The organism is Arthrobacter sp. G.S.26 (assembly GCF_050847375.1).
Taxonomy (GTDB): Bacteria; Actinomycetota; Actinomycetes; order Actinomycetales; family Micrococcaceae; genus Arthrobacter.
In genome coordinates this window covers 2,441,747-2,499,142 of sequence record NZ_CP193752.1, presented here as the reverse complement: position 1 = coordinate 2,499,142, position 57,396 = coordinate 2,441,747, and the positions used below count along the sequence as shown (strand labels likewise).

The 57,396-nt window shown below is 66.2% G+C and carries 52 protein-coding genes and 1 riboswitch (2 of these 53 only partly in view); of the genes, 35 read left to right on the top strand and 17 right to left on the bottom strand.

Annotation, left to right across the window (positions count from 1 at the left end; genetic code table 11):
* Positions 1–226, bottom strand: partial view of a glycosyl hydrolase gene (locus tag ACRB8A_RS11415; RefSeq protein ID WP_050687021.1) — the start only. Its footprint begins 485 nt before the window's first position; only the first 226 of its 711 coding nucleotides appear in the window; its start codon is at positions 224–226; its stop codon lies off the left edge, out of view.
* 350 nt (positions 227–576) lie between these two features.
* Here ACRB8A_RS11415 and ACRB8A_RS11410 point away from each other — a divergent pair, with 350 nt between their 5' ends.
* Positions 577–1,596, top strand: coding sequence for an ATP-grasp fold amidoligase family protein (locus ACRB8A_RS11410; protein WP_432244727.1), 1,020 nt, complete (start codon positions 577–579; stop codon positions 1,594–1,596).
* A gap of 24 nt (positions 1,597–1,620) precedes the next feature.
* Here ACRB8A_RS11410 and wecB read toward each other — a convergent pair whose 3' ends face one another.
* Genes wecB through ACRB8A_RS11395 form a run of 3 tightly spaced genes read right to left on the bottom strand, consistent with a single transcriptional unit; the run spans position 1,621 to position 3,721 of the window.
* Positions 1,621–2,772, bottom strand: a complete 1,152-nt coding sequence (gene wecB / locus ACRB8A_RS11405; protein ID WP_050687026.1) for a non-hydrolyzing UDP-N-acetylglucosamine 2-epimerase — start codon at positions 2,770–2,772, stop codon at positions 1,621–1,623.
* 60 nt (positions 2,773–2,832) lie between these two features.
* Complete coding sequence (locus tag ACRB8A_RS11400; protein ID WP_432244726.1) at positions 2,833–3,099, bottom strand: hypothetical protein; 267 nt, start codon at positions 3,097–3,099, stop codon at positions 2,833–2,835.
* Between the two features lie 55 nt (positions 3,100–3,154).
* A complete protein-coding gene (locus tag ACRB8A_RS11395) occupies positions 3,155–3,721 on the bottom strand; it encodes a YdcF family protein (RefSeq protein WP_235504665.1) in 567 nt (188 codons plus the stop codon).
* Between the two features lie 82 nt (positions 3,722–3,803).
* On the opposite strand from ACRB8A_RS11395, the gene thiL reads away from it, so the two are divergent.
* From thiL to rsmD, 4 genes are read left to right on the top strand one after another with little or no spacing between them, the layout of a single operon-like run.
* Positions 3,804–4,847, top strand: coding sequence for a thiamine-phosphate kinase (gene thiL / locus ACRB8A_RS11390; RefSeq protein ID WP_432244725.1), 1,044 nt, complete (start codon positions 3,804–3,806; stop codon positions 4,845–4,847).
* Between the two features lie 22 nt (positions 4,848–4,869).
* Positions 4,870–5,856 (top strand): DAK2 domain-containing protein, encoded by a 987-nt coding sequence (locus tag ACRB8A_RS11385; RefSeq protein WP_432244724.1) that lies wholly within the window; start codon positions 4,870–4,872, stop codon positions 5,854–5,856.
* A complete protein-coding gene (locus tag ACRB8A_RS11380; RefSeq protein WP_056597376.1) occupies positions 5,846–8,113 on the top strand; it encodes an ATP-dependent DNA helicase RecG in 2,268 nt (755 codons plus the stop codon). The genes ACRB8A_RS11385 and ACRB8A_RS11380 overlap by 11 nt, the downstream gene beginning before the upstream one ends.
* Positions 8,114–8,152: 39 nt before the next feature.
* Positions 8,153–8,767, top strand: a complete 615-nt coding sequence (rsmD, locus tag ACRB8A_RS11375; protein WP_050687035.1) for a 16S rRNA (guanine(966)-N(2))-methyltransferase RsmD — start codon at positions 8,153–8,155, stop codon at positions 8,765–8,767.
* A 9-nt stretch (positions 8,768–8,776) separates the two neighbouring features.
* Here rsmD and ACRB8A_RS11370 read toward each other — a convergent pair whose 3' ends face one another.
* Positions 8,777–9,565: a spermidine synthase gene (locus ACRB8A_RS11370; RefSeq protein ID WP_432244723.1), complete on the bottom strand. Its 789-nt coding sequence runs from the start codon at positions 9,563–9,565 to the stop codon at positions 8,777–8,779.
* Positions 9,565–10,794, bottom strand: coding sequence for an aminotransferase class I/II-fold pyridoxal phosphate-dependent enzyme (locus ACRB8A_RS11365; protein WP_235504666.1), 1,230 nt, complete (start codon positions 10,792–10,794; stop codon positions 9,565–9,567). Before ACRB8A_RS11365 ends, ACRB8A_RS11370 begins: the two co-directional genes overlap by 1 nt.
* Positions 10,795–10,837: 43 nt before the next feature.
* Between ACRB8A_RS11365 and coaD the strand changes: the two genes are divergently transcribed.
* From coaD to ACRB8A_RS11325, 8 genes are all read left to right on the top strand, one after another.
* Positions 10,838–11,338 carry a pantetheine-phosphate adenylyltransferase gene (gene coaD, locus ACRB8A_RS11360; RefSeq protein WP_050687040.1) on the top strand — a complete coding sequence of 167 codons (501 nt, stop codon included), beginning with the start codon at positions 10,838–10,840 and terminating at the stop codon, positions 11,336–11,338.
* Positions 11,339–11,461: 123 nt separating this feature from the next.
* Positions 11,462–11,986: a YceD family protein gene (locus ACRB8A_RS11355; protein ID WP_082178371.1), complete on the top strand. Its 525-nt coding sequence runs from the start codon at positions 11,462–11,464 to the stop codon at positions 11,984–11,986.
* A 36-nt stretch (positions 11,987–12,022) separates the two neighbouring features.
* Positions 12,023–12,226: a 50S ribosomal protein L32 gene (gene rpmF / locus ACRB8A_RS11350; RefSeq protein ID WP_009356569.1), complete on the top strand. Its 204-nt coding sequence runs from the start codon at positions 12,023–12,025 to the stop codon at positions 12,224–12,226.
* A gap of 21 nt (positions 12,227–12,247) precedes the next feature.
* Complete coding sequence (rnc, locus tag ACRB8A_RS11345) at positions 12,248–12,973, top strand: ribonuclease III (RefSeq protein WP_050687045.1); 726 nt, start codon at positions 12,248–12,250, stop codon at positions 12,971–12,973.
* A gap of 6 nt (positions 12,974–12,979) precedes the next feature.
* Entirely contained in the window at positions 12,980–13,939 is a 960-nt protein-coding gene (gene mutM / locus ACRB8A_RS11340; protein ID WP_432244722.1) for a bifunctional DNA-formamidopyrimidine glycosylase/DNA-(apurinic or apyrimidinic site) lyase, read from the top strand.
* Positions 13,940–14,386: 447 nt separating this feature from the next.
* Positions 14,387–14,776, top strand: a complete 390-nt coding sequence (locus tag ACRB8A_RS11335) for a hypothetical protein (protein ID WP_157370907.1) — start codon at positions 14,387–14,389, stop codon at positions 14,774–14,776.
* 4 nt (positions 14,777–14,780) lie between these two features.
* Positions 14,781–16,118 (top strand): MFS transporter, encoded by a 1,338-nt coding sequence (locus ACRB8A_RS11330; RefSeq protein ID WP_285240984.1) that lies wholly within the window; start codon positions 14,781–14,783, stop codon positions 16,116–16,118.
* Positions 16,115–17,158, top strand: a complete 1,044-nt coding sequence (locus ACRB8A_RS11325; protein ID WP_231686109.1) for a hypothetical protein — start codon at positions 16,115–16,117, stop codon at positions 17,156–17,158. Before ACRB8A_RS11330 ends, ACRB8A_RS11325 begins: the two co-directional genes overlap by 4 nt.
* A gap of 31 nt (positions 17,159–17,189) precedes the next feature.
* Here ACRB8A_RS11325 and ACRB8A_RS11320 read toward each other — a convergent pair whose 3' ends face one another.
* Positions 17,190–23,531, bottom strand: a complete 6,342-nt coding sequence (locus ACRB8A_RS11320; protein WP_432244721.1) for a DUF4082 domain-containing protein — start codon at positions 23,529–23,531, stop codon at positions 17,190–17,192.
* A 395-nt stretch (positions 23,532–23,926) separates the two neighbouring features.
* Between ACRB8A_RS11320 and smc the strand changes: the two genes are divergently transcribed.
* Positions 23,927–27,511: a chromosome segregation protein SMC gene (gene smc / locus ACRB8A_RS11315; RefSeq protein ID WP_197273629.1), complete on the top strand. Its 3,585-nt coding sequence runs from the start codon at positions 23,927–23,929 to the stop codon at positions 27,509–27,511.
* Positions 27,512–27,592: 81 nt separating this feature from the next.
* On the top strand, positions 27,593–28,795 hold the full coding sequence (gene ftsY / locus ACRB8A_RS11310) for a signal recognition particle-docking protein FtsY (protein ID WP_050687996.1): 1,203 nt from the start codon (positions 27,593–27,595) through the stop codon (positions 28,793–28,795).
* Positions 28,796–28,914: 119 nt separating this feature from the next.
* On the opposite strand, the gene ACRB8A_RS11305 is transcribed toward ftsY, so the two are convergent.
* A complete protein-coding gene (locus tag ACRB8A_RS11305) occupies positions 28,915–30,612 on the bottom strand; it encodes a hypothetical protein (RefSeq protein WP_157370966.1) in 1,698 nt (565 codons plus the stop codon).
* Between the two features lie 65 nt (positions 30,613–30,677).
* Positions 30,678–31,931: an MFS transporter gene (locus ACRB8A_RS11300; RefSeq protein ID WP_050687075.1), complete on the bottom strand. Its 1,254-nt coding sequence runs from the start codon at positions 31,929–31,931 to the stop codon at positions 30,678–30,680.
* 226 nt (positions 31,932–32,157) lie between these two features.
* Between ACRB8A_RS11300 and ACRB8A_RS11295 the strand changes: the two genes are divergently transcribed.
* Both ACRB8A_RS11295 and ACRB8A_RS11290 read left to right on the top strand, forming a co-directional pair.
* Positions 32,158–33,492 carry an ammonium transporter gene (locus ACRB8A_RS11295; RefSeq protein ID WP_050687076.1) on the top strand — a complete coding sequence of 445 codons (1,335 nt, stop codon included), beginning with the start codon at positions 32,158–32,160 and terminating at the stop codon, positions 33,490–33,492.
* Positions 33,489–33,827 (top strand): P-II family nitrogen regulator, encoded by a 339-nt coding sequence (locus ACRB8A_RS11290; protein ID WP_050687078.1) that lies wholly within the window; start codon positions 33,489–33,491, stop codon positions 33,825–33,827. Before ACRB8A_RS11295 ends, ACRB8A_RS11290 begins: the two co-directional genes overlap by 4 nt.
* 97 nt (positions 33,828–33,924) lie before the next feature.
* Here ACRB8A_RS11290 and ACRB8A_RS11285 read toward each other — a convergent pair whose 3' ends face one another.
* Positions 33,925–35,328: a glucose-6-phosphate dehydrogenase gene (locus tag ACRB8A_RS11285; RefSeq protein ID WP_050687080.1), complete on the bottom strand. Its 1,404-nt coding sequence runs from the start codon at positions 35,326–35,328 to the stop codon at positions 33,925–33,927.
* An 84-nt stretch (positions 35,329–35,412) separates the two neighbouring features.
* Here ACRB8A_RS11285 and ffh point away from each other — a divergent pair, with 84 nt between their 5' ends.
* Together ffh and ACRB8A_RS11275 are read left to right on the top strand one after the other, a co-directional pair.
* Positions 35,413–36,996: a signal recognition particle protein gene (gene ffh / locus ACRB8A_RS11280; RefSeq protein ID WP_050687082.1), complete on the top strand. Its 1,584-nt coding sequence runs from the start codon at positions 35,413–35,415 to the stop codon at positions 36,994–36,996.
* A gap of 95 nt (positions 36,997–37,091) precedes the next feature.
* Positions 37,092–37,826 carry an alpha/beta fold hydrolase gene (locus ACRB8A_RS11275; protein WP_050687084.1) on the top strand — a complete coding sequence of 245 codons (735 nt, stop codon included), beginning with the start codon at positions 37,092–37,094 and terminating at the stop codon, positions 37,824–37,826.
* A 21-nt stretch (positions 37,827–37,847) separates the two neighbouring features.
* Here ACRB8A_RS11275 and thiC read toward each other — a convergent pair whose 3' ends face one another.
* Entirely contained in the window at positions 37,848–39,665 is a 1,818-nt protein-coding gene (thiC, locus tag ACRB8A_RS11270; protein ID WP_432244720.1) for a phosphomethylpyrimidine synthase ThiC, read from the bottom strand.
* A riboswitch (TPP riboswitch) is annotated at positions 39,660–39,767 on the bottom strand. (Overlaps the previous gene by 6 nt.)
* A gap of 151 nt (positions 39,768–39,918) precedes the next feature.
* On the opposite strand from thiC, the gene ACRB8A_RS11265 reads away from it, so the two are divergent.
* The 15 genes from ACRB8A_RS11265 (at position 39,919) to dprA (ending at position 51,539) form a co-directional block, all read left to right on the top strand.
* A complete protein-coding gene (locus ACRB8A_RS11265) occupies positions 39,919–41,001 on the top strand; it encodes an amidohydrolase family protein (protein WP_050687088.1) in 1,083 nt (360 codons plus the stop codon).
* A 92-nt stretch (positions 41,002–41,093) separates the two neighbouring features.
* Entirely contained in the window at positions 41,094–41,969 is an 876-nt protein-coding gene (locus tag ACRB8A_RS11260) for a VOC family protein (RefSeq protein WP_432244719.1), read from the top strand.
* 103 nt (positions 41,970–42,072) lie between these two features.
* Positions 42,073–42,513, top strand: a complete 441-nt coding sequence (locus tag ACRB8A_RS11255; protein ID WP_050687091.1) for a hypothetical protein — start codon at positions 42,073–42,075, stop codon at positions 42,511–42,513.
* Positions 42,514–42,717: 204 nt separating this feature from the next.
* A complete protein-coding gene (gene rpsP / locus ACRB8A_RS11250; RefSeq protein ID WP_050687150.1) occupies positions 42,718–43,134 on the top strand; it encodes a 30S ribosomal protein S16 in 417 nt (138 codons plus the stop codon).
* 1 nt (position 43,135) lies between these two features.
* Positions 43,136–43,378, top strand: coding sequence for an RNA-binding protein (locus ACRB8A_RS11245; RefSeq protein WP_050687093.1), 243 nt, complete (start codon positions 43,136–43,138; stop codon positions 43,376–43,378).
* A gap of 104 nt (positions 43,379–43,482) precedes the next feature.
* Positions 43,483–44,034: a ribosome maturation factor RimM gene (gene rimM / locus ACRB8A_RS11240; protein WP_050687096.1), complete on the top strand. Its 552-nt coding sequence runs from the start codon at positions 43,483–43,485 to the stop codon at positions 44,032–44,034.
* Complete coding sequence (gene trmD / locus ACRB8A_RS11235; protein WP_050687098.1) at positions 44,035–44,838, top strand: tRNA (guanosine(37)-N1)-methyltransferase TrmD; 804 nt, start codon at positions 44,035–44,037, stop codon at positions 44,836–44,838.
* A 249-nt stretch (positions 44,839–45,087) separates the two neighbouring features.
* Positions 45,088–45,447: a 50S ribosomal protein L19 gene (gene rplS, locus ACRB8A_RS11230; RefSeq protein WP_050687100.1), complete on the top strand. Its 360-nt coding sequence runs from the start codon at positions 45,088–45,090 to the stop codon at positions 45,445–45,447.
* A gap of 86 nt (positions 45,448–45,533) precedes the next feature.
* Positions 45,534–46,211 (top strand): signal peptidase I, encoded by a 678-nt coding sequence (lepB, locus tag ACRB8A_RS11225; RefSeq protein ID WP_432244718.1) that lies wholly within the window; start codon positions 45,534–45,536, stop codon positions 46,209–46,211.
* Positions 46,212–47,111, top strand: coding sequence for a signal peptidase I (gene lepB / locus ACRB8A_RS11220; RefSeq protein ID WP_050687104.1), 900 nt, complete (start codon positions 46,212–46,214; stop codon positions 47,109–47,111).
* A 2-nt stretch (positions 47,112–47,113) separates the two neighbouring features.
* The gene (locus tag ACRB8A_RS11215; protein ID WP_432244717.1) at positions 47,114–47,941 is read left to right on the top strand and encodes a ribonuclease HII; all 828 of its coding nucleotides are present in this window, start codon (positions 47,114–47,116) and stop codon (positions 47,939–47,941) included.
* A 51-nt stretch (positions 47,942–47,992) separates the two neighbouring features.
* Complete coding sequence (locus ACRB8A_RS11210) at positions 47,993–48,319, top strand: DUF2469 domain-containing protein (RefSeq protein WP_050687107.1); 327 nt, start codon at positions 47,993–47,995, stop codon at positions 48,317–48,319.
* Positions 48,320–48,438: 119 nt separating this feature from the next.
* Positions 48,439–48,795 (top strand): YraN family protein, encoded by a 357-nt coding sequence (locus tag ACRB8A_RS11205; protein WP_050687108.1) that lies wholly within the window; start codon positions 48,439–48,441, stop codon positions 48,793–48,795.
* On the top strand, positions 48,796–50,340 hold the full coding sequence (locus ACRB8A_RS11200) for a YifB family Mg chelatase-like AAA ATPase (RefSeq protein ID WP_056598656.1): 1,545 nt from the start codon (positions 48,796–48,798) through the stop codon (positions 50,338–50,340).
* Entirely contained in the window at positions 50,337–51,539 is a 1,203-nt protein-coding gene (gene dprA, locus ACRB8A_RS11195) for a DNA-processing protein DprA (RefSeq protein ID WP_056598653.1), read from the top strand. Before ACRB8A_RS11200 ends, dprA begins: the two co-directional genes overlap by 4 nt.
* 47 nt (positions 51,540–51,586) lie before the next feature.
* On the opposite strand, the gene ACRB8A_RS11190 is transcribed toward dprA, so the two are convergent.
* Both ACRB8A_RS11190 and ACRB8A_RS11185 read right to left on the bottom strand, forming a co-directional pair.
* Positions 51,587–52,300 carry an SDR family oxidoreductase gene (locus ACRB8A_RS11190; protein WP_056598650.1) on the bottom strand — a complete coding sequence of 238 codons (714 nt, stop codon included), beginning with the start codon at positions 52,298–52,300 and terminating at the stop codon, positions 51,587–51,589.
* An 84-nt stretch (positions 52,301–52,384) separates the two neighbouring features.
* Positions 52,385–53,461, bottom strand: a complete 1,077-nt coding sequence (locus tag ACRB8A_RS11185) for an alkene reductase (RefSeq protein ID WP_056598647.1) — start codon at positions 53,459–53,461, stop codon at positions 52,385–52,387.
* 165 nt (positions 53,462–53,626) lie between these two features.
* Between ACRB8A_RS11185 and ACRB8A_RS11180 the strand changes: the two genes are divergently transcribed.
* Entirely contained in the window at positions 53,627–54,229 is a 603-nt protein-coding gene (locus tag ACRB8A_RS11180; RefSeq protein WP_056598644.1) for a TetR/AcrR family transcriptional regulator, read from the top strand.
* Positions 54,230–54,286: 57 nt separating this feature from the next.
* Here ACRB8A_RS11180 and ACRB8A_RS11175 read toward each other — a convergent pair whose 3' ends face one another.
* From ACRB8A_RS11175 to ACRB8A_RS11160, 4 genes are all read right to left on the bottom strand, one after another.
* A complete protein-coding gene (locus tag ACRB8A_RS11175; protein WP_432244716.1) occupies positions 54,287–54,610 on the bottom strand; it encodes a hypothetical protein in 324 nt (107 codons plus the stop codon).
* 122 nt (positions 54,611–54,732) lie between these two features.
* Positions 54,733–55,596 (bottom strand): alpha/beta fold hydrolase, encoded by an 864-nt coding sequence (locus ACRB8A_RS11170; protein WP_432244715.1) that lies wholly within the window; start codon positions 55,594–55,596, stop codon positions 54,733–54,735.
* 47 nt (positions 55,597–55,643) lie between these two features.
* Positions 55,644–56,642: an NADP-dependent oxidoreductase gene (locus tag ACRB8A_RS11165; protein WP_432244714.1), complete on the bottom strand. Its 999-nt coding sequence runs from the start codon at positions 56,640–56,642 to the stop codon at positions 55,644–55,646.
* A protein-coding gene (locus tag ACRB8A_RS11160) for an alpha/beta fold hydrolase (protein WP_432244713.1) crosses the window boundary here: on the bottom strand, positions 56,643–57,396 show its 3' portion. It continues 98 nt past the right edge of the window; 754 of the gene's 852 nt are visible here — the last part of the coding sequence; the start codon falls outside the window, past its right edge — the gene reads right to left on this strand; the stop codon is at positions 56,643–56,645.

Sequence of the window (57,396 nt, the reverse complement as noted above, 5' to 3'; positions counted from 1 at the left end):
CCGGATGGTCCGGTTCGTTGAAGCCCAGCAGCGCGGCCGCGCGGCTGAGGTCCAGCTCCGACCGGACCTCGTCCACGGAGCCTTGCCGGACGCTCTCGCGGCCCCAGATCATGGGAATAAAATCAGCCCGGGGCCGCGCTGCCGGAAAGCCTGCGCCCCAGGAGTAAAACCAATCCACGTCCAGTGAGTTGAGCTGGTCGACGCCAAACATCTTCCCGATCGACATGCCGATGCCCTTGCGGGCGAAATCCGGCCGTACGGGAGTCCCGGGCTCCTGCGCAGCCTGTTGCGGCGTGCAGCCGGCCAACGCAGGCACCGCCGCGGCCGTGAGCAATGCGTTTCGGAGAAAGCCGCGCCTGTCCACTGGTTCCCTTTCCGGAGGCCGGGCCGTTTGCCGCTGCCGTCCGCCAATTCTTTCACGATTTCATGACCCACAGTTTCGCCCTTAGACTTGCACCGGGCTTTGCCCGGCGCCGCTGCGAGCAGGCCGGACAAATGCCGAAACAACTGAAAAATGGGGGATTTCCAGCAATGTATCCACAGGGCTTTAACAGGCCAAAAATCGAGTCATCGTTCTTGAGTTTTGTCGCCGACGAATTCCGCCGGCGGGGGACAGCCCGTCGGGGCGAATTGGCACAGAAGATCATCTCCCATCCCTTCGTGGAAAACCTGGGGATGCGGGTGCCGCAGCGGCTCGCAGTCCTGGAAGCGCTCGACGGCCTTGCGGATGCCGGCCTGCCGGACCTCTTTGTGCTGAAGCTGGCCAATGGCTGGTCATCACGCGGCGTGATGATCCTGGAGCGGCAGGGCCCCGACCGGTTTTTTGACCACATGGCACTGCAAAACCTGACCCTGGATTCCATCAAGGATATTCAACTTGAAAAGGCCGCGTCCTTTGCTACAAAAGCCCCGGTGTGGATTGTCGAGGAATTGATCCACCACACGCTGGGTGTGGGGGCGATCCCCTTTGACTACAAGTTCTACTGTTTCCGGGGCCGCGTTGGCCTGATTGTCCAGATTGACCGCAACACCGGGCCAGTGAAAATGGCACTTTTTGATGGCGATTTCCGCCCGCTTCGGCGCAACACTGATTACGTTTTGTCGGAAACTGCCCGGCCGGGAATGCCGGTGATTCCATTGCACGCAGCGGAAATGCTCTGGTGGGCGCAGCGCCTCTCCCTTGAGGCGGATTCGCCGTTTGTCAGCATTGACATGCTGGACAGCCCCGAGGGACCGGTCTTTGGCGAATTCACCTACTCGCCGGGTGGAACGCACCGGAAGATCTTTGTGTTCTCCAACGACATGCTGGACAAGCTGGACGCGCTGATGGACGAAACCGCACCGGAAGCAGACGCCCTTGCAGCCTCACCCCTGGAGCTCCGGAGGGGCTTGGCCAAGCCCGCAGGCCTGCCGTACCGGGCCTGGGCAGGCTACGCCTACGGCGGTGGAGCCCGTGGCGCCGAGCGGCTTCACACCTTCTACAAAGACCTGGCAGTTGACGGCGGCGAGGATGCCCCCGGATACCAGTGGTACCGCCACCTCGCCGCGCGGTGGGCAGGGATCCGGGACAGGCTGCGCCGGGGCCAGCTGGGCTGATCTGCCCGGCCCCGCCGGCCAGCGCTAATTTCCCGCGTAGTCGAATTCCGGAGTCCGCAGCCCCACACCGAGCAGCTCCGCGATGGCAGCCACGGTCCGGCCTGCTGCCGCGCCGTCGCCATAGGGATTCACCGCGTTGGCCATGGCGGTGTAGTCAGCGGGATGATGCAGCAACCGGCTGACCTCATCAACTATCCGCTGTTCACCGGTGCCGATGAGGCGGACCGTTCCGGCGTGCTCGGCTTCGGGCCGCTCGGTGTTGTCGCGCATCACGAGCACCGGCTTGCCAAGGCTGGGCGCCTCCTCCTGCACGCCACCGGAATCCGTCAGCACCACGTGCGCCAGGGCAAGCATGCGGGTGAATTCCCCATACGCCAGTGGCTCGGTCACGATGACATTGGCTTTAGCTTCAATGGCCGGCAGTACTGCCTCCCGGACAACCGGATTCTTGTGCGCGGGAAGAACAATGACCAGGTCGGGTTCCGCATCGGCCAGCCGCGCCAGCGCGCGGCCTACGCCACGCATGGCATCCCCCTGGTTTTCGCGCCGGTGCGTCGTGACCAGAAGGATGCGGCGCCCGCTGGCGGCCAGTCCGGCCAGGCGCGGGTCCGTGAAGGGAATCTCCTTGCCCACCGTTGTCAGGAGCGCGTCAATCACCGAATTGCCGGTGATGACAATGTCTGCTTCGGAAATCCCTTCCGCCAACAGGTTCGTTTTGCTCGTAGCCGTCGGGGCCAGGTGCAGGCTGGCGATCTGGCTGGTGATTTTGCGGTTGCCCTCTTCAGGGAAAGGCGAGAACAGGTCGCCGCTGCGCAGGCCCGCCTCTACGTGGACCACCGGGATGCCGTGGTAGAAAGCGGCGATGGCTGCCGCCGTTGAGGTGGTGGTGTCACCCTGGACCACCACCGCGTCAGGCCGGGCAGCCGCAAAAAGGGCGTCCAGGCCATCAATGGTGCGGGTCATGATGCCGGACAGCGACTGGCCGGGCTGGAGGATGTTCAGGTCGTGGTCCGGTTCGATCCCGAACAGGCTGTTGACCTGGTCCAGCATTTCCCGGTGCTGTCCGGTAACTGTAACCACGCAGTCCAATCCGGCGGCCTCCTGCAGCGCCAGGACGATCGGTGCCATCTTAATGGCCTCCGGACGCGTCCCGAAGATTGGCATAACAACAGGCATTGGACCCCCAAGGTTAGGAATGGAAACAAGAACTGCGGCTGCCGGGGCGCCGGCGACCGCTCAGAAAAACAGCACCAGCGCGGCGAGCAGGGCCGCCACGCCCAGCAGGGTCAGCAGGACCAGTACGCCGGCAATGCGGCGTTTGGCGCTGTGGCTGACCCGCCGGTGTGGGCGGGGCGGAGCAGCTTCGTCCGGGCGCCGGCCTGCACTGCGTGGCCGGCCCGCCCGGCTGGACGCCTGGAACCGCTGCCGCCGAAGATGGCGCGGGGCCCCGGAAAGAGGCTGCTCGGACGGGTCCACCGGGTTCCCTTCAGTTCGGCCGGACATTTTTATTGATTCTAGCCGCGGCGGCACGGGTGCCCCGATCCGTGCCGGGAACAGCTCAGCATTGGGGCCGCACGGTGGCGTCCAGCAGGCCGCCGGTCTCCACCACAAACCGCCAGAGCCAGTCCCCGGGCCCCATCGACGCCGGCGCGGGAACCATGTGCACCTCCGCGTCCGTGCACTGGCGTACCAGGGTTCCAGCGCGGGTTGCGTGGAAGTCGGAGGTCACCACGGTCACGGATTTCCAGTGGTTCAGCTTCACCAGGCGTTCAATAGCCATGGCCTCACCCCTGGTGTTCAGGGGATCCGGCCGGAAACACACCAGATCCGCGCTGGGGAGGCGCGCCGCGTCGCATGCGTCGTCCGCGGAGGCGTTGCCGGCCAATCCCGTTTCCGCCAGGACCAGGACCGGGATGTCCAGCTCGTCCTGCAGCCCACGGGCGGCGGGCAGACGGTCTGCGGAGAGGCCGCCCAGCATGATCACGGCATCGCTGTGCTGCTTGTCCGCGGGGGGAACGTTCACAAAGAGTTGAAGCGCCACGATCAGCCACAGCACAAAGCCGCCGCCTGCAACCACCGCGAACCATCGCGTGGCGGTATTCACCGCGCTGGTTGATAGGCGCACGCCCCTGAGTCTGCCATGGGCCGTGCCCGCGGGGAAATTCTCCGGCCAGGTCATTGTCGCAGCAGCGCTGTACCGTAGTGCCGTGCCACAAAAGTCCTCCACCAGCCCCGAACTGCTGCCCGTCTCAGCCCTCTCCGAAGCAGGCCTGCTGGCCAGGATCTTCCCGCGCCTGGCCCTGGGGAAGCCCCACACCGATGCCACGCTGCTGGGCCCGGGCGATGACGCCGCAATCATTGCCGCACCGGACGGCCGGACTGTGATCAGCATTGATACCCAAATCCAGGACCAGGACTTCCGCCTGGTCTGGCCCAACGGGTACCGGACCACCGGCTTCGACGTGGGGTGGAAGGCGGCCGCACAAAACCTCAGCGACATCAACGCCATGGGAGCCACCCCAACGTCCCTGGTGGTCAGCCTCACCCTGCCCCCGGAAACCCCAGTCAGCTGGGTCGAGGCGCTTGCCGACGGCCTCGTTGCCGGGATCAAGGAACTGGTTGCCACCCGGTGCTCCGTTGCCGGCGGCGACCTGGGCCGCGGCAGCGAAATCGGCGTTACCGTGGCCGTGCTGGGCAGCCTGGACGGCGGCGCACCCGTTCTTCGCTCGGGCGCCAGGCCCGGCGATGTGCTGGCCATCGCCGGTACCGTGGGCCACGCTGCCGCGGGCTTGGCGCTGCTCGAATCGGACAACGCCCTCCAGGGCCTCACCCCGGAGCAGCGGCTGCTCCTTGAGCGCCAATGCCGGCCGCAGCCACCACTTTCAGCCGGGCCCGCCGCGAGGCTGGCCGGTGCCACCGCCATGCTGGACATCTCGGACGGCCTGCTCCGGGACGGCCTGCGGATGGCCACAGCCAGCGGCGTGGCACTGGACCTCGACCCGGCCCGGCTGGCAGTCCTCGCGGAAGGGCTGGCCCCTGCGGTGGAGCTGCTGGGAACGGATCCTTCCGGCTGGGTGCTGGGCGGTGGCGAGGACCATGGGCTGCTGGCGACTTTCCCTGCCGGTATACAGCTTCCTGCAGGATTCACTGCGATAGGCTCAATAGAAGCACTGGGAATCGAAGAAAGCCCGGTCGTCAGAATTGCGGGCCGGGCCGCAGACACCGGGGGATGGGATCACTTTGCAGACTAAGGTTGCTGCCAACGCGCAAGCGATGAAGCGATGGTTGGGCAAGGCCGAAACCGCTTTGGGCAACCACAGCGACCGTCTTAACGCCATCAACATCTTCCCCGTGGCAGACGGGGACACCGGCACCAACCTTTATCTCACCGTCCGTGCTGCCGCCCGCGCCCTGACGACAGGCGCGGACCAGCCGGCCCAGATGGACGTCGGAGTTGTCCTGGCCGCAGCGGGCCAGGCGGCCATGGAAGAAGCCCGGGGGAACTCAGGCACCCTGTTTTCCGTGTTCCTCTGCGCGGCCGCCGAACCCTTGGCAGGGCACACCAGGCTCACTTCCACGTTGTTGGCTGCCGCCCTGCACCGGGCCCAGATCCGGGCCTGGTCCGCGCTAAGCGACCCTGTCCCCGGGACCATGCTGTCCGTCATGGAGGCGGCCGCCCGTTCGGCCGCAGCCGTGGACGCCGCGCACAACGGGGATGACAGCAACCATGCCCTGGGGCTGGCCCTTGATGCCGCCGTCGAGGGCGCCCTCGCAGCCGTCATCCACACCGAAGACCAGCTGGACGCCCTCACCACGGCCCGCGTTGTGGATGCCGGCGGCGTTGGCATGCTGCTGATCCTGGACTGCCTGCGGTCGGCCGTTATGGGCCAGGAACTGCAAAGCGAACTGGTGGATGGCCTGCATGGTTACGACGTGTCCGATCCCCACATCCATGCCTCGCTTCCGGACGACGACGGCGTGGAAGTTATGTGCACCATTTCCCTGTCGCCATTGAATGCCGCCACTTTGCGGCAGCGCCTCGACGAGATCGGCGAGTCCGTCATCATGAGCCAGGTGGGCGCGGGTGCCGACCCTGACGGCAATTACCGCTGGCGGGTCCACGTCCACGTGCCCGAACCGGACCAGGCCGTCAGTATCATCGAGTCGCTCGGCAGCCCCTCGCAAATCAGCATCAGCGACCTCGCGCTGCCACGCGACCCTGCTGCGGACGCAGTGAACTCCAGCGGGCATGAGCGCTGAATCGGACCTGCCCCTGGAACGCCGGATCGGGAAAAAGTCCGCAGCGGTCATGGAAAAGCACCTGGGCATCACCACGGTGGAAGGGCTTCTCGGGTACTTTCCCCGCCGCTACATGACCCGTGCCGAACTGACGCCCATCGCCGGCATCCCCCGCGATGAGGAAGTAACGCTGCTGGCCCGGGTTGTCTCCAGCACCACCCGGTCCATGCGCGCCCGCCGCGGCACCATCACCGACATTGTCATCTCCGATGATGACGGCGCCCAGGGCCTGCGGCTGGTGGGCGGCCAGGACTACCACGGCACCGTCCCCGGCACCCTGAAGATCAGCTTCTTCAATGCCTACAAAGCCAAAGCCGAACTCGTCCCAGGGCAGCGGGCGCTCTTCTCCGGCAAGGTCACCAGCTTCAACGGTGCGCTGGGCCTCACCAACCCCGATTTTGTCCTCCTGGACAACGACCCCTTCGCCAACGGCAGCAAAGACCCCGAAAAGATCGCTGCCATGCCCATCCCCGTCTACCCGGCAACGGCGAAACTTCCCACCTGGAAAATCCAGGCCGTCATCAGCACCCTGGTGGAAACCGCGGACCTTGAGGCCCTGCCGGACCCTGTTCCCCGCCTGGTTGCCCGACGGGAGGGTTTCCTGTCCATCGCCGAGGCTTACCGGCTGATCCACCAGCCGGAAACCGGCGCTGACTGGAAACGCGCGCAGGAGCGGTTCCGCTACCAGGAAGCCCTGGTGCTGCAGACCTCGCTGGCGCGGCGCCGCGCAGCGGTTGCGGCCGAGGAAGCCACCGCCCGGAAGCCGGATCCCGCAGGACTGCTGGCCGCCTTTGATGCTGACCTGCCGTTCACGCTCACGGCCGGCCAGGTGGATGTGGGCGAAACGCTTGCAGCGGAGCTCGCCCTCAACCACCCCATGAACCGCCTCTTGCAGGGCGAAGTGGGCTCCGGGAAGACCGTCGTGGCCTTGCGGGCAATGCTGCAGGTGGTGGACGCCGGCGGGCAGGCGGCGCTCCTGGCGCCCACCGAAGTGCTGGCCGCCCAGCACTATGACTCGATCCGCCGCACCCTGGGCCCGCTCGCAGCGGACGGGCTCCTGGGCGGATTGGGCGGCAGCGGCTCCGTGCAGGTCACACTGCTCACCGGGTCCATGTCCGGGCCGGCGCGGAAGCAGGCCATGCTGGACGCCGCAGCCGGCACCGCGGGCATCGTGATCGGCACCCACGCCCTCCTCAGCGACAACGTCTCCTTCTACGACCTTGGCCTGATCGTGGTGGACGAACAGCACCGTTTCGGCGTCGAGCAGCGGGACGTGCTCCGGGCAAAGGCACGCAAGCCCCCGCATCTGCTGGTCATGACCGCCACCCCCATCCCGCGCACCGTTGCCATGACGGTGTTCGGCGACCTCGAGACCTCCACTTTGGACGAACTGCCCAAGGGCCGTGCGCCCATCACCACGCACCTGGTGGGTCTGTCTGAGAACCCCGCCTGGGCGGGCCGGATCTGGGCGCGTGCACGGGAGGAAATCGACGCCGGCCACCAGGTCTATGTGGTCTGCCCCAAGATTGGCACCGACGACGACGGCGACTTCAGCCCTGGTGAATCCGGCCCGCCGCCGGACGAAGCCGGTCCGGATGCCCGCGAACTCGCGTCGGTGACTGCCGTCGTCGAACACCTGCTGACCGAACCGGCACTTGCCGGAATTGCACTGGCACCCCTGCACGGGCGCCAGGACCCGGATACCAAACGGGCCGCCATGGCTGGATTCACGGCCAACGAAACCAAGCTCCTGGTCTCCACCACCGTGATCGAGGTGGGCGTGGACGTCCATAATGCGACCCTCATGGTGATCCTGGACGCCGACCGGTTCGGCATTTCCCAGCTCCACCAGCTCCGCGGCCGGGTGGGCCGTGGCGGGCTGCCGGGCACCTGCCTGCTGGTCACGGCCCTGGAACCCGACCACCCCAGCCGCCGCAGGCTCGAGGCCGTGGCGGCAACCACCGACGGTTTTGTCCTCTCGCAGGAAGACCTCAAACTCAGGCGTGAGGGCGACATCCTCGGCGCGTCACAATCAGGCGGCCGGTCCACCCTCAAGCTGCTGCGGGTGATCGACCACGGCGACCTCATCGCGCAGGCGCGCGGCGACGCGCAACGGCTGGTGAATATGGACCCCGGCCTGGCACACCATCCGGAACTGGCCCAGGCCATTGACAAGTACCTCAACCCTGAAAAGGAGGCGTTTCTTGAACGCGGTTAGCACGGCACCCTGGACCTGCGGCGCCGGGGCGGGACGCCGGTGACCCGCATCATTTCCGGGGCTGCCGGTGGCACGCCCCTGGCCGGCGTCCCCGGCTCGCTGACCAGGCCCACCACGGATCGCGTCAAGGAAGCACTCTTCTCCCGCCTGGACGCGTTTGATGTGATCTCCGGTGCCCGGGTTTTGGACCTCTACGCCGGATCCGGTGCGTTGGGGGTTGAAAGCGGCAGCAGGGGAGCGCTGGCAGTGGAACTTGTTGAATTTGATGGGAAGGCCAGCGCCGTCTGCCAGCGCAACGCAGACCTCATCAACGGCGTGCTGGGCCGCAAGGCCGTGACCGTGCACCGGTCCAAGGTGGAGCCGTTCCTGGACCGCGCCGCGGCGGACGCCGTCTGGGACCTCGTGTTCCTGGATCCGCCCTACCCGTTGGATGAAGAAGCACTGTCCGCTGTGCTGCTGAAGCTCGCAGCGCATCTCGCGCCGGGCGGTGTGGTGGTGGTGGAACGGTCCTCAAGGTCGCCGGAGCCGGCCTGGCCGGGAGGAATGGACCGGTTTGCCGGGAAAAAGTATGGCGAAACCATGCTGTGGTTTGCCGAGCCGTTTGTTCCGGACGCCATTGGCGACGAGGACGTTCCGTCAGTCACAGGCTCCTGAAGGGCGGCGTCAGCCGGTCAACTGGTCCAGGTCGACTCCGGCCAGCACTGTCCCCGGATGCGGCCCGCGCGCTGTCAGCTCAGTGCTCCATGCGGCAGGCCAGGGCCACTGCGTCCCGGCCAGGATGATGTTGCCAGGGTGGCGGCCCGCAAACATGCCGGACTCGGCGAAGACTGCCACATCAGGCATGACCTCCCGCAGCGCCGCCACCTGGCTGCGCACCAGGGTAAGCCCGGGCTCGTCCCCCACGTTGACGATCAGGACGCCGTCCGGGCTGAGGACGGCGCGCGCCTCCCGGTAAAAGCCGGCGCAGGCAATATGGGCCGGCGCCTCTGGTCCGGAGAAGATGTCCAGGATCACGACGTCGAACGCCGGGTCCCCGCCGAAGCCCGCCAGGGCGTCGCGCGCGTCGCCGATGACCTGGTGCAGGTCCGTCCCCTCCGGCAGGGGGAGTTGCTGCAGGACGAAGTCGAGCAGTTCCCGTTCCAGCTCCACCGCGTACTGCACGGACCCAGGGCGGGTGGCCTGGATGTAGCGGGCGAGGGTCAGGGCGCCGGCGCCCAGGTGCAGGGCGCGGATGGCTTGGCCGGCGGGAGCCGCGAGGTCCACCACGTGTCCGATGCGGCGCAGGTACTCGTAGAAGATCTCCGCCGGCTGTGCCAGGTTGACGTGTGACTGCTCCGCACCGCCGATGCTCAGAACGTAGCTGCCCGCCGTGAAGGCATCCGGTTCCACCGCTGCATGCTGTCCGGTGGTGCGGAGGAACCGCTCCGTCCGTCCGCTGCTGTCCCGCCGCATCAGAGCCGGCTGCTGAGGGTGGCGAGCCGGGCTGCGGCTTCTTCAAGCAGGTCCGTCTTTTTGCAGAACGCGAACCGAAGCAGGCTGCGGGTCCGTTCGGCGCCCTCGGGATGGCAGAACACCGGGACGGGTATGGCTGCGACGCCCACCAGGTCCGGCAGCCTGCGCGCAAGGTCCACGGAGTCGCTGATGCCCAGCGGCGCCGTGTCCACATTGACGAAGTAGGTGCCTTGCGGGGTAAAGACGTCGAAGCCCGCGTCCCGGAGGCCGGCACTGAGGATGTCACGCTTGCGCGCCAGGGTGGCGGCGACGCCGTCGTAAAATTCATCCGGCAGCGCGAGCCCGGCGGCGATGGCACCCTGGAACGGCGTGCCGGAACTGTAGGTGAGGAACTGCTTGACGGTCCGCACCGCCGCCACCAGGGCTTCGGGGCCGGTGAGCCAGCCGATCTTCCAGCCGGTCAGCGAAAACGTCTTTCCCGCGGAGGAAATGGTGATGGTGCGGTCCGCCGCCCCCGGCAACGTGGCCACCGGGATGTGCCGGACCCCGAACGTAAGGTGCTCATACACCTCGTCGGTGACGATCAGGGTGTTGTGGCGCGCCGCGAGGTCAACAACCCGCTGCAGGACCTCACGTGGGAAGACCGCGCCGGTGGGGTTGTGGGGATTGTTCAGCAGCACCACCTTGGTGCGGTCGCTGAATGCTGCTTCAAGGGCGGCAGGGTCCGGCAGGAAGTCCGGGGCAAGCAGGGGAGCGGTCACATGCGTGGCACCGCTCAACCCGATGACCGCGCCGTAGGAATCGTAGAAGGGCTCAAAGGTGAGGACCTCATCGCCCGGGCCGGCGAAGGCCAGGAGCGACGCGGCGATACCCTCGGTGGCTCCCGTGGTGATGATCACCTCCGTGGCAGGGTCGGGCGTCAGGCCGTAGAAGCGCTCCTGGTGCGCGGCAACGGCTTCACGCAGCTCAGGCATGCCCTTTCCAGGGGCGTACTGGTTTGCCCCGGCGGCTATGGCCGCCTGCGCCGCGGCACGTATTTCCGCCGGTCCATCCTCGTCCGGGAAGCCCTGCCCCAGGTTGATGGCGCCCGTCCGCGAGGCAAGTGCCGTCATCTCCTCGAAGATGGTGATGCCCAGGCCGCCGTCCGGAGCGAGCAGGTTGGCGCCGAGCGCTGTCCGCTGCCAGGGGGCGGGGGCTGAAGGGGTGAAAAGTTCCCGGTCCGGATGCATCCAGTCATGGTATCCCGGCCTTTCCATGGGGTAGGTTCGGTGCATGAGACGCGCTGTCTGCCCCGGATCCTTCGACCCCATCCACAACGGCCACCTCGAGGTCATTGCCAGGGCGGCCGGACTCTTTGATGAGGTCATCGTGGCGGTGTCCACCAACCCTGCAAAGACGTACCGGTTCTCCCTGCCGGACCGCCTGGACATGGCCAGGGAAACCCTGGCTTCGCTTAGGGGCATTGTGGTGGAACCGGTCGGTGAAGGACTCCTGGCCGATTACTGCCGCCAGCGGGGGGTCTCCGCGATCGTCAAGGGGCTCCGATCCTCCTCGGACTTCGACTATGAGCTGCCCATGGCCACCATGAACCGCCAGCTCAGCGGCGTGGAAACGGTTTTCCTCCCAGCGGAGGCGCACTACATCCACCTCTCCTCAACACTGATCAAGGAAGTGGCCGGCCTGGGCGGAAGTGTGTCCGACTACATCCCCAGGTCGGTGCAGCGGCGTATGCTCACGGGCGAGCCGCCAGCGGATCGGCCGGCAAAGGGGTAGGCTGGACCGGTACTTCGGCGCCGCCGCCTGCCCGGTTTGAGTCCCTGCGGCTCTTCAGGCTAGGATGGTACGTCGGTCATATGTTCAACAGGAGTTCTCATTAAAAGAGATGCTGGTTCGCCCTTGGCGTTCGACGTCAAGGACCTCGGGCGCAGCCCGGGAAGCATGCGGACACTGACGGAACATGTACCCGCACCAGGTGATCTTGGTGTGGCACTCATTGGTGTTCAGGAAGGCTCGGAAATCGAGCTGGATCTGAGGCTTGAGGCCGTACACGAAGGAATTCTGGTATCAGGAAGCGCATTCGTTGAAGTAAAAGGCGAATGCGGCCGATGCCTGGATCCCCTTGCGTATGACCTTGAGGTACCTGTGCAAGAACTTTTCTTCTACGAAGACGCTGTGTTTTCGGACGGGGAAGATGATGAAGAGCAACGTCGAGTCGAGCACGATGTAATCGATCTTGAACCGGTGTTGCGGGACGCGGTTGTCACCAACCTGCCGTTCCAGCCGGTGTGCCGGGAAGACTGCCAGGGCCTTTGCTCCGAATGCGGAGTACGCCTGGAAGACGAGCCGGGGCACCACCACGAGGTCTTGGATCCTCGCTGGGCTGCCCTAGCTGATATGGCTAAGCCTGACCGGCAAAATTGATTTGTACGTGTTTGTCTAGAGAGAAATGAGTTAGCCGTGGCTGTCCCGAAGCGGAAAATGTCTCGCTCGAATACCCGCGCCCGCCGCTCGCAGTGGAAGGCGACCGCCCCCCACCTGGTGAAGACCGTTGAAAACGGTCAGGTTACTTACAGCCTGCCCCACCAGGCGAAGGTCGTCACCGACTCTGCCGGCACCGCGCTGTTCCTTGAATACAAGGGCCGCAAGGTCGCAGACGTCTAATCGGCCATCCAGGCTGACTTGATGTCTTCAACTGAAGAGCTTCTGAAGCGTCTCGGTGTCATTATTGACGCCGGGACGCTTCGTCTTGCGCTCACACACCGCTCCTACGCGTATGAAAACGGTGGCATCCCCACCAATGAGCGGCTGGAATTCCTGGGCGACTCCATCCTTGGGTTCTCCGTTACTGACGCGCTCTACCGCGACAACCCCGGGCTGCCCGAGGGGGACCTGGCCAAGCGCCGGTCCGCCGTGGTGAGCACGCGCGCCCTCGCGGGCATCGGCCGAAGCCTTGGCATCGGCGAGTTCATCTACCTGGGCCAGGGCGAAAAACTCACCGAAGGCCGGAACAAGGCCTCGATCCTCGCGGACACGATGGAAGCCCTGATCGGTGCCACGTACGTGTCCAACGACATCGAAACTGCGCGGCAACTGGTGATGCGCCTTGTGGGTCCGCTCCTGAAGGACGCCGCCGTGCTCGGTGCCGGGACCGACTGGAAAACCAGCATCCAGGAGCTCGCCGCGAGCCGCCAGCTCGGCACCATCCACTATGCAGTGGACGGCGCCGGCCCGGACCACGCCCGGACCTTCAGCGCAGTGCTGCGGATCGGCGGGACCGACTACGGCAAGGGCGCCGGCCACTCGAAGAAGGAAGCCGAGCAGGAAGCAGCCGCCGACGCCTGGCGCGTGCTTTCGGGAACTCCGGGGAGCGTCGAGGCCGGCGCCGCCGGCTCCGGGGCCCAAAAGTAGGAATCCATGCCTGAACTGCCCGAGGTTGAGGTGGTCCGCCGCGGCCTGGCGAGCTGGGTCAGCGGCCGGACCATCGAGGCCGTGGACGTGCTCGATCCCCGGTCCATCCGCCGCCATGCCCTTGGCGTTGAGGACTTCCGGGGCAACCTGGAAGGCGCCGTGGTGACGGATGTGGTGCGCCGCGGGAAATTCCTCTGGCTGCCTCTGACGGACAATCCGCACTCAACGGACGGCGCCGCCGCCGAACCTAAAGTGGCGCTGATGGCACATCTGGGCATGAGCGGCCAGCTTCTGCTCCAGGAACACGACGCTCCTGACCAGAAGCATCTCAAAGTGCGCTTCCGGCTCAGCCGCCGCGACGGCATGCCCGCCCAACTGCGGTTCGTGGACCAGCGGATCTTCGGCGGACTGTTCGTCACGGCCCTGATCCCCACTGACGACGGCGGCCCGGGCGGCCTGTCAGCCACACCGGTGCCGCTCATTGCCGAGGAAGCCGCGCACATTGCCCGCGACCCCCTGGACCCGGCATTTTCCTTCCCGCTGTTCTACGCCCGGCTGCGCCGCCGCAGGACGGGGCTGAAAAGGGCCCTTTTGGACCAGGGCCTGGTGTCAGGCATCGGGAACATCTATGCGGATGAAGCCCTATGGCGCGCCCGGCTGCATTACGCCCGGCCCACGGATACGCTGCGCCGCAGCGACGCGGAGCGGGTACTGGAGAGCGCCCGCGAAGTCATGACGGATGCGTTGGCAGCGGGCGGCACAAGTTTCGATTCCCTTTACGTCAACGTCAATGGGGCATCGGGGTACTTTGACAGGTCACTGGACGCCTATGGGCGCGAGGGCCAGCCCTGCAAGCGGTGCGCCGCCGCGGGCATCCACGCAAACATCCGGCGGGAGCAGTTCATGAACCGCTCCTCCCACACCTGCCCGGTCTGCCAGCCTCGCCCGCGTAACGGACGCTGGTAGGCCCCGGCGAAGTCTGCGGAATTCCGGTGCGGAAAGCGCGGGAATGTTGTGGGAATACACCTATGAAGTGGCATTCCCCGGTGCCAGACTGGGCGCATGTTGGTGAAGCGTTTGGTGCTCATTGGAGCAGCTGCCGCCATAGTCCTCGGGGGCTCGGCCGTTGCCTTGGACAGCATTGCCCGCCAGCAGGCGGACAGCTCCATTCAAGCGGAACCCGGGGGCCGGGAAACGGCTGGCGGGTCCGGCACGATGTCCGCTGCACCGCCGCCCGGAACGCCTGCCTCAGAGCCCGCAGCGCAACCGGCCGATAGCCCAAACCAAGGCGCCGGGGAGGGGCAGGTCAGCGGTGACCGGCCGCCCCCCGGTGTTGCCGCCGGAGTGCCCGAACCTGACGAAAAACCGTTGGAGGTTCTGCCGCCGGTCACCGCGCCACCTACCGGACTGCCCATGCCTGCGCCGCTGCCGGCCCTGATCCGGGCACCGTTGCCCGCGACCGCATCGGCCCAAGGTAAGACCGTGGACGGTTTCCCGTCCCAGGTGCTGAGCTTTCCGGAAGGAACGGTGATTGTCTTCACGGGCGTCAGCTCGGACGGCGACAGGCTTCAGGCCACGGCAGAGGGGATAGTCGGGCTCAGCCGCGATGAGGTGGCAGGCTATTTCCAGCAGATCCTCCAGCCCAAAGGCTTCACATCGGAAGACGCCGCGTCAGCGGCCGACCAGCAGGCCCGGCGTCTGAGCAGGGGCACCGACTCCGTGTCAGTGACGCTGTCTACTACAGGAACGGGCAGTACCCGTTTTTCCCTCCTGGGGAACTTCACCGCCGGGCCGGCGGCTTAGATCCATGTACATCTCCATGTCGGACCGCCAGGGCGGCAGGAAAAGCACGGTTGAAGAAAGCCAAGGCACCCCAGCGCCGCCTTTCCGGCTTTCCCCCGCCATTCTCTGGCTCGGCGTGGTCAGCATGGCCACAGACATCTCCTCCGAATCCGTGGCGGCGGTGCTGCCCCTCTACATCACCGGTTTCCTTGGCCTGTCCGTGATCGCGTTCGGTGTTATTGACGGCATCAACCAGGGCGCCAGCGCGTTGGTCCGCATTGCTGCGGGCTGGGCTTCGGACCGGGCCGGCAGACCCAAGGCTGTCGCCATGGCCGGCTACTGCCTGTCCCTGGTGGCCCGGATCGGGTTCCTCTTCGCCGGCGGGTTCTGGTCGATCGCCGCAGTGGTCACGGGCGACAGGATCGGCAAAGGGATCCGGACCGCACCCCGCGACGCGTTGATTACGACGGCGGCACAGCCTGAGCATCTGGCGAGGCACTTTGGTGTTCACCGCCTGCTCGACAACATCGGTGCCGCCGCCGGACCGCTGATCGCCTTTGTCATCCTCATGCTGATGCCCAACGGCTATGGCACAGTCTTTGTGGTTTCGCTCGCTTTCGCCGCCATCGGGGTGGCAGCCCTGGTGTTGGTGGTTCCCGATCTGCGCACCGGCCGGCCCATCCGGCGGCAGAGCCGGGTGAAGAAGGCCAGGGCGGCCGAGCCCGGTGTGCTCAGGGAGCCTGCTCTGGAGGCACGGCGGCGCAGGATTCCGGCGATCCGCTGGTCGATGTTCCGCGAACCCGGCCTCGGCCGGCTCCTGGTGGCATCAGCTGTCCTGGGCGTCCTGACCGTTGGCGATGGTTTCATTTACCTGGTCCTGCAAAACAAGGACCAATTCGCAGTGCAGTGGTTCCCGTTGCTGTATGTCGGTACCAACGTTGTGTTCCTGCTGCTGGCCGTTCCCATGGGCCGGCTGGCCGACACGTGGGGCAAGGGAAAGGTGTTCCTGGCCGGGCATGTGGCACTGCTGGCCTGCTACTTCCTTGCTGCGGCCCCCGCCATGGGACTGACTGGAACGCTGGGCTGCCTGGTTCTCCTGGGAGCCTTCTACGCCGCCACCGACGGGGTGCTGTCAGCTTTCGCCAGCCAACTGACCCCACAGCACAAACTGGCCACTGGAATCGGCGCCGCGCAGACTGTTGTGGCGCTCAGCCGCGTGCTGTCGTCCACCCTATTTGGTGTGCTGTGGTTCGTTGTGGGCGCGTCTCTGGCGATGGTGATCGTCGGGTGCCTGCTGGCGGTGGCCGTTCCGGCCTCGTACTTCATCCTCCGGAACGCCCGCTACCAGGGCACGGCTGCGTGAGTCCGGAGACCGAAGCAGCGCCCAACCGGATGCGGTGGGTTATCCTCTTGGTGGTCACTGGGGTGGTCCTGGCAGGAACCGGGCTGTACGCGGTGATGGCGTTCCAGCGGCTGCAGGAGAGCAGCGCTGCCCTGCCTTCCGTCATTGTCACTTCGGGCGGGGGGACGCTGCCGGATGGCCAGTATCTTTTGTTCCGCAACACGGCGGCCGGCCAGGGCTACGGTATGGCTGGCACCGTGCCCCTGGCCGATCCCACAGGCGCCCGGTCACTCAGCACCGTGCCGTGCGACAGGGTCTACTCGACGGGCAGCGGATTTATGTGCCTGGCCACCGAACGCGGCATGGTCACCCGGTTTGACGCTGCCCTGCTGGGTGGCAGCTATCAGCGGCTGCAGGATTGGTCGCTTAAAGGTATTCCCAGCCGGACCAGGTCGAGCGGCGACGGCAGCCTTGTCGCCACGACTGTATTCGTCACGGGTCACTCGTACGCTGCGGCGGGTTTCTCCACCGATACCGTGATCACCCATGTGGGCGGCGGAATGGCGCCGGATAACCTGGAGGACTTCGCGTTGATGGTGAACGGGCAGCAGGTCACCGCTGCGGACCGGAACCTATGGGGTGTCACGTTTGTCCCCGGTGAGCCCGATGCGTTTTATGCCACTGCGGCCTCTTCCGGCAGGCTCTGGCTTGTCCGGGGCAGCATCTCCCGGCGGACGCTGACTGCTGTAGCCGATGGTGTGGAGTGCCCATCCGTCTCGCCCGATGGCACCCGCGTTGCCTTCAAAACCAACGTCTCGTCGGGGTTGACTCCCCAGTGGCGGGTTGCCGTCCTGGACCTCGCCACGGGAACGCGCGTCACTCTCGGTGAGGAACGCAACGTCGATGACCAGGTGGAGTGGCTGGATGACCAGACGCTGCTGTACGGATTGCCGCGCGAGGGGGAACCGGGCGACAGCGACGTGTGGAGCCTCCCCGCCAAAGCCGGGGGAGCTCCGGCTGTTTTCCTGGAGCACGCCTGGTCTCCATCGGTGGTCCGTTGACCCTGAAGGGCTGGATAGGTCCTGCCCTCCGCTACGACGCGGGGGAGAAGACCACATCCACGAAGTAGTTCGTGGCGTTGCTGGTCAGGTTGGGCACAGCGGTGCCCGTTCCCAGCCTGTAAAGACCATTCCGGGTCGCGGCGGCGGTGAGGTAGCCCACTGTCCTGGCCTGGCTGAAATAGTTGGTGGTGAAGGAGTACCGGCCACGGGGTGCGTTGTAGGAGACGACGTAGTCCGTGTTGGCGGCCAGAAGGATCGGGGTGCCTAACGTCACCGTCTGCCAGCCGGACAGTGTTTCATTGGTGAATGCCACCCGCACCAGGCGGGCGCCGGCGGCGGTCCAGAGCGACCCATAGTGGGTTCCCGTGTTCAGTGCACCCTTGTGGAACCGGATGGCCGTCACCAGCCCGGTGCGTGTGGTCCGGAACGAAACGCCAAGTTCAATGGCCCGCGTCTCGCTGGAGATGGAGGATGCCGGGTTGACAGTGGCAAACATGGATTGGTTTGCCGGGTTGGCCGTGGTGAATTGCCAACTGGTGGGCGGCAACGCCGCACCGTCGGTGGAGATCACATTGACGGCGCGGACAGTCACCTGGGTGTTGGCAGCCAGCAGGCTGGCGGGGGAGAACGTGATCGTTTTGCTGTCTGCGGAAATGGCCGACGTGCCCGCCACGCTGGTCCCCGCCGTGGTTGCCTGCAAAGCCGATCCAGCCCGCAGCGCCGCTGAAACTGTCAGGCTCGGTTTGGCATCGCGGGGGACGTTCACCGCACCCGGCGCCGGTGTTTGGGCGCCCACCGTCAGCGCCTGCGGTGCAGGCGGAGCGGCCGGAGGTGCTGCCTGGAAGACGACGTCGACGAGGTAGTTGGCGTCGGATCCGTTGCCGGGGAATCCGAGGGAGTAGGTGAAAGCACCTGCGCCGGGGGCGGTTTGGAGTGGCCCGCTGGTGAGGGCTGTGCTGTTTCCGCCGGTGGTGGCGGAGTAGGTGCCGTTGGGAGTGGTGTAGGCGGCTGTGTATTCGGTGTTGGCGTTGATGGGGACGGGTTGGTTGAAGGTGGCGGTTTGCCAGCCGGCGGTGGTTTCGTTGGTGAAGGTGATGGTGGCGAGTTCCTGGCCGCCGGCGGTGTAGAGCTTTCCGGTGTGGGTGCCGGTGTTGCTGGCGGCCTTGTAGAAGCGGACCCCGGTGATGGTCCCGGCGGTGGTGCTGCTGAAGCGGACGCCGAGCGTCAGCGCCGTGACATCGTCGATGTCCCTGGTAGCGGGGGTGAGGGTGTCCTGATAGAGGGTGCAGGGGCAGGTTCCTGCGATGCGTGGTTCGGGGACGGTGGTGAAGGTCCAGGTGCTGCCTGCCGAGAGTTGCTGTCCTGTGGTGGAGGTTGCGGTGAGGGTGGCGGTGAAGGTGGTGGCTGGGGCCAGGGCAGCGGTGGGGGTGAAGGTTGCCTTGTTGGTGGCGGGGTCGTAGGCGGTGGTGCCGGCGACGGATGTGGTGCCGGGTCCGGTGAGGGTTATTTTGACGGTTGAGGCGGTGGCGGGTTTGGACAGGACGGTGGAGACGGTGCTGTCCAGTGCCACGCTGGAGGATCCGGCCAGGGGCTGTTGCCCGCCGGCGGTGAACGGCGGGTCGGGGAACTCCGCCACCACGTCCACCAGGTAACTCGCCGAGGACCCGTTGCCGGGGAACCCTGCACCGTTGGTGAAGGCTCCTGCGCCTTCTGTGGTGCGGAGTGGCCCGCTGGTGAGGGCGGTGCCGTGTCCACCGGGTGTTGCGGAGTAGGTGCCGGGGGTGGTGTAGGCGGCGACGTATTCGGTGTTGGCGTTAATGGGGACGGGTTGGTTGAAGGTGGCGGTTTGCCAGCCGGCGGTGGTTTCGTTGGTGAAGGTGATGGTGGCCAGCTGCTGGCCGGAAGCGGTGAAGAGGGTGCCGGTGTGGGTGCCGGTGTTGCTGGCGGCTTTGTAGAAGCGGACCCCGGTGATGGTCCCGGCGGTGGTGCTGCTGAAGCGGACGCCGAGGGTGAGGGGGACGCCGTCGTTGATTTCGTAAATGCCGGGGGTGACGGTGTCCTGGAAGAGGGTGCAGGGGCAGGTTCCTGCGATGCGTGGTTCGGGGACGGTGGCGAAGGTCCAGGTGCTGCCTGCCGAGAGTTGCTGTCCTGTGGTGGAGGTTGCGGTGAGGGTGGCGGTGAAGGTGGTGGCTGGGGCCAGGGCAGCGGTGGGGGTGAAGGTTGCCTTGTTGGTGGCGGGGTCGTAGGCGGTGGTGCCGGCGACGGATGTGGTGCCGGGTCCGGTGAGGGTTATTTTGACGGTTGAGGCGGTGGCGGGTTTGGACAGGACGGTGGAAACGGTGCTGTCCAGTGCCACGCTGGAGGATCCGGCCAGGGGCTGTTCCCCGCCGGCAGTGAGGGGAAGATCCGCTGCCTGGAAGACGACGTCGACGAGGTAGCTGGCGTTGGATCCGTTGCCGGGGAATCCGAGGGAGTAGGTGAAGGCTCCTGCGCCGTCTGTGGTGCGGAGTGGCCCGCTGGTGAGGGCGGTGCCGTGTCCGCCGGAGGTTGCGGAGTAGGTGCCGGGGGTGGTGTAGGCGGCGACGTATTCGGTGTTGGCGTTAATGGGGACGGGTTGGTTGAAGGTGGCGGTTTGCCAGCCGGCGGTGGTTTCGTTGGTGAAGGTGATGGTGGCCAGCTGCTGGCCGGAAGCGGTGAAGAGGGTGCCGGTGTGGGTGCCGGTGTTGCTGGCGGCTTTGTAGAAGCGGACCCCGGTGATGGTCCCGGCGGTGGTGCTGCTGAAGCGGACGCCGAGGGTGAGGGGGACGCCGTCGTTGATTTCGTAGATGCCGGGGGTGACGGTGTCCTGGAAGAGGGTGCAGGGGCAGGTTCCTGCGATGCGTGGTTCGGGGACGGTGGTGAAGGTCCAGGTGCTGCCTGCCGAGAGTTGCTGTCCTGTGGTGGAGGTTGCGGTGAGGGTGGCGGTGAAGGTGGTGGCTGGGGCCAGGGCAGCGGTGGGGGTGAAGGTTGCCTTGTTGGTGGCGGGGTCGTAGGCGGTGGTGCCGGCGACGTATGTGGTGCCGGGTCCGGTGAGGGTTATTTTGACGGTTGAGGCGGTGGCGGGTTTGGACAGGACGGTGGAGACGGTGCTGTCCAGTGCCACGCTGGAGGATCCGGCCAGGGGCTGTTGCCCGCCGGCGGTGAACGGCGGGTCGGGGAACTGCGCCACCACGTCCACCAGGTAACTCGCCGAGGAATGCGATCCTGGGAAGTCGCCGGAGTATGAGTAGGCACCGGCGTCCGAGTAAGTCCGCAGGTTTCCTACGCTCAAGCCGTTGCCGAACCCGTTGCCGGTTGCCGAGTAGGCACCCGTAAGCGACTTGTAGGCGACAACGTATTCCGCGTTGGCGTTGATGGACACCGGCTGGTCAAAGAATGCTGTTTGCCATCCGGAGGTGCTCTCGTTGGCGAAGGTGACGGAGGCGAGCTGCTGGCCACCGCCTGTGAAAAGGTAACCGGTGTGGGTGCCCGTGTTACCGGCGGACTTGTAGAACTTCACGCCGGTTACAGTTCCGCTGGTGGTGCCGGAGAAGCGGATCCCGAGGGTCAATGGAACGCCGTCCATGACCTCTTCGATGGCCGGGACCACGGACTCGTCATAGAAGCTGCAGGGGCAGGAACCTGGCGGTGGCGGGGAAACTACTGTGGTGAAGAACCAGGACCCACCCGAGCTGAGGGTGACCCCACTGGAAGTGGTGCCCGTGAGCGTCGCGGTGAAGGTGGTGGCAAGGGCCAGCGGAGCAGCCGGGGTGAAGGTGGCCTTCCGGGAGACAGGATCGTAGGCCGAGGCCCCGGCAACCGGCGCGCCATTTGCATCCTTCAGGGTCAGGCTGACCGTGGACGCCGTGACGGGCTTGGAGAAGATTGCCCCGACGGTGGAGCCCTGCGGAACACTGGACGATCCCGGGAGGGGCCACTGCCCGCCCGCGGAGAGTGGCGTGTTGTCGGTCAGTTCGAACAACGCATCGACGAAGTAGTTTCCGCTGTTGTAGCTGCTGGTGGGATGGGAGCCGGCCACACCGTAGACACCGGCCGGCGGGCTGCCGAAGCCCCCCGCCACGGTCAACGGGGGCTCGACGGAGCCGAAGCTGACCCACTGGTAGTTGGTGCTCGCGTAGTGGCCGTTCGGGGCTGTGTAGGAAACCGTGTAGGTGCTGCCTGCAGAGACGGCGACGGCCTGGCCGAAGCTCACCTTCTGCCAGCCGGAAGCTGTCTCGGCCGTGAAGGCCGCCGTGGCCAGCCGCTGGCCGGCGGAATTCCAGAGTGAACCGTTGTGTGTTCCCGTGTTGGCTGAACTCTTGTAGAACCGGACGCCGCTGATGAAACCATCCACGGTGGGGGTGATCTTCAATCCGAGCTCATACGCGCCGCCATCCTGGGCGTCGGGTATCGCTGGTATCTGCTGGCCAAATACGGAGTAGGGGCCGGTGAGCTGGGCGGTCCGGGTGGCAACGGCACCGATATTCGCGCTGTCGTCCACGGCGCGCACCTTCAGGGCAGCAGTGCCCAGACCTTTTTGGATGTAGGTGTATGTCCAGTTCTGCTTTCCTTGGGCTGGGTGCCAGGACGTGCCGCCGTTAGTTGAAACTTCGACGCCGGCCACAATGCCCCCCACGTCCGTGGCAGTCCCCGAGGCGGTGACGCTGGTCCCGTGCACCAGACCGGCGTTGTCCGCCGGTGCGGTGATTGCCACTGTGGGGCCGGTCGTGTCTGTGCTGCGCGCAGCGGCCGCCAGCGCGGTGTCCCTGGTGCTCGGCTGGGCACCCATGTCAGCCAGCAGGTTGATTTGGGCCTGCTGGATCCTGGGGTCAGCCGGCGCCCCGGGGCCGTCGTGTTCCTGATCCAGCCCCCAGGTCCATTGCACGGTTCCGGCACCGAAAACCAGTGCCCCACTGGCCGCCTTGTACAGGGTGAGGTTGTGGGTGGTGGTGCCAGCGGAAACAGTGTTTCCGTAGTCGCGGAGATACTCCGGTGTGGTTCCGGTCGAGGTGGACAGCCGGATCAGGCCCGCTGGCCGGAAACCGTTGTCCAGGTCTTCATCGGACTCATACCCCACAGTGTGTTCAGCCAGTGCGGCTGTGGAACCGGCAGCCAGGCTGGCCAGCGATGTGTTGCGCCAAAGCCGGGATTTTCCCTCCGCAGAGCTGACACGAATCGGCATGTCCGTGTAGTTGGACATGTACATGGTGCCGGTCAGCGCGTTTTCAGGCAGGCCGCCGCCGTTGGCTTGGGAGGCATACCGCGGATCCCGCCATGTACCGGTCCAGCCTGGACTGGGATCGATCTTGCCGTTGGCCCAGGTCTCCTTATACGAAGTGATGGTCCGGTGCGCGGCCCCGTCCACCGGGGAGGGTTCAAACCGCACGCGCCAATACATTTCGTTCCCTGAGAGGAACTGCAGGTTGACGCCCGCGTTCCGTGCCGCCTCGACGTTGCTGCGCTGTGGCCCGGACCAGTACTCGTCGTGGCCAACGGAGAGGAAAACCTTGTGGTTCAGCAGCAACGCGCCGCTGCGGTCGGTGTCCAGACCGCTGATATAGCTGACGTCGTAACCGTTCTTCTCGAGGAAGCGGACCAAGGGGTACTCATTGCTGAAAAAGAAGTCGCGTCCGTCGGTGCCGTTGCGGGTATTGATAGGCCGGTTGTAGCTGATTTTGTAGGCGCGGCCATTGGCGGCACCTTCGTAAAAATCGGAGCCACCATAGCTGTTGTAGGCCTGCCAGGTGGTGTCGGATGTTTGAAAGACGACGTCCGAGTGGCTGCTGTCGTTGCGGACCACGAAGGTGATGTGGCTGCTGTCGCCTGTGTCGGGGCGGGTGAGCAGGGCAAAGTACACGCCGGACACTGCGGTGGCCGGAACCTGCCATGTGGCCGAAACGGCCCAGGTCCCGCAATCGTAAAGTTCTGTGGCCGCGTCCCGCAGGCACTGCGGCTGGGTCTGGCGCGGGGCCGACGGTGTCACGTCGGCAATTTTCCGGGCGCCCAGGCCCTGGTACCAGCCTGTCCGGTAGATGGCGATGGTGTAGCTGGGCGCAGCAGTGTCGACTTTGAACCGCACTGGCTGGCCCGCATTGACGCTCATTTCCGTGGCGTACCCCTGAATGGATTCGTCACCGGCTCCGTCGATGTCCCAGACGTTGGGGTCAGCACCGGGCTTGGAGTTCTCGCAGGCGACGGCGTTGATCAGCGGTGCGCACGGGTCCGCGGCAGCTGCCGACGCCAGGAATCCCGCCGGAAGTCCCACCGGCAGCAGCGCGGCGAGGAGCGCGACGGCTAGTGGACCTACTATCCGCTGGAAGGCTGTGAGAGGCCGCTGGGCGGGGGATGCTGGCATGGGAACTCCTGATTTGAAGACGCGCAATGCGTTGGCGGCCGACATGGATGTGGCCCGAACCTTCACCGCCCACCCCAGAGGCGGCCAAACCAAGATATTCAGTTAATCCGGCTGATCTTTGAAACGCCCATCCGCGCAGTCTGCACCTGCGAAGGATCCAGCCATGAGTGGAACCGGTCCGAGGACCCGGGTGAGACCACCTGGCCAAGCGGTTTCTAGCAACCTGTGATCGTGAGCCTATGCCCGCCGAAAAAGCCGGGCAAGGCAGTTTGCGGATGTGGGCCGCGATCCCGCAAAAGTGTGTGGAAGTCCGCAGGTCCACCCACTGTCGGTGGAAGCAAGTAGATTTAAGGCCGGTAAGCGACAGCACCACCAGCCAGGAGACCAGAAACACCTTGCACCTCAAAAGCCTGACCGTCCGGGGGTTCAAGTCTTTCGCGTCCGCCACCACCTTCGACTTTGAACCGGGCGTCACCGCCGTGGTGGGTCCGAACGGGTCCGGCAAATCCAATGTGGTGGACGCCCTTGCCTGGGTGATGGGGGAGCAGGGGGCCAAAACACTCCGCGGCGGGAAGATGGAAGACGTCATCTTTGCGGGCACCTCCGGCCGGCCGCCGCTGGGCCGTGCCCACGTATCGCTGACCATCGACAACGCAGACGGCGCCTTGCCCATTGAATACAGCGAAGTCACCATTTCGAGGACACTCTTCCGGACCGGCGGATCCGAGTACGCCATCAACGGTGCCGGCTGCCGGCTGCTGGACATCCAGGAACTGCTCTCCGATTCGGGCCTGGGCCGGGAAATGCACGTCATCGTGGGGCAGGGGCAACTCGACAGGGTCCTGCACGCCACCCCCGAGGACCGGCGGGGCTTCATTGAGGAAGCCGCCGGCATCCTGAAGCACCGCCGCCGCAAGGAACGGACGGTGCGCAAGCTTGAGGCCATGCAGGCCAACCTGCAGCGGCTCTCGGACCTCACCGGCGAGATCCGCCGCCAGCTGACGCCCCTGGGAAAGCAGGCGGAAGTGGCCCGCCGGGCACAACGGGTCCAGTTCGACGTCCGGGACGCCCGGGCCCGGCTTTTGGCTGACGACCTCGTGTCACTGCAGCGGGCCCTTGACCGGGAGGTCGCCGATGAGGCTGCGCTGAAAACCCGGCGCGCCGCCGTTGGGCAGGCGCTTGAACAAGGCCGCCGTGAGCAGGCCGTTATGGAACAGTTGGCAGCTGAGGCCACGCCGCAGCTGAACGCCGCCCGGGATACCTGGTACCGGCTGTCCGCAGCCAGGGAACGGCTCCGCTCACTCGGGTCACTTGCGCAGGAACGCAGCCGCCTGCTCGGGTCGGATGAGGCCCCGCCAACCGGCCGCGACCCCGAACATCTGGAGCAGCAGGCCGCCCGGGTCCAGGCCGAAGCCGCGGGCCTGGGCGTTACCGTCCAGGGCCTGCGCACCACCTTGGCCGCCGCCACCGCGCAAAAAGCCGAAGCGGAGCAGGCAGCGCTCACCGAGGATAAACGTCTTGCGGCCGAACTCCGCGCGGCCGCAGACCGGCGCGAAGGCCTGGCCCGGCTCGCCGGTCAGGTTGCCGCAGCCCGTTCGCGGGTGGAGTCCGCCCAGGCCGAACTGGGCCGGCTGCGGGAGTCCCTGTCCGCCGGCTCAGGCCGCCGCGCCAAGGCCCAGGCCGAATTCACTGCCCTGGAAAACCAGGTGGCGGGCGTCGAAGAGGGAGAGGAATCCCTGGACGCCGATTACGAGGAGGCGTCGGCCGCTCTTGACGGCGTGACGGAAGACATCGCCGGCCTCAAACTGGAGGTCAATGAAGGGATCCGCCGCCGCGACGCACTGGCCGCCAGGCTGGATGCCCTCAGGCTTGGCCTGGAACGCAAGGACGGCGCCCGCCATGCAGTACAGGCCGGAGTGGCCGGCGTACTGGGCACCCTCGCCGGCGAACTCACGGTGCAGGCAGGCTTCGAGACAGCCATTGCCGCTGCGCTGGGGGACGCCTCTGAGGCTGTCCTGGTCCAGGACCCGGGGGCCGCAGCTGCTGTCCTGGAACTGCTGAAGTCGGACGACGCCGGGCGGGCGGCGCTGCTGCTGGGCTCTGCCGGGGTATCGGGCACCGCGCCCCAGCGGGACGTGGACCTGCCGCCTGGCGCCCAATGGGCTTCCGGCCTGGTGGCCGGTGCCGGTGGACACCTCCCGGCGGTGCGGCACCTGCTCGCCGGGACCGCCGTCGTCAACGACATCACGGAAGCGGCTGCCCTGGTGGCACGGAGCCCGGAGACAGTTGCCGTGACGTTGGCCGGCGATGTTTTTACGGCCGTCTCCGCGACCGGCGGTTCGGCGAAGGCGCCGTCACTGCTCGAAGTCCAGGCCGCAGTGGCCGACGCCGAAACCCAACTTGCCGGGGTAAGCGCGGGGCTGGAGCGGAGCAGGTTTGCCCTGGCCGGCGCCGAGGGCCGCCAGTCCGAAGCCAAACAGCGGGCAGATGCGGCCCTGGACAAGCTGCACGACTCCGACGCCCGCCTGGCTGCCGTGGCCGAACGGCTTGGCCACCTGAATTCGGTGCTGCGCAGCGCCGTGGGAGAGGATGAACGCCTCCAGGCGTCCCTGCTGCGGGCGGAAGCCAACGTGGTGGCGGAGGAGGAAGCGCTGGCGGGGATCGCCGCGAGGCTGGCAGCAGCGCAGGAGGTCCCCGCCGACGAGGAACCGTCCACTGACCAGCGGGACCGGCTGGCGCTTGCTGCCACAGCGGCCCGTGCCGCAGAGGTGGAAGCCAGGCTCTCGCTGCGCAGTTCCGAAGAACAGCTCACCGCTACCCGCAACCGGGCCGTGTCCCTCGAACGGGCGGCCGCCACTGAGCGCCGGGCAAGGGAGGAAGCGGCGGAGCGTGCCCGTCGCCGGCGCCTGCAGGCACGGCGTGCGTCGGCGGTTTCGGCAGCGGTTGAGGTGGCCAACCGGTTCGTGGACATTTCCGTGGACCTGGCGGCGCACGGACGGGACCTTGCCGAACAGAACCGCGAACGGCGGGACCAGGGGCTGGTGGAAATCCGGGCCGCCAACGATGCCCTGGCCCGGGAGCACGCCGACCTTACCGATACCGCGCACCGGGACGAATTGGCCCGGACCCAGCAGCGCGCCCGGATTGAAGCCCTGGAAACCAGGTCCATCGACGAACTGGGCATCACCCCGGAGGCGCTGGTGGCAGAGTTCGGGCCGGAGCTCCCCGTTCCCGTTGCGGCGGGGGAGAGCCAGGACAAGTGGGCGGCCCTGCGCACTGAAGTTGACCAGGACGGGGCCGCTGTTGTCGAAGGAATACCCTACGTGCGGGAGGAACAGCAGAAACGGCTCCGCAAGGCCGAGCGGGACCTGGCCAGCCTGGGTAAGGTCAACCCGCTGGCCCTTGAGGAGTTCGCGGCACTGGAGGAACGGCACCAGTTCCTCGCCAGCCAGCTGGAGGACCTCAAAGCCAGCCGGAAGGACCTGCTGGACATCATCAAGGAAGTTGACGACAGGGTCCAGCGCGTTTTCACGGAGGCGTTCGAGGACACCCAGGCCCAGTTCGTCCGCGTGTTCGACAGACTTTTCCCCGGCGGTGAAGGCCGGCTGGTCCTGACCGACCCCACCGACATGCTCACCACCGGCATCGAGGTTGAAGCGCGGCCGGCCGGTAAAAAAATCAAGCGGCTCTCGCTGCTGTCGGGCGGCGAACGTTCACTCACCGCCGTCGCGCTCCTGGTAGCCATCTTCAAGGCCAGGCCTTCCCCCTTCTATGTTATGGACGAGGTGGAAGCCGCCCTTGACGACACAAACCTGGGCCGGCTGATCACCATTTTCGAGGAGCTCCGCGAGTCCAGCCAACTGATCGTGATCACGCACCAGAAGCGGACCATGGAAGTGGCCGATGCCCTTTACGGGGTGACGATGCGCGGCGACGGCGTCTCCACCGTCATCAGCCAACGGATGGGCGCCGACACCTGACGTATGGCGGGGCAGGTCACCGTGCCCGGACAGCCCCGGGCAGCCCCGGGCAGCCGGTGCAATTATGAGAAGCTAGGGGATGTGAATGACATCCTTCCTATTGTTTTGTCCATTGTTGCTGCCCTGGCGGTCATCGGCGGGCTGATCCCGGTTTTCCTCAAGACCCGAAGGAACATCACCCAGTATCCGGGGCAACGCGACGCCAACGACCCTGAGGTGCGGCCGGGGGGCAGCACCCTGGAGGAGGACCGGCCCGCCGGCGCAGAACCTGCGGCCCCTTCCGCAGTTGACATGGCAGGCCTGGACACCACCGTCCCGGACGACGCCGCCGGCCTGGAAACCATCCGCGTGGAGACTCCACTGCCGGTGGCCGGCCGCCTGACGCGGCTGCGCGAACGCTTGGTCCGCTCCAACAACATCATGGGCAAGGGCCTGCTGGCCCTGCTCTCCAGCGATAAAATCGACGAAAACGTCTGGGACGAGGTCGAGGAAACGCTGCTTCTGGCGGACCTGGGCACCGAACCGACAATGCAACTGGTTGACGCACTCCGCGAGCGGGTGAAGGTGTTGGGCACCCGCACCCCGGAGGACGTTAAAGCGCTGCTCCGTGAAGAGCTCATCAAGCTGGTTGACCCCACCATGGACAGGACCCTGAACGTCCAGCGGCACGCGGACAAGCCCGCCGTTGTGATGGTGGTGGGCGTCAACGGCGTCGGCAAGACCACCACGGTGGGCAAGCTTGCCCGGGTTCTGGTCGCCGAGGACAAGGACGTGCTGCTGGGTGCGGCGGATACTTTCCGCGCGGCCGCAGCTGAACAGCTTGCCACGTGGGGCTCCCGGGTTGGCGTACCGACGGTAAAGTCCGACGTCGACGGTGCAGACCCGGCCTCTGTTGCCTACGAGGCGGTGAAGGCCGGCATCGACCAGGAAGTCGACGTGGTGATGATCGACACCGCGGGCCGGCTGCAGAACAAAGTGGGCCTCATGGACGAGCTCAGCAAGGTCAAGCGCGTGGTGGAGAAACTGGCTGAAGTGGACGAGGTGCTCCTGGTCCTGGACGCCACCACCGGCCAGAACGGCTTGAACCAGGCCCGCGTCTTCGCCGAAGTTGTGAACATCACCGGCATTGTCCTGACCAAACTGGACGGCACCGCCAAGGGCGGCATCGTCGTCGCCATCCAGCGGGCCCTGGGCGTTCCGGTGAAGCTGATCGGCCTGGGTGAAGGTGCCGATGACCTGGCGCCCTTCGAAACCGAAAGCTTTGTGGACGCACTGCTCAACTGACGGGCCGGCCAGCCGGCGCGTCCGGTTCAAGCCCCGGCACCCCGCACCACAACAAAGCCCTGCTTCCGGTTCCGGAAGCAGGGCTTTGTTGTGGTGCCCCCGGGAGGGCCGGCTCGATCTCAGTAAGTGAAGTTCAGCACCGTGGCGGTGCCGGCCGTCAGCTGGAACGTCTGGGTTTTCTCGCCGTAGGCAAAGCCGGGCACGGTGGGCCGCGAGGCCACAGGCACCGAAGCCTCAAGCGCGCCGTCAATCTTGGTTTCGCCTTCGGCGGAGTAGGACGGTCCGGTCATCTGGGTCATGGTTCCGGTCAGCGCCTTGCCCGGCAGTTCCAGCTTTACGCTGGTCTGCGCAGCCTGCGTCGGATCATTCTCGTTGACGATGACCACGCTGGTGCTGCCGTCAGCGTTCTGTAGGGCGTACCCGTAGGCCAGGCCGCCGCCGGTGGTTTCCAGCTTCAGGAACTCACCGCCAGTCAGGTCCGCCGCGACGGACATGCCGAAGAACGGGGACCGCTCAAACACGGTGCCATCCGGCTTCAGGTAGGCGCCGCCGGAGCAGAGCGGCGACAAGGGGGGCCCGCCCTTGCAGGTCAAAAGGGAGCTGTGGAAGCCGAGCCGCTGGATGCCGTTCTGGGCGGACGCGAGGATGTAGTCAACGCTCCAGAGCGCGGACGCATGCGTCCGGCTGGTGGGGTTGGCGCCATCGCAGGCCGAGATTCCGGTTTCCGGGATCCACACCGGCAGGCCTGCCGGACCGGCAATCTCCAGCGCCGCCTTCTGGTAGGCGAGCGTGCGGTCATGCATCTGGCGCGTCATGAGGTTCGCCATGGTCGGCGCACTTTGCGGGTCCTTCGCATCACAACTGGTCAGCGGGTAGTGATGCAGCGACAGGATCTTCTTCTGCTGCGTGGTCGTTTTTACGAACGGTTCCCACCAGGACTCGGCGTAAGCGCCCGGTCCCAGCAACGGAACCTGGGGTGCCACGGCAAAAATGGCGTCGGCGTATTCCTTCAGCTCAGCCAAATAGTCGTCGCGGTCCCATCCTGACGGCCGCACGCCGCTGGTGGGGAAACCGTTCGGTTCGTTCCCTACGGTGACGCTGACCAGCCGGGCTTTGAAGATATCTGCGGCGTACTTCATCATGTCCGCTGCCCGGGGTGGGTCGAAGTGGCCCAGGTCCACAGTCAGGCTGATGGTTGCATCGGTCGCCTCGAGGAGCGTGTTGACGCGTTCGAAATCCGCCGGAGTAACAGCCCGGACCGGGCGGGGCTTGTCACCGGTCAGGTTCCCCGGGATGGGCTCGCCCGTGGACGTCCAGTACATCCGCCTGTCCACGGAACTGCCGCCAAAGCGGAGATGGGGTTTTTTGAGGCCGGAAAGGAGCGCCACCATTTCGGCGTTGTCGCCGCGCAAATTAGTGTCCGCCAGGTCGGTGGCTTCCAGCGAAAGGCCCACGATGCCCTCCGGCATGGACGTTCCGGTTTTGTCGGCAGAGACCTTCAGGGTCATGGCGTCAACGGCGGTCAGCGGCGAACCGGCCGGCGGACCGGCCTGGTTGTAATACGTGACAGGCGGCGCGGGCGGCAACGACTTCGTCGCTGTGGCTGTGGCTGTGGCCGTCGGTTCGCTGGTGGGCTGCGAGGTGGCTGCGGGGGTACCGCCGCCATTCTGGAGGAGCGGCAGGACGAAGATGATCAGGGCGATCACCACAACGGCGGCGACCAGGGCCAGCGGCCACCATTTCCGGGAGCCGGGCCTGGTGTCCCGGCGGGCCGGGCCGGGCGGATGTTCGGGTGGCAAGGGATCAGAAGAAGGCATGCGCAGGTTACTCCAACGTTTGGGTGTGTTACCGCATAGCCTAGCGAATGACGCTTCCCCTGCTGCTATTGGGCAGGCCCGGCTGGACGCCGGACGAGGGTTTCCGGGGTGGCGGTCCAGGCCGCCGCGGCCAGGAGCAGGATGCCGCCGGTGATGCCGAACGCCCATCCGTACCCCAGTTTGTCCGCCAGGATGCCTGCCAGGACAGGACCGGCGATCGCGCCGATGTCCGCCGTCATCTGGTAGGCGGCCAGGACCCTGCCGCCGGAGCGGCCGTTGCCGATCACGTCCGCCAGCGCTGCCTGTTGGGCCGGTCCCAGCAGGCCGGAGCCGATCCCCGCCACCGCCGACGCCGCCAGGAACCAGCCCAACCCGGACGTGAGCCCGATTCCAGCGGTCGAAAGCCCGGCCACCAGCAAGCCGGCGACCATCATGGGCCTGCGCCCCAGGGAGTCTGCCAGCCGGCCGGAAAACGTCAGCGCAGCGGCGTTTCCGGCAGCGAAGACGGCCAGCGCCAGACCCGCCGATTCCGGCCCGGCCCCCAGCGCGGCCACTGCAAACAAGGGAACTGTTGCCATGCGGACGCCGAAGGTAGCCCAGCCGTTGGCGAAACTGGACAGCAGCGCCGATCGGTAGGCGGGGATCCGGAGGCCCTCGGAGAAGAGCATCGCAGGGATGGCGGGGCCGCCGTCGTCCGCTGACCTCCGTTGATGGCTGAGCTGGGTCTGGACCACAACGGCGGCCAGCACCAAAGCGGCGGCGTAGGCAAGGAACGGGACCCGCAACCCGAAGCCGGCCAGCAGCCCGCCCACGATGGGTCCTGCCACGTTGCCAATGAGGAACGCCGAGGCGTAGGCCCCGGAGACGCGTCCCCGGCTCTCGGGCGGCGCCAACCGGATCACCAGGGCCATGGAGGCTACCGTAAACATCACCGACCCCACGCCGCCCAAGCCACGGAACACCAGCAACTGCCAGTAGTCCTGGGCGAAGGCGCAGGCCGCGGTGGAGGCCGCCACGATGAGCAGCCCGCCCACGTACACGGGACGCTCACCCAGCCGGGCGATCAGCACCCCGCCGGCAGGCGCAAACACCAGGCGCATAAACGCGAAGATGCTCACAATGACGGCCGCCGCTGTTGCCCCCACGTCGAAGGTTGTGGCGAACTGCGGCAATACCGGCGCAACAAGCCCGAATCCGAGGGCAATCAGGAACGCGGCGGCAAGCATCACCTTGATGTCCCGCGGCAGGCGCTCGCGTGGCGGCCGGAGCCGGGCCAAAATCCGTGCAGTGGCGCCGCCGGTGCGCGGTGTTGCGGTCATGATGCGTGATTCCTTGCCGGGTGGGACGCCGGGATCCGGCGAAAGTGCAGAAACATAACCGTAACAAGGCGGATATGCACCATTTACTTCCTAGAGGTTGTTGTAACAGGCCCGCAATCTAAATCCTCCGCGAGCGAAACACGGCGCCGACACACTCGTTACAGGACGCAAACGGCGTTGGCAGGCGGAGAACTCCGCAAGATTCGAGTGAGAGAGGACGTGCACCATGGAACTTACCGCAGGTCACGTATGGGTCATGGTGTCTGCAGCGCTAGTGCTGCTGATGACACCGGGCTTGGCATTCTTCTACGGCGGCATGACACGCGCCAAAGCAGCACTGAACATGATGATGATGAGCTTCATCTCCATCGGCATGGTGGGCGTTGTCTGGATTCTCTGGGGCTACTCCATGTCCTCCGGCGATGGCTTCCTCCAGATGGTGGGCAACCCCTTCGCCAAGTTCGGATTGGAAGGCATTGACACCCCTGACGGCCTCATCGCCGTTGGCTTCGGCGCCACCTTCGCCATCATCACCGTCGCGCTCATCAGCGGTGCGATCGCCGACCGCGCCAAGTTCGGCGCCTGGACCGTGTTCGTCCCCGTCTGGGTCACCCTGGTGTACTGCCCCCTGGCCTACATGGTGTGGGGCGGTGGCCTCTTCAGCACGGAGGGTGCCGTTGGTGCAGCGCTCGGGGAAGCCATCGACTTCGCCGGCGGCACCGTGGTGCACATCAACGCCGGCGTCGCGGCACTGATCCTCGTCTTCATCGTGGGCAACCGCAAGGGGTTCGGTAAGGACCCCAACCACCGCCCGCACAACATCCCGTTTGTGATGCTCGGCGCGGCCATCCTGTGGTTCGGCTGGTTCGGCTTCAACGGCGGCGCGGCCACCACCGCAGAGCAGGGCGGCCTCATCTGGATCAACACGCTGGCAGCACCCGCAGCGGCAATGCTCGGCTGGCTCGTCACCGAACGCATCCGCGACGGCCACCCTACGTCCCTCGGTGCCGCATCAGGCGTCGTCGCAGGCCTCGTGGCCATCACCCCGGCCTGCGCCAACGTCAGCCCCGTGGCCGCCCTCGGCCTCGGCGTGGTGGCCGGTGTGGCCTCCGCCCTGGCGGTCGGCCTGAAGTTCAGGTGGGGCTTCGATGACTCGCTCGACGTCGTCGGTGTGCACCTCGTCTCCGGCATCATCGGCACCGTGGCACTGGGCTTCATCGCCCTCCCCGAAGAAGGCGTGGGCGGCGGCCTCTTCTACGGCGGCGGCATGACCCAGATGTGGGCCCAGCTCGCAGCAGCCGGCATCGCCATCGCCTACTCAGCGGTGATGACCACCATCATCGCCCTGGCAATCCACAAGACCATGGGCTTCCGGGTCTCGCAGGAACAGGAATCGGTGGGTGTGGACCTCAGCCTGCACGCCGAGACCGCCTACGAGTTCGGTGTTGGCGGACACGGCGGCAGCTTCTCCCCGCTCCACGACATGATCACCGGCAAGTCCCAGCCCGAAGCGGCTGGCAGGAATGAAGCAGCAACAGGCAAGGAAAGCGTGGGGGCATGAAACTGATCACTGCAATCGTCAGGCCGGAAAAGCTCGAAGCAATCCGGGAGGGACTGGAATCCTACGGGGTCCAGGGCCTGACGGTCAGCGCAGCCAGCGGTTACGGCCGGCAGCGTGGCTATACGGAGGTTTACCGCGGCGCTGAGTACAACGTGGATCTCCTGCCCAAGATCCGGGTGGAGGTGCTGGCCACCGATGAGCAGGCGGATGACATCCTCGACGTGATCATCGCCAGTTCCAACACCGGCCGGGCCGGAGACGGCAAGGTCTGGACCATGGACGTCTTTGAGGCAGTCCGGGTCCGCACCGGGGAGCGCGGCGTGGCCGCGATCTAGCACTGGCAGCGAAGCAATAAGGAAGGGCAGGGAACCGGTCAGGTTCCCTGCCCTTCCTGCGTTGCCGGGGTGAACGGCCCCCGGGCCCGGCAGCGGCCTACCTGGCCCCGGCGGCTCCGGACCAGGACGCGGGGCCTTCCGATCCGGCGTCGTACTCATCCAGCGGCACCTCGCCGTCCTGCCACGCCTGCAGCACCGGTTCAACAATGCGCCAGCAGTCCTCCGCGGTGTCGCCGCGGACGGACAGCAGCGGATCCCCGGTAAGCACACCTTCCAGGACTTCGCCGTAGGGGAGCAGGTCGGCGCCGCTCAGTTCGGCCTCCAAGGTGGTCCGCGTCAACGTGAAGAGGTCCCCTGGCCCATCCACGTCGACGTCGAACTGCAGCGTGTCCGGCCCGAACCCGATCCGGAGTTGGTTGGGGGAGTCAACACCGCTGAAGCCCTTGGGCAGGTGCGGGACGGGCCGGAACGTCACCACCGCCTCCTTGCGTTTGGCGCCCAGCGCCTTCCCTGACCGCAGGATGAAGGGCACACCCTTCCAGCGCCAGTTATCGATGCCGACCTGGACTTCGGCAAGGGTTTCGGTCCCGCGGGAGGCATCCACGCCTTCTTCGGCGGCATAGTCCGGGACGTCCTTCCCGCCAACCGTGCCGGCGGTGTACCGCGCCCGGCGGGTGGACCGGTTGAATGGTCCGTTGACGCTGCTGGCGCGCAGCACCCCGGCGATGGCGTCGCGGAGGTCCCGCTCGTGGATGCTGGCAGGCGGCTCGATGGCCATCAGCGCCATGATCTGCAGGAGGTGGCTCTGGATCATGTCCCGCAGCGCTCCGGCGCCGTCGTAATAGCGGGCGCGGCCTTCCAGGGCCAGGTCCTCGTCGAAGATGATCTCCACCTTCTCGATGTGCTCCCGGTTCCATACCGGCTCCAGGAAATTGTTGGCGAACCGCAGGCCCAGAATGTTCAGCACCGTGGCTTTGCCCAGGAAATGGTCCACCCGGTGGATGTGGTCCTCCGGCACCAGCCGGGCCAGGGTCCGGTTCAGCTCCCGGGCAGACTCGGCACCGGCCCCGAAGGGCTTTTCCATCACCAGCCGGGTGCCGGCGGGAACCTCCTCCGGCCGGAGGACCCCGCACGCCAGCTGGCTGATCTTCGGCGGCAGGGCGAAGTACACCGCGACCGGGCCATCGAGTGTCCGCAGCAGCGAGGCCAGCCCGTCTTCCGCCGTGACATCCAGCTGGTGGTAGCTGCTGGCGGCGGCCAGGGACTTCAGGGCCGCCGCGCCGTCGGCGCCGGCCTCTGCACCTTCAGCGGCGAACGACGCCTGCAGCCGCTCCTGCCACTGCGCGGCTGTCCACGGATCGGAGCCTGCACCCACCAGGGTCAGGCCATCGGCGCGGCCGCGCACCACCAGGCTGGCCAGGCCCGGCAGCAGGAGCCGCCCGGTCAGGTCGCCGGAGGCGCCAAGGATGAGCAGGGTCCGTACAGTTGTTTGGCTCGTCATTTTGCCAGCATGCCATCATGCGGGCCCGACTTGGTACCCTAGATAGTCGAGTCCCGATCATCCACTGAAAGAAGTTCACGGCGCGTGTTCAATTCACTCTCTGACCGGTTGACAGCAACCTTCAAGAATCTTCGTGGCAAGGGCCGCCTGACTGAGGCTGATGTTGATGCCACAGTCCGCGAGATCCGCCGCGCCCTCCTGGATGCCGACGTCGCTGTATCCGTGGTCCGTGAATTCACCGGCCGGGTACGCGAACGCGCCCTGGGCGCCGAGGTCGCAGCCGCGCTGAACCCCAGCCAGCAGATCGTCAAGATCGTGAACGAGGAACTGGTGGAGATCCTCGGCGGCGAAACCCGCCGGATCCGCCTGGCCAAAAACGGCCCAACCGTCATCATGCTGGCCGGCCTGCAGGGCGCCGGTAAGACCACCCTGGCCGGCAAGCTCTCCAAGTGGCTGAAGGCCCAGGGCCACAGCCCCATCCTGGTGGCCTGTGACCTGCAGCGGCCCAACGCCGTCACCCAGCTCCAGGTGGTGGGCAAGCGAGCCAACGTGCCGGTGTTCGCACCGCACCCGGGTGCCACCTACACCGAGCTCGACCACCCGGCAGGCGATCCTGTTGAGGTTGCCCGGGCCGGTGTCGAGGAAGCCCGCCAGAAGCTGCACGACGTGGTGATTGTGGACACCGCCGGCCGCTTGGGCGTGGATACGGACATGATGGAGCAGGCGCGCCAGATCCGCCGGGCCATCGTCCCCAATGAAGTCCTCTTTGTCATTGACTCCATGATCGGCCAGGATGCCGTGAACACGGCGCTCGCCTTTGATGAAGGCGTCAACTTCACCGGCATTGTGCTGTCCAAGCTCGACGGCGACGCCCGCGGCGGTGCCGCCCTGTCCGTCGCGTCGGTCACCGGCAAGCCCGTGATGTTTGCGTCCACCGGCGAAGGCCTCGACGACTTCGAACTGTTCCACCCCGACCGGATGGCTTCGCGCATCCTGGACATGGGTGATGTGCTCACGCTCATCGAGCAGGCCGAAAAAAACTGGGACAAGGACGAAGCAGCCCGGATGGCGAAGAAATTCGCCGATCAGGAAGACTTCACCCTGGACGACTTCCTCGCCCAGATGCAGCAGATCCGCAACATGGGCTCCATGAAGAAAATGCTCATGATGATGCCGGGTGCGCAAAACATCCGCCAGCAGCTCGAGCAGTTCGACGAGCGCGAGATCGACCGCGTCGAAGCAATCGTCCGGTCCATGACGCCGCACGAGCGCGTGGCCCCCAAGATCATCAACGGCTCCCGCCGGGCCCGCATCGCCCGCGGTTCCGGTGTCCACGTTTCCGAGGTCAACGGCCTGCTGGAGCGTTTCGCCCAGGCGCAGAAGATGATGAAAAAAATGGCCCAGGGCGGCATGCCGGGAATGCCCGGGATGCCTGGCATGCCCGGCGCCGGTGGCGGTGCCCGCAAGAACGCCAAGAACGCGCCCAAGAAGAAAGCCAAGTCCGGCAACCCGGCCAAGGCGGCCCAGGAGCTCAAGGACGCGGCAGCCCGGCGCGCAGCAGGCCCCAAGGCGCTGCCCACCGGGGCTGCCTTCGGCCAGCAGCAGGGGGACTTCGATCCCTCGCAGCTCAACCTGCCCAAGGGCTTCGACAAGTTCCTCGGGAAGTAGCCCAACCAAGTAGCGCCAAGTGCCGTTCTGAACACTCAGGACGACACTTGGCGCTACCCGGTTGGGATGTCGGTACCGTCGAATAGGGTTGGGACATGGTCAAGCAACGGGTGGTGTTCGTGCACGGCGAGGGAAGCTTCGGCGCGGCCGCCTGGCCCCGGCAACACGGCATGGCGCTCACGTACGACGCCTTGTTCCTGCGCCGGCACGGCTACGATCCCGTCGCTGAACCAGTGGAGTCCTCCTTCGGGGCGGACACAGCGGTGATCCTTGAGGCACTGGCCGACGACGGCCGGGGAACCGCCGGCGGGCACGTTGTGGCGCATTCACAAGGGGCAGTGGCGGCCATGATGGCCGCCGTCGAACGGCCGGACCTGGTCCACTCCCTCACGCTGGTGGAGCCGGCCTGCCTGTCGCTGACAGCGGGCCTGCCTGCCACCGCCGCCCACATCAGGCTGATGCAGCCGCTTTTTGATGCCCGGCACCAGCTCAGCGACGAAGACTTCCAGCGTGGGTTTGTCCGCCGCGTGTACGCCACGGACCTCCAGGAGCCCACCTCGCTGGAGGAGAAGCGGTCCGCCCGGCGGCTACGGCTGCAGGTACCCGCGTGGGAAGCGCCGCTGCACATTGTTCCGGGTGTGCCCACCCTGGTGCTGACCGGAGGCTGGGAACCACTGTATGAGGAAATCGCCGGCTACCTCCGGGAAACCGGCGCCCTGCACCGCATTGCTGCGGGCGGGCACCGGCCCCAGGACTCCCCGGACGGCGACCACGCCATCCGGGGATTCATCAGCGACGTCAGCCGTGGAGTGCAGGCCAAAGCATCCTGACCGGCCGCCGGCAGAAGCTGCCTAGCTTCCTGCCGGCATCACCGGCTCCGGCAGGTAAACCTTTCCGCCGGAAGCGAGGAACTCGTTGCTTTTTTCCCGCATGCCGGTGGCCATCTCCGCCAGCGCGGCCTGCGCTTCCGCGGAGCCGTATTCGTCCCGGATGTCCTGGCTGATCCGCATGGAGCAGAACTTGGGCCCGCACATGGAGCAGAAATGCGCTGTTTTGGCCGGTTCCGCGGGCAGGGTCTCGTCGTGGAAGGCCTCCGCCGTGACGGGGTCCAGTGACAGGGCGAACTGGTCCCGCCACCGGAACTCGAACCGTGCCTTGGACAGGGCATCGTCGCGTTCATGCGCTCCCGGCTGGCCTTTCGCCAGGTCAGCGGCGTGTGCGGCAATCTTGTAAGTGATCACGCCCGTTTTGACGTCATCCCGGTTGGGCAGGCCCAGATGCTCCTTCGGTGTGACGTAGCAGAGCATGGCCGTGCCGTACCGGGCGATCTCCGTGGCGCCGATCGCTGAAGTGATGTGGTCATAACCCGGAGCGACATCCGTGACCAGCGGTCCCAGGGTGTAGAAGGGGGCGCCCTTGCACAGCTCCTGCTGGCGTTCCACGTTCTCCCGCACCAGGTGGAAGGGCACGTGGCCCGGGCCTTCAACCATCACCTGCACGTCGTATTCCCAGGCCCGCTGGGTGAGCTCGGCCAGCGTGTCCAGTTCGGCGAACTGGGCGGCGTCGTTGGCGTCGGCAGTGGCACCCGGCCGGAGGCCGTCACCGAGGGAAAACGCGACGTCGTACCGCGCGAATATTTCGCACAGCTCGTCAAAGTGCGTGTAGAGGAAGTTCTCCTGGTGGTGCGCAAGGCACCAGCCGGCCATGATGGAACCACCGCGGGACACGATGCCGGTGACGCGGTTGGCGGTGAGCGGCACGTAGCGGAGCAGGACGCCGGCATGCACCGTCATGTAGTCCACGCCCTGCTCGCATTGCTCAATCACCGTGTCCCGGAAGATCTCCCAGGTCAGGGCGTTGGCTTCGCCGTTGACCTTCTCCAACGCCTGGTAGATGGGCACGGTCCCGATCGGGACCGGGGAGTTCCTGATGATCCACTCCCTCGTGGTGTGGATGTCATCGCCGGTGGACAGGTCCATCACGGTGTCGGCGCCCCACTGGGTGGCCCACTGGAGTTTGTCCACCTCATCGGCGATCGAGCTGGTCACCGCGGAATTGCCGATATTGGCATTGATTTTCACCAGGAACGCCTTGCCGATGATCATCGGCTCGGACTCGGGGTGGTTGATGTTGTTCGGGAGGATGGCGCGGCCGGCGGCGAGTTCGCTGCGCACCAGTTCAACGTCGCAATTTTCGCGCAGGGCCACAAACCGCATTTCCCGGGTGACGATGCCGTTCCGGGCATAATGCATCTGCGTGACGTTCCGCCCGCCGACGGCGCGGCGGGGCACCGGATGCGCACCCTTCCACTCCGCGGAAGCCGCTCCGCGGCGCACCGCGGACCGGCCGTCGTCGAGCAGGTTCCGTTCCCTGCCGCCGTACTCCTCTGTGTCCCCGCGTGCCGCGATCCACTCCGTCCGGAACGGCGCCAGGCCCAGGACCGGATCACTTCCAGGGCCCGCAGTCCGGTAGGTCCGGAACGGGGAGTTTGCGGTACCTCCGGGGGAGGGCTCCAGCGCAATTTCCGTCACCGGAACCCTGATCCCGGCGGCCTGGTCTTCGAGGTAGGCCAGCGAGTGCGAGGCCAACGAACGGGTCTCCGCCCCCGTGCCGTCCCCGGTCGCAGGCAGATTTTGGGCAGGGTTGAACGGTGTTTTGGATGTATTCAAGGAATACTCACTTCCTTCGCCGGCATTACCCGGACAGGTTCGACGGTCGCAGGCTGCGTCAGCCCGATCTCAGCCCCTGCAGGGGCACCCGTGTGGTCACCAAGAAGCTACCACAAGCCCCGGCCGGGGGTTGTGTCACACTGCGGTGCTAGCCTGCATGCGTGACCACTAGCCCACATAAGGCCCAGGACGGGCCGCCACAAAAACCGTTTCCGGGCCCCCGGCGGCCGTCCGCTTTTCAAGGTGCGCGACAGTGACCCAGGTACTGGAGTTCAGCGGCCCGGTCCTCACCGGACCGGATACCGTGCGGCACGGCATGTGGTCGGTGGACGGCGTGCTGACGTTCAACCGGCCGCGGCAGGCACCCGGGAAAACCCTCGACGGGTGGGTCCTTCCCGGTTTTGTGGACGCGCACTGCCATCTGGGCCTGGGGCCGGGTGGCGCCGTGGGCCGGGAAGAAGCAGAGCAGCAGGCCCGCACGGACCGGGACGCCGGCACCCTCCTGGTCAGGGATGCGGGCGCACCGCTGGATACCCGCTGGCTGCAGTCAGGACGGGAGTTCCCGGTGCTTATCCGGGCCGGCAGGCACGTGGCCCGCACGCGGCGGTACCTGCGGGGATTCGCCGAGGAAGTGGAGCCGGCTGACCTGGTCCAGGCGGTGCGGAAGCAGGCGCGCGACGGCGACGGCTGGGTCAAGCTTGTGGGCGACTGGATTGACCGGGATGCCGGTGACCTCGCACCCTCCTTTCCTGCCGCCGTCGTCCGTGACGCCATCGCGGCGGCGCACGACGAAGGCGCCCGCGTTACCGCCCACTGTTTTGCAGCGGACACCCTGGACCAGATGCTGGACGGCGGCATCGACTGCATCGAACACGCCACCGGGCTGCAGCCACGGCACCTGCCGCGTTTCGCTGAACAGGGGGTACCCATCGTGCCCACCCTCATCAACATCGCCACCTTTCCTGACATCGCGGCCAGGGCGGAAGCGAAGTTCCCGCGCTACGCCGCACATATGCGCTCACTGTGGGAGCGGCGGGCGGAGCGGGTGCTGGAAGCCTTCGAGTCCGGGGTGCGGATTTTCGCGGGCACCGACGCCGGCAGCGTTATCCGGCACGGCCGGATCACGGACGAGATCCTTGCCCTGCATGGAGCCGGCCTGCCCATGGCCGCAGCACTCGATGCGGCCTGCTGGGCGGCCCGGGACTGGCTGGAAGCGGAAGGCATCCGCGAAGGGGAGCGGGCCGACGTCGTCCTGTGCGCAGGGGACCCGCGCCTCAACCCTCTGGACATCACCCGGCTTTCGCACGTGGTGCTTGGCGGGGAGTTGATTCGCTGAAGCCCTCGCACCTCGCTTGGAATAAATTGAAGCTTCAAGTAATTTTAAGAGTGAAGGCCCCCGCACCGAGGGCCCAGCACCAGGAGCACCCAATGACCGCAGCAGCCAGCAGCAGTGACCTTCTTCCCGCCGACCTCACCATGGGCACCGTGATGCTCAAGGTAGGCGACATGAAGGTCATGACCGATTACTACCAGCGCGCGCTCGGCCTGGAGGTGGTGGCCGAGCAGGACGGTGGACTGTACCTGGGCCGGCTGCAGAAGCCGCTGGTTCACCTTGCCCCAGCCCCCGGCCTGAACCTGCCCGGCAGGGGAGAGGCGGGACTCTTCCACACCGCCCTGCTCTTCGAGGACCAGTCGGCGCTGGCCGCTACGGTGGCCTCCGCCGCCCGGTTTGAGCCCCGGTACTTCACCGGCAGCGCCGACCACCTGGTCAGTGAGGCCTTCTACTTCTATGACCCCGAGGGCAACGGCATTGAGCTGTACTGGGACCGGCCGCGGAGCAACTGGTCCTGGAACGGCACCGATGTGGTGATGGACAGCCTGGCCCTTCCCCCGCAGCGCTACCTGGATACGCACCTCACCGAGGAATCCGTGGCAGGCCAGCAGGCCACCGGCGCCGGAGTGGGCCACGTCCACCTCCAGGTGGGCGATGTGCAGTCCGCCCATGACTTCTACGTCGGTGTCCTCGGCTTCGAAAAGACCGCCGGCTGGCACGGCCAGGCGCTCTTTGTCTCCGCCGGCCGCTACCACCACCACATGGCCATGAACGTCTGGAACAGCCGCGGCGCAGGACCCCGCAAGGACACCCTGGGCCTCGGCGAGGTACTGATCCAGGTACCGGCCGGGGACGACGTCGGATCCCTCGCCGACCGCCTCAAGGTGGCCGGCATCGCCGCCCACCACACCGGCGCCGAACTGCGCTTCGAGGATCCGTGGAAGAACAGCATTCGCGTCGCCGCAGCCTGAAGCCCGCGGCGGTGGCCGTGCACTAGGCTGAAACCGAAGGGCCGGGGCTGCGGTACCGCCGCGCCGGGAGGCCGCACCGTCAACGAAAACGAGGGACATTTCCATGGGCTTCACCGAGATCTTCGTGGCCACCCATGACGCAGCGCTGAAACATGCCGGCGTCCTGGATGCAGGCAGCAGCGCACCGGCCGCGAAGGCGGTGCGGATCACGGGAATCAGCGACTTCGAAGTGGAACAGCTCGGTGACCTCGCCGGCACAGCCGTCCACGCCGGCGGTGCCGACTACGAACTGACTATGGTGGACGTTTCCAGCGACTCGCTGCTGGCGGTCCCGCCCGCCATGGTCCGGGCGCTGGCAGACCTGCTCACCTACGAAACCGAGGGTGACGGCGAGGTCCTCGACGACGTTTCCGGGCAGTGGGCCGCCCAGGACGACATGCCGTTCGACGCCGCGAAGGCCAAGGAATACGTGCAGCAGGTCGCCGAACTCGCCGGCTCTGTGGATGACTCCGAGCGCACCGGCCTTTACGTCTGGTCCGCCTGAGCCTTCCGCCGCGGTTCCCCCGGCCTGAGGTCGGGGTGTCAAGTCGAAATCCGGACGCTGATCTGGCACAATGGACAGGTACTCGATCCGCGTGGCCCCTCTCTCCGCGTCCGGATCCTGTCCTTTGAACCTTCAAGTATGGCCCGCCCCACGGGTGCAGAACGATTGCTTCGCCCCTTTTCTGAAACAGGAGTGACCACAAAAGTGGCCGTAAAGATTCGCCTTAAGCGCTTTGGCAAAATGCGCGCACCGTACTACCGCATCGTCGTCGCCGATTCACGCACCAAGCGTGATGGCCGCGCCATCGAAGAAATCGGCAAGTACCACCCCACCGAAGAGCCCTCATACATCGAGGTTGACTCCGAGCGTGCACAGTACTGGCTCTCCGTCGGCGCCCAGCCGTCCGAGCAGGTTGCCGCCATCCTGAAGATCACCGGTGACTGGCAGAAGTACAAGGGCCTGCCGGGCCAGGAAGGCACCCTGAAGACGAAAGCTCCCAAGGAAGCCTTTGTTGCCCCGGAGAAGAAGTCCGTGATCATCCCGGAAGCCATCACCAAGAAGGCAGCCAAGTCTGACGCAGCCGAGGCGCCGGCCGAAGCAGAGACCACCGAGGCTGAGTAGATTGCTGGCAGACGCGCTCGAACACCTGGTCCGCGGAATCGTTGATTCCCCGGACGACGTCAAGGTCAGCTCCAAGAACAACCGCCGCGGGGACACCCTCGAGGTGCGGGTTCATCAGGAAGACCTCGGCCGGGTGATCGGCCGTCAAGGCCGCACGGCACGCGCCCTGCGCACCGTTGTGGCTGCCTTGGCCGGTGGCGAGCCGGTACGGGTCGACGTCGTCGATACCGACCGCCGCCGCTGAACGCCACGCAATTTCAGCTTTACCTCCGGCCCCTCCACCCCTGGTGGAGGGGCCGGAGTGCTTTGACCCCACATCCAGTATTTCAATCCCGAACAGAGGAACACATGCAGCTCCAGGTGGCGCGTATCGGCAAACCCCACGGCATCCGCGGGGAAGTCACGGTCCAGGTCCTGACGGATGTTCCCGGCGACCGCTTTGCCCCCGGCACCGAGTTCGTGGTTGAACCGGCCTCCGCCGGCCCGCTGACGGTTATCAGCGCACGCTGGAACAAGGACATCCTCCTGCTGGCCTTCGACGAGGTGGCCGACCGGAACCAGGCGGAAACCCTGCGGGGCGCCAAACTGTTCATCGAAACGGAGGAACTCGACGACGATGACGACGACGAGGGCTGGTACGAGCACGAACTCGTCGGGCTCGAGGCCCGGGTTGCCGGTCGCGTGGTCGGAAAAATCGCCGCGCTGAACACCATGCCGGTCCAGGACCTCCTGATGGTCACCACCCCCGACGGAACCGAAATCCTCGTTCCTTTTGTGGAGCAGATCGTGCCCGAGGTCAACGTCGCCGGCGGCTACATCGTCATCACCCCGCCGGACGGACTTTTCGAAGTCAACACGGACGACGCCGGCGCCCCCGAAGGCCCGGAAGGCACCGCCTAGATGCGCGTCGACGTCGTCAGCATCTTTCCCGACTACCTGGCGCCCCTTGAACTGTCGCTGATCGGCAAGGCGCGCCAGGACGGGCTGCTGGACCTGGTGGTCCACGACCTCCGGACCTTCACCACCGACAAGCACCGTTCCGTGGACGACACGCCCTACGGCGGCGGCGCCGGAATGGTGATGAAGCCTGAGCCGTGGGCCGAGGCGCTGGCCGCGGTCGCGGGAATGCACCCCCAGGACGGTGGGAAGCCGGTCCTGATCGTCCCCTCGCCTGCCGGCGAGCGGTTCACGCAGGCGCTGGCTTATGAACTGGCCGAGGAAAAGCACCTCGCTTTTGCGTGCGGGCGCTATGAGGGCATCGACGAGCGGGTCATTGAATGGGCCCATGAGCACTTCACTGTCCGGCCCGTCAGCCTGGGTGACTACGTCCTCAACGGCGGCGAGGTAGCGGTCCTGGCCATGGTGGAGGCCATTGGCCGGCTGCTTCCCGGGGTGGTGGGAAATCCGGAATCACTCGTCGAGGAGTCCCACTCAGACGGGCTGTTGGAGTACCCCGTCTACACCAAGCCGTCCGTGTGGCGCGACCGTGAGGTCCCTGCGGTCCTGCTGAGCGGCAACCACGGCAAAATTGCGCAGTGGCGGCGCCACGAGCAGTACCGCCGGACGGCCGCCCGCCGCCCGGACCTGATGGACTCATTCGTTGCCGTCAACCTGCCGCGGGCGGACCGGAACGAGCTGTACAACCTGGGCTACGAGGTTGTGGACGGCGCCCTGGTGCGCCGCCCGGACGCGCAGCGGGACTGAACCTTCCGCGTCCTGGCCGGGTTGATTGGCTGTAAGCGCCGCGCTGTGGCAAAATTAGTCCTTGTGTCTGCTGGGTCCGCGCCTGCTACAGGGGGAGCGTTACCAACAGCCAAGACAACCGGCCCCTTCAATCAGTGACGGGGGCAGGACACTTACCTTTCGGCCGTGATTTCCGGTGCGCATCAGCGCCCGGGCCTGGCGGCCGTGACCCAAAGTGAATGACCTGTGGCGTTCACCAGGAGTGCAATCATGCATATTCTCGATTCCGTAGATGCAGCTTCGCTGCGCACCGATGTTCCCGCGTTCCGCGCAGGCGACAACCTCAAGGTGCACGTGAACATCATCGAAGGCAAGAACTCCCGTGTCCAGGTATTCCAGGGCTTCGTCCTGGGCCGCCAGGGTGACGGCGTCCGCGAGACCTTCACGGTCCGCAAGGTCTCCTTCGGCGTGGGCGTGGAGCGTACCTTCCCGGTGCACTCCCCGATCATCGACAAGATTGAGGTTGTCACCAAGGGTGACGTCCGCCGCGCCAAGCTGTACTACATGCGCGCACTGCGCGGCAAGGCTGCAAAGATCAAGGAAAAGCGCGACTTCAGCTCCGCCAAGTAGGTCCCTTCCGGACCTGCAAGGCCGGGCCGCAAGCCGTATCCGGCCAGCGCCGGAGCCCTCCAGCACCAGCGCCCAGGATACGGATTATGGACCACACAAAACGCCAGCCCCGCAAAAAGGGCTGGCGTTTTGCGTTCCTGGCGCTGGCACTGGCCGTGGTTGCCAGCGGCCTGGTGCGCTCGTTGTGGCTGGACGTCTACTACATTCCATCGGAATCCATGGAACCCCTGCTCCAGGGCGGGGACAGGATCCTGGTGTCCCGGGCCGGCTTCCGGGACGAACCCGTTCAGCGCGGCGACATTGTGGTTTTTGACGGCCGGGGTACGTTCGCCCCGCTCAACAGCGGAAAGGGTCCGCTTGGCGACGCGGCCTCCGCGGTGACGCAGTGGCTGGGCCTGACCGGCAGCGACACCACCTACGTCAAGCGCGTGATCGGAGTGCCGGGCGACCACGTGGTGTGCTGCGACGCGGCCGGACAGGTCACCGTCAACGGGGAGCCGCTGGCGGAGCCGTACATCTTTTCCGGCGACGCCCCGAGCACCCAGAAGTTCAATTCCGTGGTCCCGGAGGGCCGGCTCTGGCTGATGGGCGACCACCGGTCCCTGTCGGCGGATTCACGCAGCCTGCTGGGCGCCCCCGGCGGCGGCATGGTTCCGGTGGACCGGATCATCGGCCGGCCGGTCCAGATCATCTGGCCGCTTGATAGATTTGCAGCAGTAGCCCGGCCGCCTTTGGCCGGAACATCAACAGAGAACGGACAGTAGATGCCCGAGAACAACGCGCGGCCTTCAGAGCCGCGTCCGGACGGCGCATCGGACCTCCCGTCCGGCGAAGCAACCAACCCCGCGGCGGCTGACGGCGAAACGGGTCCCCGCGCTGCGGAAACCGGCGCTGATGCAGGTGCCGCGGATTCCGGTCATTCGGATTCCGGCGCTTCGGAAGCCGGTACGCCGGCCGTTCCCCAGGGCCGCCGCTCCGCGAAGGCCCAGCCCACCGGCAGTCCGGTTTTCGCCTGGCTGAAGGAAGTGGCCACCGTTGTGGTCATTGCCGTGGTCCTGTCCTTCCTGATCAAGACCTTCCTCTTCCGGGCCTTCTTCATCCCTTCCCCTTCCATGGTGGAAACCCTGGAAGTCGATGACCGCATCTTCGTCAATCTCCTGGTCCCTGAGCCGTTCGGCCTGAACAGGGGAGACGTTGTGGTGTTCCGTGACACCAAGGGCTGGCTGCCGGCCGCACCCGACAAGGCGCAGGGTCCGTTCACCTGGATCCAGGACGGGCTGGCCTTTGTGGGGCTCCTCCCGGACAACTCCGAGCAGCACCTGGTGAAGCGGGTCATCGGCCTTCCCGGCGACCACGTCACGTGCTGCGACGCGGACGGGAAGCTCACCATCAACGGCGCGGCCATCAACGAGACCTACATCAACCCGGCCGAGATCCCGCAGGTACGCAATTTCGACGTTGTGGTCCCCGAAGGGAAGATCTGGGTCATGGGCGACAACCGCAACCACTCGGCGGATTCCCGTGCCCACACGGACGCCGACGGCGGGTTCATCGACCTCGACGACCTCGAAGGCAAGGCCGCTGTCATCGCCTGGCCGCTGAACCGCATCACCGCGCTGGATAACTACCCGGACGTGTTCCGGGGCGTCCCGGCGGCAGGCTGAGCATGTCCACCCCCGTGGACGCAGCGGAAAACCAGGCAGCCGCTGCGCCTGTCAGGGCCGTCCGGAAAACCGCCAAGGCCGCCAAAACGCCGGTCCGGTCAAAAGCGCCCACGTTGCGCTTTGAGCGCACCTTCAAGGCTGAGGGCGTACGCTACCTGGCCGGCGTGGACGAAGTTGGCCGCGGCGCACTGGCCGGACCTGTGAGCGTTGGCATCGCCGTTGTCGACCTGGCGAAGCAAAAGCCACTGGCCGGTGTCCGGGACAGCAAACTGCTCAGCGTCAGTGAGAGGGAGCGGCTGGAGCCCCTGGTCCGCCGCTGGAGCGTGGCCTGCGCGGTGGGCCACGCCACGGCTGCAGAGATCGACGCTGTGGGGATCATCGCGGCCCTGCGGCTGGCAGGCACCCGGGCCTGGAACAGCGTGCTGGCCGGTGGCATCGTTCCGGACCTGGTGCTGCTCGACGGGAACCACAACTGGCTCTCGGCCCCCGCCCAGGAGTCCCTCTTCGATGGCCCCGTCCTGGCGGCAGCCTGTGAAGCGCCGGTCCGCACCCGGATCAAAGCCGATATGCAGTGCCTCAGTGTCGCGGCAGCCAGCGTCATCGCCAAAGTTGAGCGGGACCAGGCCATGCGCACCCTCCACGCCGGCTATCCGGACTACGGCTGGGACGTCAACAAAGGCTACGCCACGTCCCTGCACCGCGACGCGATCAGGGCCGCCGGGCCGTCGCCGCACCACCGCGTCAGCTGGCGGCTTCTGGGCGGTGAACTACAGGACGCGGGGCAGTTACCGGCCGGAGAAGCCGCGGACGGCCTTGGAGGGGATTACTGACGCGGCAGTGCCACGGCGCTGACGGCGCCGGTCATGGTGCAAGATGGATGCATGAGTGCTGAGGATCTTGAAAACTATGAGACTGACATGGAGCTGCAGCTCTACCGTGAATACCGCGATGTTGTCAGCCTGTTCAGCTACGTTGTCGAGACCGAACGGCGTTTTTACCTTGCCAACCACGTGGACCTGCAGGCGCGGAGCGCAGACGGGGAAGTCTACTTCGACCTGACGCTGCAGGACGCCTGGGTCTGGGACGTGTACAGGTCGGCGCGCTTTGTGAAAAGCGTCAGGGTTCTCACCTTCAAGGACGTCAATGTCGAGGAACTTCCCCGCAACGAGGAACTGGCGCTGCCCAAGGATGTTGACCTGGGGAACTAGCAGGGCCTTGCCCCTCTCTTTTCCTCCACAGCTGCTGTCCCGGCCCCCTTTGTCCACATACCTGATCCCTGTGGTTCCGGCCACCGTGGCCTGGCTGCAGGCTGGTCGCGGAGGTGGTCATGAAATCCAAGGACCTTTTGGGCCGGCACGGCGAGGATCTCGCGGCGGGGTATCTCGAGTCGCTGGGCATGCTGGTGGTGGAGCGCAACTGGCGCTGTTCCGAGGGCGAAATCGACATTGTGGCCCTGGACGGGGACGCGTTGGTCATCGCCGAGGTGAAGACGCGGCGTTCCCTCGATTACGGGCACCCGTTTGAGGCGGTAGGGCAGGAGAAACTTTCCCGGCTCCACCGGCTGGGCTCGGCCTGGTGCCGCGCGCGGGAACTGCGGATGCCGCTGCGCCGGGTGGACGTGATCGCCGTGGTGGACGACGGCGGCGGCGAACCTGTGCTCGAACACCTCAAGGGGGTGGGGTGAGTGGCTTTGGGCCGCACGTACTCCATCGCCCTGGTGGGACTGAACGGTTACCTGGTGGAGGTGGAGGCCGACATAGGCCAGACGCTGCCCGCATTCGTTATCTTGGGCCTGCCCGACGCCTCGTTGAACGAAGCCAAGGAGAGGATCCGGTCCGCAGCCAAAAACTCCGGCATCCCCTTGAGCCGCAGGAAAATTACCGCGAACCTGATTCCGGCGTCACTGCCTAAACGCGGATCCGGCTTCGACCTTGCTGTCACCATCGCCGTACTGCGGGCTGCCAACGACATCCGGCCCACCGGCCGGACGGTGTTCATCGCCGAGCTGGGGCTGGACGGCCGGCTCCGGCCGGTCCGGGGCATCCTGCCGGCCGTTATGGCGTCCGTGCAGGCCGGTTTTCCGGACATCGTGGTGGCCCAGGCCAACTTCGCTGAAGCCGCCCTGGTTCCCGGCGCCAAAGTCCGGGGGTACCGTACGCTCGCCCGGCTGGCGCTGGACTGCGGTGCCGATCCGCAGGACCTTGCACTGGACTTTGAACCCGAGGACCCGGAAGAAGCAGGGGCCGCAGGCGCTGACCCTGGCCCGGGTCCTGACATGGCGGACGTGTCCGGCCAGGCGGAAGCCAGGCGTGCCCTGGAAGTCGCGGCCGCGGGCGCCCACCACCTGCTTCTGACGGGACCTCCGGGCGCGGGGAAAACCATGCTTGCAGAACGGCTTCCCGGGCTGCTGCCGGACCTCGCGGACCAGGAAGCCATGGAGGTGACGGCCATCCACTCGCTCTGCGGGTTGCCCTCAGCGGCGGTTCAGCTGCTGCGGCGGCCGCCGTTTGAGAATCCCCATCATTCGGCTACTGCGGCCGCCATCATCGGTGGCGGCTCCGGCCTGCCGCGGCCCGGTGCTGCATCCCGGGCCCACCGTGGTGTGTTGTTCCTGGACGAGGCACCGGAATACGAAAGCCGGGTGCTTGATGCCCTTCGCCAACCGTTGGAAAGCGGCGAACTGGTGATCCACCGGTCGGCGGGGACAGCCGCCTACCCGGCGCGGTTCCAGCTGGTCCTGGCCGCCAACCCCTGCCCCTGCGGCAAAGCCTCCGGCAAGGGCCTCGAGTGCACGTGCACCCCGATGGCCCGGCGGCGGTACCTTTCCCGGCTCTCCGGGCCGCTGCTGGACCGGGTAGACATCCAACTGCAGGTGGAGCGCGTGTCGCTCGCCGAGTTCGGCCAGGCCGGGGCGGAGGAAAACACCGCAGCCATCGCACAGCGCGTAGGTTCCGCCCGGGCCCGTCAGACGGGGCGGCTGGGCAGGTTTGGATTGGACACCAATTCGCAGGTTCCCGGGCGGATCCTGCGTGGCGAGCTGAAGCTGGCACCGGCGTCAACCAGAATCCTGGACCGCTCCCTCGAACGCGGAATCCTCACGGCACGCGGCTATGACCGGGTGCTTCGACTGGCGTGGACGCTTGCGGACCTGGGCCTGCGTGACACCCCGGACGATAACGACATCGGCCAGGCACTGAGCCTGCGCCAGGCATCGGCGGTGGCGGCATGATCGGCGGCGGGTTCGGCGGGGAGCGGATTGCCAGGGCAGCGTTATCCCGGCTGATGGAGCCGCAGGACGCGGCCGGGCTCGCGCTGGTGCAGGTGGCGGGCGCAGTGGACGGCCTGCGGATCGCCACCGGCCAGCTGGCTGCCGGTCCCGAACTGGAGCGGGAAATGACGGGACTGCTTGCCGCCGGCGGTTCGGGCCCGGGTTGGTCGGGGCTGGGTGCCGCCCTGAAGCGCTGGCTGCCGCGCAGTCCGGAGCTGGCGCCGGAACGGGATCTGGCCACCATGGCACGGTTGGGCGGGCGGATGATTATCCCCTCGGACCCGCTGTGGCCGGTCCAATTGGCCGATCTGGGACTTCAGGAGCCGCTCTGCCTGTGGTGGCGGGGCACTGAGCAACCCCTCCCGGCGGCGGCGCGGTGCATTGCCATGGTGGGTTCGCGGGACAGTACCAGCTACGGCGCCACGGTGACGGGGGACCTGGCCTACTCCCTGGCGCAGCGTGGGTACACGGTGGTGTCCGGCGGAGCGTACGGCATTGATGCCCATGCCCACCGGGCAGCGCTGGCCGGCGGCGCCGGGCCGTTGCCCACCATCGCCGTTATGGCCGGTGGCGTGGACAGGTTCTATCCGTCCGGAAATGAGGATCTCCTGCGGGCTGTGTGCAACCAGGGGGCGGTGCTTGCCGAGGTCCCGCCTGGCTCTGCGCCCACGCGCTACCGGTTCCTCCAAAGGAACCGGCTCATCGCGGCCCTTGCCGCCGTAACCGTGGTCGTGGAGGCACGCTGGCGCTCCGGCGCGTTGAACACAGCCCACCACGCGGAAATGCTGGGCCGGTCGGTGGGTGCCGTGCCGGGATCGGTGCACAGCGCCAATTCCGCCGGCTGCCACCGGCTGCTGCGGGATGGTGGTGCCGTGTGTGTCACCGACGCGGCTGAAGTCGCGGAGCTGGCTTCCGCCAGCGGTGACGGCTTGGCGGAGGACTTCCGCCAGGGCGCCGTCCAGGTGCAGGACGGACTGACCCTCGAGGACCTGATTCTGCTCGATGCCCTGCCGCTGCGTTCCACCACATCCATTGAGAAGCTTGGTGTGGTGGCCGGCCTGGGGCAGGAGTCCGTCCGGGCAGGCCTTGGACGGCTGGGTTTGTTGGGACTGGCCGTTTCGGAGCGTGGCGGGTGGAAACGGGGCAAAGCAGATGCCTGACAGGGGGCGCCGGCGGTCCGGTGCAGGACAGCTGGCGCCCCGGGGCTTTAGGGCGTTGTTTCCTGCAGCTGCGGGTATACAACGTCGATCGGAGCGCTGAGCCCCGCTTTGAGCTGCACGGAGGTCTGGTCTGCCAGGACCTCATGGGCGCCTGCCTCGAGGCCGTCCAGGACGGAGCGGACAACCTCAGCGGGGTCGGCCTTGGCATCGCCGGTGTGGGCCGCCATGGCCGTGTCCACGTAGCCGACATGGACACCAACCACCTGGACCCCGGCAGGAGCGAGTTCAAGTCGGAGTGAATTTGTGGCTGACCACAGCGCAGCTTTGGTGGCACTGTAGATGCCCGCGACGGCGTACCAGCTCAAAGCGGAGTGGATGTCGATGATGGCTGCGTTGTGGTTGGCCCTGAGGGCTGGTGCGAAGGCCCGCGCCAGAAAGAGCGGACCCAGGAAGTTGGTCTCCACGTTGCGGCGGATTTCCTCGTCAGTGTGCATCAGGATGCCCGGGGTGGACACGGCAGCACCGGCGTTGTTGATCAGCACGGTCACGTCCGGCGCAGCGGCGGCTGCAGCCGCGATGGATTCGGAATCTGTGACGTCAAGAGTCAGCGGGACAACCCTGGGGTCATCCCATGACCGGGGCGTACGGGCACTGGCATACACTTTTGCGGCGCCGCGCGCCAAAGCCTGGTGGACGAAGTGCGTGCCGAGGCCGCCGTTGGCGCCGGTGACGAGGACGATTGCTCCGTTGAGTGAAGTCATTGTTGGTGCTCTTTTCTGGTGAAGATCATGCTTGTGGGTGGGTGGCAGCGCTGGACGCCGCCTGCGATGGAAAGTTGGCCGGGGTCAGGCGCTGGCAAGCGTTGGGTAGTCTGTGTAGCCTGCGGCGCCGCCTGCGTACAGCGTGGCTGGATCCAGCTCGTTCAGGGCGCTGCCGGTCCTGAGCCGTTCCACGACGTCCGGGTTGGCCAGGGCGAAGCGGCCCAAGGGAGCAATGTCGGCCAGCCCGGCGTCGATCTCGTCTGCAATCTGCTCCTTGGTGCGTCCGTATCGGAGTACCAGGACGGCTGTGGGCCAGAGGTCGCGGAAGGAGCGCAGGAGCTCGTCGTCACCGAGGTGGTGGACGTGCAGGTAAGCGAGCTTCAGCGTGGCAAGCTGGCCCACCAGGTGGGTGTACTGCCGGCGGACGCTTTCGGTATCACCTTCGTCGATTCCGCCCAACGGGAAGGCGGGGGAGATGCGGATGCCCGTGCGGTCGGCACCGATTTCCCCGGCAACTGCCCTGGCCACTTCCACAACAAAACGGGACCTGTTCGCTACCGAACCGCCGTAGCCGTCGGTACGGGTGTTGGCGTTGGGGGACAGGAACTGGTGGAGGAGGTAACCGTTGGCGCCGTGGATCTCCACTCCGTCGGCTCCCGCTTCAATCGCCGCCGCGGCCGCCGTCCGGAAGTCAGCGATGGCTTGCTGGATTCCTTCGGAGTCGAGTTCCAGGGGAACCGGTGTCTTCTGCGGACCGGTTGGAGTGAACATATCCTGTTCGGCGGAGATGGCCGACGGCGCTACCGGCTGTCGGTGGTGGGGAGTGTTGTCCGGGTGGGACATGCGCCCAACGTGCATCAGTTGAATGAACAGATGCCCACCGCGTGCATGGACTGCTTCGGCGACCTCCCGCCAGCCCTGGATCTGCTCTGCCGTGTAGATCCCGGGTGTGTTCAGGTAGCCCTGCCCATCAGCGGACGGCTGCGCACCTTCGGTGATGAGTAACCCGAGTGACGCGCGCTGTCCGTAATATTCGGCCATCAGTGGTCCGGGGGTGCCATCGGCATTTGCGCGGTTCCGGGTCATTGGTGCCATGGCCAGGCGGTGGGGAAGCTCAAGACGGCCTAGAGTGGTCGGCTGCCAGAGGGAAGCTGAAATCATGGGTGGGTGATCCTTCGCACTATTTGTGAGGGGTTTGAACGAGGCCGGTCAACGGCTCGTGGAGATCGGCCGTGGGAGAATGGTTCGGAGATACCGGCATCCCGATGCGTTGACTATACTCATAACTGAGTATGGTCATTAATTATTCCAGAAAGAAAACAACCCATGGGCACCGCAGAGCAGCCGCCAGGACGACGCGAACGGAACAAGCAGGAGAAGCTGGACCGCATCAAGGCTGCGGCAGACCAGCTGTTCGCTGAATTCGGTGTGGACGATGTCACCACGCAGCAGATCGCCGAGAAAGCTGACATCGGCGCGGGAACTTTGTTCCTGTATGCCAAAAGCAAGGGCGAGCTTTTGCTCATGGTGCAAAACGCCACCTACGCCGAGGCGCTCGCAGCGGGCAAAGCGAAAGCGGCGGCCATCAATGACCCCACCGACGCCGTGCTGGCAATTGTCCGGCCGATCGTCGAATGCAACCGGAAGCAGGTGGACAACGGACGGACCTATCTTCGCGAAATGGCGTTCGGAGACCCGCAGGAACCCCGCCATGGGGAGGCGCTTGCGATCGTCGGCGAGACCGAGGAGGCCATGGCCGGTCTCCTGTCGGACCGCGGGAACTTCAATGCTGCCGAGGCTGCGACGCTGGCCAGGGTGATCTCGGCAGTGATGTTCCTCAGCATGGCGGTCAGCCTCAACGCGGCTGCGGATGCCGACCAGGTGTTCCAGGACATCAAGGGCCAAGTTGAAGTGCTGCTGACCCGCTGACCGCTGCCGCGCCGACCCGGTTACCGGTTGCTGGACGATACTCTCATTCCGGTGCGGTCAGTATCTGGCCACCCGGACGTAAGTCAGCGTTTTTGCAACGTCGTAGGCGTGGATCGCTGATGCGGCTGGTGTCAGCAGGCTGCTGACACCGCCGGCACCGCCTCCCGTGCAGAAGCTGTCCCGGTCATCGGCCCCGGCAAGCTCCGTAAGGCCAGTCACGCCGCGTACCAGCGGGACGTGTTCGGGGCAGCCGCATACAGGAGGGCGCGGCGGGAAAACGTTGACTTCGTCCTGGTACGCCAGTGCTGTTTGCTTGCGGTCCAGCAGTGGCGACAGGAGGGAAGTGAAGGTTACTTCCGCAAGGCCATCAATCTTCCGCACATCCCATCCTGGCGGGGCTTGTCGCTGCGCATCCATAAGAGAATGGAGCTGGTGAAGTGCTTGCTGACGGCGGTGCGCGGATTGTCATCCATTGTGGAGCCTGCCGTCGCCGGACAGTTGGGTCAGGATGCCAGGAAACGGGTGGCCAACGGCGCAAATTCCTCGTGGAACTGGAAGATTCCGCCGTGGCCTGAGTCGAAGTAGATCACCAGTTCGCTGCCCGTGATTCGCTGGTGCAGATCATTCGAGAGGATTGAGGGCACCATTCTGTCGTTGTCGCCGTTGGCGATCAGTGTAGGCAGGGTGAGTTGTGACAGGTCGGATGGAGCCGAGCGGCCAAAACGCTGGATGGCCCGCAACTGGGTCTGGAACGCCTTCAGGCTGATCTCGCTGTCCCGACCGGCGGCACGCTCCTGCAGCCGCTTGATGAAGGCTTTACCCGCCCGCTTTCCTGTGGCGTTGCGGTTGAAGAAGAGAAACTCTTTGGGGTCCGAGCGGGTGATCCCCGCGCGGACCAGGTCGAGGCACGTGGTGCGCAGGACCTTGTCCATGTCCTTGCCGCCCCGGGGGCCAGTGCCGGTCAGGATCAGCTTCCGGACCAGGTCCGGGTGCTTCACCACGAGGTCCTGCGCCACCATCCCGCCCATGGAAAACGAAAAGACGTCGATCCTGGTGTACCCGAGTGCCTTGATGAAGGTGAAGGCATCGTCGGCCATTTCCTCGATGGTTTGTGGAACCTGGCCGGTGGATGCTCCCACACCCTTGTTGTCGAAGGTAATGACGTGCCGGTGGCGGGCGATGGGATCCACGATCCGGGGATCCCAGTTATCCAGCGTCGCTGCCAGGTGGACAAAAAACACGACGGGAATGCCGCCCTTGGGCCCCAGTTCACGGTATGCGTAGGTGGCGCCGCCGGCGTCTACCGTGTGGGTGGGCGCCTGGGCGTAGGACGTGATAACCGGTTCGGCGCTGTTGTTGCTGCTCATGGCTGGTTCTCCTTTGAGGGTGACTGAATTCTAGGCCGGGTGCGGGTTCAATGCCCGATGGAAATAACCGCTTTGCCACGGAAGCCGCCCCTGGCCAGCGAAGCGAGGGCTTCCGGTGTCTGATCGAATGGCAGGACTTTTCCAACCACTGGCCGGATGGAACCGTTGTCAACAAGGTGTGCAAGCTTCTGCAGCTGGTCGCCGCTGGCCCGCATAAAGAGGAACTCGTACCTGACGCCGAGTTTTTTGGCCTGCCGGCGGACCTTTGAGCTGATGGCGCCGATTCCAAAGCGCAGCAGCGCATTGAGGCCGTTTGCCTCCGCGAAGCTGGGGTCCGGCGGGCCGGCAATGCCGATTGCCAGGCCACCCGGCTTGAGTACCCGCAGGGATTTGGCCAGGTTTTCCCCGCCCAGGCTGTCCAGGACCAGGTCGTAGTCCTTGACCAGCTGTTCAAAGTCTTCCGTTTTGTAGTCGATGACAATATCTGCGCCGAGGCTGCGGGCAAACCCGGTGTTGGGGCCGCTCACGGTGGTGGCGACGGTGGCACCAAGATGCTTCGCCAGTTGGATGGCGATGCTGCCCACTCCGCCGGCGCCCGCATGGATCAGGACTTTCTGGCCGGGGCGGACGTTTCCCCTCTCCACCAGCGCCTGCCATGCGGTCAGTGCCACCAGTGGCAGCGAAGCGGCTTCCACCAGGCTGACGGAGGTTGGACGCAGGGCTAGGTCGCGGTCAGCCACTGCAACCCGCTCTGCAAAACCACCCACCTGATTTTTTGCCGGGCGGGCGTACACCTCATCGCCCGGCGCGAACCCCACCACCTTGGCGCCGACACTAAGAACTGTGCCGGCAACATCGTGTCCCAGTGTTAGCGGGAAGGTGTACGGCAGGATCTGCTTAAACTCGCCTTCGCGGATCTTTTCGTCCAACTGGTTCAGGCCTGCCGCAGCGACCTGGATCAGGACATCATGGTCGCCGACGGTCGGTTCCGGCACGTCTGCCTCGTGCAGGGGCTGCTTGTACTTTTCGATGACGAACGCGCGCATTCAGATGTCTCCTTGGTTGGGGCTGGTGGTGTTCGGTGCGGCCGGGCTTCCGGTCTGGCGGTCCAGGAATTCGAGGGTCAGTTGTACTGTCCGGGCGTGGTTCTGGAAGGCTGCGCCGTGACCGGAGTCTGCGAACACCTCCAGTGCTGCTTCGGTGAAGTGGGCAGCCAGCGCGGCTGCGTTGGCGGGCGGAACCATCCGGTCACTGTCGCCGTGGAGGATCAGCGCCGGAGTCGAGGACCGGGCCAAGGTTGACGCGGGCAAGGCACCCCAGCGCCGCACGGCGGCAAGTTGGGCAAGGAGGACCCCGGGTTTCACTGCCTCGTCGCGGTTCGTTGTGCGTTCGGCGAGGCGGCCCAGGTAGCTGGCAGCTGCGGTCCTGCCCGCGGCCGTCCGGGTGAAAAACAACAAGGTTTTGGGATCCTCGCGCGTTGCTGTGGCCTTAAGGGTGCCGCGGAGGGTGACGCCTGACATCCGGGTGAGGCCAGTGCCTCCGCGGGGACCCGAGCCCACCAGGACGAGCCGGTCCACCAACTCCGGTACGGACTCTGCCAGTTCCTGGGCCACCATGCCGCCCATGGACAAGCCGAACACATCAACCTTGTTATGACCCAGGGCCCGGATGGCGGCCGCGGTATCTGCTGCCATCTCCTCGATGGTGGTCCGGACCCCTCCTGCGGATCCTCCGACACCGCGGTAGCCGAGGACAATGACACGGCGATGGGCTGCCAGTCCGTCCATGATCCGGGGGTCC

Coding starts and splice junctions, on each gene's coding strand:
- lepB (WP_432244718.1), top strand. CDS start 45,534: ATGGACCACACAAAACGCCAGCCCCGCAAAAAGGGCTGGCGTTTTGCG.
- ACRB8A_RS11330 (WP_285240984.1), top strand. CDS start 14,781: ATGTACATCTCCATGTCGGACCGCCAGGGCGGCAGGAAAAGCACGGTT.
- ACRB8A_RS11210 (WP_050687107.1), top strand. CDS start 47,993: ATGAGTGCTGAGGATCTTGAAAACTATGAGACTGACATGGAGCTGCAG.
- lepB (WP_050687104.1), top strand. CDS start 46,212: ATGCCCGAGAACAACGCGCGGCCTTCAGAGCCGCGTCCGGACGGCGCA.
- ACRB8A_RS11370 (WP_432244723.1), bottom strand. CDS start 9,565: ATGCGGCGGGACAGCAGCGGACGGACGGAGCGGTTCCTCCGCACCACC.
- rplS (WP_050687100.1), top strand. CDS start 45,088: ATGCATATTCTCGATTCCGTAGATGCAGCTTCGCTGCGCACCGATGTT.
- ACRB8A_RS11320 (WP_432244721.1), bottom strand. CDS start 23,531: ATGCCAGCATCCCCCGCCCAGCGGCCTCTCACAGCCTTCCAGCGGATA.
- ACRB8A_RS11305 (WP_157370966.1), bottom strand. CDS start 30,612: ATGCCTTCTTCTGATCCCTTGCCACCCGAACATCCGCCCGGCCCGGCC.
- ACRB8A_RS11380 (WP_056597376.1), top strand. CDS start 5,846: ATGAGCGCTGAATCGGACCTGCCCCTGGAACGCCGGATCGGGAAAAAG.
- ACRB8A_RS11295 (WP_050687076.1), top strand. CDS start 32,158: ATGGAACTTACCGCAGGTCACGTATGGGTCATGGTGTCTGCAGCGCTA.
- trmD (WP_050687098.1), top strand. CDS start 44,035: ATGCGCGTCGACGTCGTCAGCATCTTTCCCGACTACCTGGCGCCCCTT.
- ACRB8A_RS11300 (WP_050687075.1), bottom strand. CDS start 31,931: ATGACCGCAACACCGCGCACCGGCGGCGCCACTGCACGGATTTTGGCC.
- ACRB8A_RS11170 (WP_432244715.1), bottom strand. CDS start 55,596: ATGAGCAGCAACAACAGCGCCGAACCGGTTATCACGTCCTACGCCCAG.
- ACRB8A_RS11255 (WP_050687091.1), top strand. CDS start 42,073: ATGGGCTTCACCGAGATCTTCGTGGCCACCCATGACGCAGCGCTGAAA.
- rimM (WP_050687096.1), top strand. CDS start 43,483: ATGCAGCTCCAGGTGGCGCGTATCGGCAAACCCCACGGCATCCGCGGG.
- ACRB8A_RS11260 (WP_432244719.1), top strand. CDS start 41,094: ATGACCGCAGCAGCCAGCAGCAGTGACCTTCTTCCCGCCGACCTCACC.
- ACRB8A_RS11180 (WP_056598644.1), top strand. CDS start 53,627: ATGGGCACCGCAGAGCAGCCGCCAGGACGACGCGAACGGAACAAGCAG.
- ACRB8A_RS11290 (WP_050687078.1), top strand. CDS start 33,489: ATGAAACTGATCACTGCAATCGTCAGGCCGGAAAAGCTCGAAGCAATC.
- ACRB8A_RS11365 (WP_235504666.1), bottom strand. CDS start 10,794: ATGCATCCGGACCGGGAACTTTTCACCCCTTCAGCCCCCGCCCCCTGG.
- ACRB8A_RS11215 (WP_432244717.1), top strand. CDS start 47,114: ATGTCCACCCCCGTGGACGCAGCGGAAAACCAGGCAGCCGCTGCGCCT.
- ACRB8A_RS11385 (WP_432244724.1), top strand. CDS start 4,870: ATGAAGCGATGGTTGGGCAAGGCCGAAACCGCTTTGGGCAACCACAGC.
- ACRB8A_RS11285 (WP_050687080.1), bottom strand. CDS start 35,328: ATGACGAGCCAAACAACTGTACGGACCCTGCTCATCCTTGGCGCCTCC.
- mutM (WP_432244722.1), top strand. CDS start 12,980: ATGCCTGAACTGCCCGAGGTTGAGGTGGTCCGCCGCGGCCTGGCGAGC.
- coaD (WP_050687040.1), top strand. CDS start 10,838: ATGAGACGCGCTGTCTGCCCCGGATCCTTCGACCCCATCCACAACGGC.
- dprA (WP_056598653.1), top strand. CDS start 50,337: ATGATCGGCGGCGGGTTCGGCGGGGAGCGGATTGCCAGGGCAGCGTTA.
- wecB (WP_050687026.1), bottom strand. CDS start 2,772: ATGCCTGTTGTTATGCCAATCTTCGGGACGCGTCCGGAGGCCATTAAG.
- ACRB8A_RS11275 (WP_050687084.1), top strand. CDS start 37,092: ATGGTCAAGCAACGGGTGGTGTTCGTGCACGGCGAGGGAAGCTTCGGC.
- ACRB8A_RS11205 (WP_050687108.1), top strand. CDS start 48,439: ATGAAATCCAAGGACCTTTTGGGCCGGCACGGCGAGGATCTCGCGGCG.
- rnc (WP_050687045.1), top strand. CDS start 12,248: ATGTCTTCAACTGAAGAGCTTCTGAAGCGTCTCGGTGTCATTATTGAC.
- ACRB8A_RS11165 (WP_432244714.1), bottom strand. CDS start 56,642: ATGCGCGCGTTCGTCATCGAAAAGTACAAGCAGCCCCTGCACGAGGCA.
- ACRB8A_RS11190 (WP_056598650.1), bottom strand. CDS start 52,300: ATGACTTCACTCAACGGAGCAATCGTCCTCGTCACCGGCGCCAACGGC.
- ACRB8A_RS11335 (WP_157370907.1), top strand. CDS start 14,387: ATGCCTGCGCCGCTGCCGGCCCTGATCCGGGCACCGTTGCCCGCGACC.
- ACRB8A_RS11185 (WP_056598647.1), bottom strand. CDS start 53,461: ATGATTTCAGCTTCCCTCTGGCAGCCGACCACTCTAGGCCGTCTTGAG.
- ACRB8A_RS11400 (WP_432244726.1), bottom strand. CDS start 3,099: ATGTCCGGCCGAACTGAAGGGAACCCGGTGGACCCGTCCGAGCAGCCT.